General features: G+C 70.3%; 51 protein-coding genes. 21 read left to right on the top strand and 30 right to left on the bottom strand.

The window, feature by feature from the left end; all coding sequences use genetic code 11:
• Positions 1-46: 46 nt before the first annotated feature.
• From V8J36_RS12945 to V8J36_RS12930, 4 genes are all read right to left on the bottom strand, one after another.
• Positions 47-757, bottom strand: coding sequence for a DUF2726 domain-containing protein (locus tag V8J36_RS12945; protein ID WP_336467714.1), 711 nt, complete (start codon positions 755-757; stop codon positions 47-49).
• Between the two features lie 101 nt (positions 758-858).
• Positions 859-1,494, bottom strand: a complete 636-nt coding sequence (locus tag V8J36_RS12940) for a DUF1638 domain-containing protein (RefSeq protein ID WP_336467713.1) — start codon at positions 1,492-1,494, stop codon at positions 859-861.
• Entirely contained in the window at positions 1,491-1,643 is a 153-nt protein-coding gene (locus V8J36_RS12935; protein WP_336467712.1) for a hypothetical protein, read from the bottom strand. The genes V8J36_RS12940 and V8J36_RS12935 overlap by 4 nt, the downstream gene beginning before the upstream one ends.
• 146 nt (positions 1,644-1,789) lie before the next feature.
• Positions 1,790-2,491 (bottom strand): corrinoid protein, encoded by a 702-nt coding sequence (locus tag V8J36_RS12930; RefSeq protein WP_336467711.1) that lies wholly within the window; start codon positions 2,489-2,491, stop codon positions 1,790-1,792.
• Positions 2,492-2,672: 181 nt separating this feature from the next.
• Between V8J36_RS12930 and V8J36_RS12925 the strand changes: the two genes are divergently transcribed.
• A complete protein-coding gene (locus V8J36_RS12925) occupies positions 2,673-3,776 on the top strand; it encodes a PA0069 family radical SAM protein (RefSeq protein ID WP_336467710.1) in 1,104 nt (367 codons plus the stop codon).
• A gap of 99 nt (positions 3,777-3,875) precedes the next feature.
• Here the strand turns inward: V8J36_RS12925 and V8J36_RS12920 are convergent, their stop codons facing one another.
• Genes V8J36_RS12920 through V8J36_RS12910 form a run of 3 tightly spaced genes read right to left on the bottom strand, consistent with a single transcriptional unit; the run spans position 3,876 to position 6,149 of the window.
• A complete protein-coding gene (locus tag V8J36_RS12920) occupies positions 3,876-4,547 on the bottom strand; it encodes a uracil-DNA glycosylase (RefSeq protein WP_336467709.1) in 672 nt (223 codons plus the stop codon).
• A 4-nt stretch (positions 4,548-4,551) separates the two neighbouring features.
• A complete protein-coding gene (gene trpD, locus V8J36_RS12915; RefSeq protein ID WP_336467708.1) occupies positions 4,552-5,571 on the bottom strand; it encodes an anthranilate phosphoribosyltransferase in 1,020 nt (339 codons plus the stop codon).
• Positions 5,568-6,149, bottom strand: coding sequence for an anthranilate synthase component II (locus V8J36_RS12910; RefSeq protein ID WP_336467707.1), 582 nt, complete (start codon positions 6,147-6,149; stop codon positions 5,568-5,570). The genes trpD and V8J36_RS12910 overlap by 4 nt, the downstream gene beginning before the upstream one ends.
• 192 nt (positions 6,150-6,341) lie before the next feature.
• Here V8J36_RS12910 and V8J36_RS12905 point away from each other — a divergent pair, with 192 nt between their 5' ends.
• The 5 genes from V8J36_RS12905 (at position 6,342) to V8J36_RS12885 (ending at position 11,873) form a co-directional block, all read left to right on the top strand.
• On the top strand, positions 6,342-8,081 hold the full coding sequence (locus V8J36_RS12905) for a divergent polysaccharide deacetylase family protein (RefSeq protein WP_336467706.1): 1,740 nt from the start codon (positions 6,342-6,344) through the stop codon (positions 8,079-8,081).
• Positions 8,082-8,197: 116 nt separating this feature from the next.
• Positions 8,198-8,704, top strand: coding sequence for a pyridoxamine 5'-phosphate oxidase family protein (locus V8J36_RS12900; protein ID WP_336467705.1), 507 nt, complete (start codon positions 8,198-8,200; stop codon positions 8,702-8,704).
• Between the two features lie 99 nt (positions 8,705-8,803).
• Entirely contained in the window at positions 8,804-10,036 is a 1,233-nt protein-coding gene (locus tag V8J36_RS12895; protein ID WP_336467704.1) for a putative DNA modification/repair radical SAM protein, read from the top strand.
• A complete protein-coding gene (locus V8J36_RS12890; RefSeq protein ID WP_336467703.1) occupies positions 10,036-11,502 on the top strand; it encodes a UdgX family uracil-DNA binding protein in 1,467 nt (488 codons plus the stop codon). Before V8J36_RS12895 ends, V8J36_RS12890 begins: the two co-directional genes overlap by 1 nt.
• Before the next feature lie 98 nt (positions 11,503-11,600).
• Entirely contained in the window at positions 11,601-11,873 is a 273-nt protein-coding gene (locus tag V8J36_RS12885; RefSeq protein WP_336467702.1) for a hypothetical protein, read from the top strand.
• A gap of 74 nt (positions 11,874-11,947) precedes the next feature.
• Here the strand turns inward: V8J36_RS12885 and V8J36_RS12880 are convergent, their stop codons facing one another.
• The gene (locus V8J36_RS12880; RefSeq protein WP_336467701.1) at positions 11,948-13,918 is read right to left on the bottom strand and encodes a bifunctional 2',3'-cyclic-nucleotide 2'-phosphodiesterase/3'-nucleotidase; all 1,971 of its coding nucleotides are present in this window, start codon (positions 13,916-13,918) and stop codon (positions 11,948-11,950) included.
• Between the two features lie 216 nt (positions 13,919-14,134).
• On the opposite strand from V8J36_RS12880, the gene V8J36_RS12875 reads away from it, so the two are divergent.
• From V8J36_RS12875 to V8J36_RS12855, 5 genes are all read left to right on the top strand, one after another.
• A complete protein-coding gene (locus V8J36_RS12875) occupies positions 14,135-15,247 on the top strand; it encodes a THUMP domain-containing class I SAM-dependent RNA methyltransferase (RefSeq protein WP_336467700.1) in 1,113 nt (370 codons plus the stop codon).
• Between the two features lie 117 nt (positions 15,248-15,364).
• On the top strand, positions 15,365-16,423 hold the full coding sequence (locus V8J36_RS12870) for an ABC transporter ATP-binding protein (protein ID WP_336467699.1): 1,059 nt from the start codon (positions 15,365-15,367) through the stop codon (positions 16,421-16,423).
• A 193-nt stretch (positions 16,424-16,616) separates the two neighbouring features.
• Positions 16,617-17,504 carry an ABC transporter permease gene (locus V8J36_RS12865; RefSeq protein WP_336467698.1) on the top strand — a complete coding sequence of 296 codons (888 nt, stop codon included), beginning with the start codon at positions 16,617-16,619 and terminating at the stop codon, positions 17,502-17,504.
• Positions 17,497-18,297 carry an ABC transporter permease gene (locus V8J36_RS12860; RefSeq protein WP_336467697.1) on the top strand — a complete coding sequence of 267 codons (801 nt, stop codon included), beginning with the start codon at positions 17,497-17,499 and terminating at the stop codon, positions 18,295-18,297. The genes V8J36_RS12865 and V8J36_RS12860 overlap by 8 nt, the downstream gene beginning before the upstream one ends.
• 35 nt (positions 18,298-18,332) lie before the next feature.
• Positions 18,333-19,394, top strand: a complete 1,062-nt coding sequence (locus V8J36_RS12855; RefSeq protein WP_336467696.1) for an extracellular solute-binding protein — start codon at positions 18,333-18,335, stop codon at positions 19,392-19,394.
• Positions 19,395-19,501: 107 nt separating this feature from the next.
• Here V8J36_RS12855 and V8J36_RS12850 read toward each other — a convergent pair whose 3' ends face one another.
• The gene (locus V8J36_RS12850; RefSeq protein ID WP_336467695.1) at positions 19,502-20,530 is read right to left on the bottom strand and encodes a histone deacetylase family protein; all 1,029 of its coding nucleotides are present in this window, start codon (positions 20,528-20,530) and stop codon (positions 19,502-19,504) included.
• 191 nt (positions 20,531-20,721) lie between these two features.
• Here V8J36_RS12850 and V8J36_RS12845 point away from each other — a divergent pair, with 191 nt between their 5' ends.
• Positions 20,722-21,327 carry a TerC family protein gene (locus V8J36_RS12845; RefSeq protein WP_336467694.1) on the top strand — a complete coding sequence of 202 codons (606 nt, stop codon included), beginning with the start codon at positions 20,722-20,724 and terminating at the stop codon, positions 21,325-21,327.
• Between the two features lie 117 nt (positions 21,328-21,444).
• On the opposite strand, the gene V8J36_RS12840 is transcribed toward V8J36_RS12845, so the two are convergent.
• The gene (locus V8J36_RS12840; RefSeq protein WP_336459711.1) at positions 21,445-21,618 is read right to left on the bottom strand and encodes a DUF1328 domain-containing protein; all 174 of its coding nucleotides are present in this window, start codon (positions 21,616-21,618) and stop codon (positions 21,445-21,447) included.
• A 242-nt stretch (positions 21,619-21,860) separates the two neighbouring features.
• Here V8J36_RS12840 and pqqA point away from each other — a divergent pair, with 242 nt between their 5' ends.
• Genes pqqA through pqqE form a run of 5 tightly spaced genes read left to right on the top strand, consistent with a single transcriptional unit; the run spans position 21,861 to position 25,026 of the window.
• A complete protein-coding gene (pqqA, locus tag V8J36_RS12835; protein ID WP_336467693.1) occupies positions 21,861-21,959 on the top strand; it encodes a pyrroloquinoline quinone precursor peptide PqqA in 99 nt (32 codons plus the stop codon).
• 22 nt (positions 21,960-21,981) lie between these two features.
• Complete coding sequence (gene pqqB / locus V8J36_RS12830; RefSeq protein WP_336467692.1) at positions 21,982-22,869, top strand: pyrroloquinoline quinone biosynthesis protein PqqB; 888 nt, start codon at positions 21,982-21,984, stop codon at positions 22,867-22,869.
• Positions 22,870-22,874: 5 nt separating this feature from the next.
• The gene (gene pqqC / locus V8J36_RS12825; protein WP_336467943.1) at positions 22,875-23,618 is read left to right on the top strand and encodes a pyrroloquinoline-quinone synthase PqqC; all 744 of its coding nucleotides are present in this window, start codon (positions 22,875-22,877) and stop codon (positions 23,616-23,618) included.
• Complete coding sequence (gene pqqD, locus V8J36_RS12820) at positions 23,615-23,890, top strand: pyrroloquinoline quinone biosynthesis peptide chaperone PqqD (protein WP_336467691.1); 276 nt, start codon at positions 23,615-23,617, stop codon at positions 23,888-23,890. Before pqqC ends, pqqD begins: the two co-directional genes overlap by 4 nt.
• A 59-nt stretch (positions 23,891-23,949) precedes the next feature.
• On the top strand, positions 23,950-25,026 hold the full coding sequence (gene pqqE / locus V8J36_RS12815; RefSeq protein ID WP_442902495.1) for a pyrroloquinoline quinone biosynthesis protein PqqE: 1,077 nt from the start codon (positions 23,950-23,952) through the stop codon (positions 25,024-25,026).
• Here pqqE and V8J36_RS12810 read toward each other — a convergent pair.
• The 5 genes from V8J36_RS12810 to V8J36_RS12790 form a co-directional block, all read right to left on the bottom strand.
• Positions 25,004-25,963 (bottom strand): nickel/cobalt transporter, encoded by a 960-nt coding sequence (locus V8J36_RS12810; RefSeq protein ID WP_336467689.1) that lies wholly within the window; start codon positions 25,961-25,963, stop codon positions 25,004-25,006. The two genes, pqqE and V8J36_RS12810, sit on opposite strands and share 23 nt — an antisense overlap.
• Entirely contained in the window at positions 25,954-26,580 is a 627-nt protein-coding gene (locus V8J36_RS12805; protein ID WP_336467688.1) for a DUF1007 family protein, read from the bottom strand. The genes V8J36_RS12810 and V8J36_RS12805 overlap by 10 nt, the downstream gene beginning before the upstream one ends.
• Positions 26,581-26,651: 71 nt before the next feature.
• Entirely contained in the window at positions 26,652-27,356 is a 705-nt protein-coding gene (locus tag V8J36_RS12800) for an alpha/beta fold hydrolase (protein ID WP_336467687.1), read from the bottom strand.
• Positions 27,349-28,353, bottom strand: a complete 1,005-nt coding sequence (locus tag V8J36_RS12795) for an alpha/beta hydrolase (protein ID WP_336467686.1) — start codon at positions 28,351-28,353, stop codon at positions 27,349-27,351. The genes V8J36_RS12800 and V8J36_RS12795 overlap by 8 nt, the downstream gene beginning before the upstream one ends.
• Complete coding sequence (locus tag V8J36_RS12790) at positions 28,353-29,111, bottom strand: alpha/beta hydrolase (protein ID WP_336467685.1); 759 nt, start codon at positions 29,109-29,111, stop codon at positions 28,353-28,355. The genes V8J36_RS12795 and V8J36_RS12790 overlap by 1 nt, the downstream gene beginning before the upstream one ends.
• A 180-nt stretch (positions 29,112-29,291) precedes the next feature.
• On the opposite strand from V8J36_RS12790, the gene V8J36_RS12785 reads away from it, so the two are divergent.
• Positions 29,292-30,218, top strand: coding sequence for an alpha/beta hydrolase (locus tag V8J36_RS12785; RefSeq protein WP_336467684.1), 927 nt, complete (start codon positions 29,292-29,294; stop codon positions 30,216-30,218).
• Positions 30,219-30,261: 43 nt separating this feature from the next.
• On the opposite strand, the gene V8J36_RS12780 is transcribed toward V8J36_RS12785, so the two are convergent.
• Positions 30,262-31,422, bottom strand: a complete 1,161-nt coding sequence (locus V8J36_RS12780; RefSeq protein WP_336467683.1) for a M20 aminoacylase family protein — start codon at positions 31,420-31,422, stop codon at positions 30,262-30,264.
• A 63-nt stretch (positions 31,423-31,485) separates the two neighbouring features.
• Between V8J36_RS12780 and mazG the strand changes: the two genes are divergently transcribed.
• On the top strand, positions 31,486-32,316 hold the full coding sequence (gene mazG, locus V8J36_RS12775; protein ID WP_336467682.1) for a nucleoside triphosphate pyrophosphohydrolase: 831 nt from the start codon (positions 31,486-31,488) through the stop codon (positions 32,314-32,316).
• Between the two features lie 41 nt (positions 32,317-32,357).
• Here the strand turns inward: mazG and V8J36_RS12770 are convergent, their stop codons facing one another.
• Entirely contained in the window at positions 32,358-32,777 is a 420-nt protein-coding gene (locus tag V8J36_RS12770) for a hypothetical protein (RefSeq protein ID WP_336467681.1), read from the bottom strand.
• 163 nt (positions 32,778-32,940) lie between these two features.
• Here V8J36_RS12770 and V8J36_RS12765 point away from each other — a divergent pair, with 163 nt between their 5' ends.
• On the top strand, positions 32,941-33,951 hold the full coding sequence (locus V8J36_RS12765; protein ID WP_336467680.1) for a Fe(3+) ABC transporter substrate-binding protein: 1,011 nt from the start codon (positions 32,941-32,943) through the stop codon (positions 33,949-33,951).
• Between the two features lie 92 nt (positions 33,952-34,043).
• Here V8J36_RS12765 and V8J36_RS12760 read toward each other — a convergent pair whose 3' ends face one another.
• Positions 34,044-34,679, bottom strand: coding sequence for a VPLPA-CTERM sorting domain-containing protein (locus V8J36_RS12760; protein ID WP_336467679.1), 636 nt, complete (start codon positions 34,677-34,679; stop codon positions 34,044-34,046).
• Positions 34,680-34,807: 128 nt separating this feature from the next.
• Positions 34,808-35,467 (bottom strand): glutaredoxin 2, encoded by a 660-nt coding sequence (gene grxB, locus V8J36_RS12755; protein WP_336467678.1) that lies wholly within the window; start codon positions 35,465-35,467, stop codon positions 34,808-34,810.
• A gap of 159 nt (positions 35,468-35,626) precedes the next feature.
• On the opposite strand from grxB, the gene V8J36_RS12750 reads away from it, so the two are divergent.
• Positions 35,627-36,571, top strand: coding sequence for a nucleoside hydrolase (locus tag V8J36_RS12750; protein WP_336467677.1), 945 nt, complete (start codon positions 35,627-35,629; stop codon positions 36,569-36,571).
• A 764-nt stretch (positions 36,572-37,335) separates the two neighbouring features.
• Here V8J36_RS12750 and V8J36_RS12745 read toward each other — a convergent pair.
• The 11 genes from V8J36_RS12745 to V8J36_RS12695 all read right to left on the bottom strand — a co-directional run bounded on the left by V8J36_RS12745 (position 37,336) and on the right by V8J36_RS12695 (position 50,578).
• Positions 37,336-38,568: a sensor histidine kinase gene (locus V8J36_RS12745; protein ID WP_336467676.1), complete on the bottom strand. Its 1,233-nt coding sequence runs from the start codon at positions 38,566-38,568 to the stop codon at positions 37,336-37,338.
• Positions 38,549-39,262 (bottom strand): response regulator, encoded by a 714-nt coding sequence (locus tag V8J36_RS12740; protein WP_336467675.1) that lies wholly within the window; start codon positions 39,260-39,262, stop codon positions 38,549-38,551. Before V8J36_RS12740 ends, V8J36_RS12745 begins: the two co-directional genes overlap by 20 nt.
• 224 nt (positions 39,263-39,486) lie before the next feature.
• The gene (gene phoB / locus V8J36_RS12735; protein WP_336467674.1) at positions 39,487-40,176 is read right to left on the bottom strand and encodes a phosphate regulon transcriptional regulator PhoB; all 690 of its coding nucleotides are present in this window, start codon (positions 40,174-40,176) and stop codon (positions 39,487-39,489) included.
• 1 nt (position 40,177) lies between these two features.
• The gene (phoU, locus tag V8J36_RS12730) at positions 40,178-40,897 is read right to left on the bottom strand and encodes a phosphate signaling complex protein PhoU (RefSeq protein ID WP_336467673.1); all 720 of its coding nucleotides are present in this window, start codon (positions 40,895-40,897) and stop codon (positions 40,178-40,180) included.
• Between the two features lie 16 nt (positions 40,898-40,913).
• Positions 40,914-41,711, bottom strand: a complete 798-nt coding sequence (gene pstB, locus V8J36_RS12725) for a phosphate ABC transporter ATP-binding protein PstB (protein ID WP_336467672.1) — start codon at positions 41,709-41,711, stop codon at positions 40,914-40,916.
• Between the two features lie 21 nt (positions 41,712-41,732).
• Positions 41,733-43,100 (bottom strand): phosphate ABC transporter permease PstA, encoded by a 1,368-nt coding sequence (pstA, locus tag V8J36_RS12720; RefSeq protein WP_336467671.1) that lies wholly within the window; start codon positions 43,098-43,100, stop codon positions 41,733-41,735.
• Positions 43,097-44,548, bottom strand: a complete 1,452-nt coding sequence (pstC, locus tag V8J36_RS12715) for a phosphate ABC transporter permease subunit PstC (protein ID WP_336467670.1) — start codon at positions 44,546-44,548, stop codon at positions 43,097-43,099. The genes pstA and pstC overlap by 4 nt, the downstream gene beginning before the upstream one ends.
• 146 nt (positions 44,549-44,694) lie before the next feature.
• Positions 44,695-45,714 carry a substrate-binding domain-containing protein gene (locus tag V8J36_RS12710; protein ID WP_336467669.1) on the bottom strand — a complete coding sequence of 340 codons (1,020 nt, stop codon included), beginning with the start codon at positions 45,712-45,714 and terminating at the stop codon, positions 44,695-44,697.
• Positions 45,715-46,130: 416 nt separating this feature from the next.
• Positions 46,131-46,922, bottom strand: a complete 792-nt coding sequence (gene cobA / locus V8J36_RS12705; RefSeq protein WP_336467668.1) for a uroporphyrinogen-III C-methyltransferase — start codon at positions 46,920-46,922, stop codon at positions 46,131-46,133.
• An 8-nt stretch (positions 46,923-46,930) separates the two neighbouring features.
• Positions 46,931-49,597, bottom strand: coding sequence for a molybdopterin-dependent oxidoreductase (locus V8J36_RS12700; protein WP_336467667.1), 2,667 nt, complete (start codon positions 49,595-49,597; stop codon positions 46,931-46,933).
• Positions 49,598-49,732: 135 nt separating this feature from the next.
• The gene (locus V8J36_RS12695; RefSeq protein WP_336467666.1) at positions 49,733-50,578 is read right to left on the bottom strand and encodes a formate/nitrite transporter family protein; all 846 of its coding nucleotides are present in this window, start codon (positions 50,576-50,578) and stop codon (positions 49,733-49,735) included.
• Positions 50,579-50,696 lie beyond the last annotated feature (118 nt).

Raw genomic sequence — 50,696 nt, 5'->3', positions numbered from 1 at the left:
GGGGGCGCTGCCCCCCCACCCCCGGGATATTTTTGCCAGAAAGAAATCAGGCGCCGGCGCTGCGCAGGGGCGCGCGCGGGGTCAGGTGCTGGCGCAGCAGGTCGCGCAGCGCGTCGGGCGTCGTGTCGGCCGGCACTTCCAGGAAGGCGACGCCTGCCTTGCGCAGGGCCTCGCGCTTCACCGCGTCGCGCAGGAAGCTGATCTCGTGGTAGTGGCCATGGCCCTGGTACTCGATGGCCAGAACGAGCCAGCCACCGGGATCGAAGACCGCGAAATCCAGCCGCTTGGCATTGATCGCGTTGAAGGCGACACGACGCTCGTCCTCGCTGCCCTCGTCGGGAACCGGGCGCAGGATCTCGCCCAGCGAGACCTGCGCCATCACCCGGTGGCCACGCGGCAGCTTCGCGACCTCGTCCTCGATCACCGGCAACAGCCGCGCCTCGGACTTGTTGAGCAGCCGCTTGCGCTCGAACCGGATGACCGCGACCGCGGCGAGGTGCTCGTGGACGAGATCGCGCGCGGGGGGCAGGCCGCCGGGTGCGGGCGGGGTGTAGAGCTCGGGCTGGGACAGGGTCCGCGCGTCGGGGCGGCGCCAGACGCTCTGTGGCATCTGCACGTCGCGCGAGCGGTGATTGCGACGGGCGCCGCCGCGCCCGCCCCGGCGCTGGCCCATGATCAAGGCCGCCACCAGAAGACCCGCGACCAACAGGCCGAGCAGCAGCAGGGCGGCCCCGTCGCCCGCCGGGGCGGACGGCAAGGAGGCCGCGGAAAAATGGGGATTCTTTTCAAACATCTGACAGGAACCGGACAGGAACGATCCCGGCATCCTGCCGATCCAGAATGGCTTTTCTTGGGCGCTCAGGCCCCCGCGAGCGCCGAAGCGAGGTCGCCGTAGCCGGTGTAGCGCCGCTCGTAGCGCAGGCCCAGCCGCGCCGCCGCGGCCTCGGCCAGACGGTCGAGCGCGGGATCCTCGGTCTGCGCCAGATAGACCAGCCGGTCGTAATGGGCGAAATACATGTCGCGCAACTGGGGGTGGCGGTCGAGGCCCATCGGGCGCCAGACGAAGGCCTCGAACTGGCGCACGAGGAAATCGGTCAGGTAGAAGGCGCCCATTTCCTCTTCGGCACGCTCCGCGAAGGCGGCGTTGCCGTCGAAGAAGGCGTAGCAATGGGGACCGGGCACCATCTCGACCCCCATCTCGGCGCAGGCGGCCTGCAGAAGCCCGCCGGTGCCACAATCGGCATAGACGACGAAGATCCGGTCGTAATCGGCGCGGTGGCGGGCGACGGCCTCGCGTACCGCGGGCGTGATCCGGTCGGGCCAGAGATGCAGGTTCGCGGGCAGGCAGGTGAGGTCGAGGTGATCCCAGCCGTTCGCCGCCTTCAGCGCGAGGATCTCGCGCGCGAGCGCCCCGCAGGCGATCAGCAGCACCCGGCCCCGGCCCTCGGGCGCAAGCCCCTCGCGGGCGAGCGTGTCATCGGCCGGAAGGGTCATCGCCGCGCGAGCCTCAGCGCCAGCGCCGCGGCCAAGGTCACCGGAAGCACCGCGGCTACCGGCGTGCCGCTGGCCCAGACCGCCGCCACCGTCGCCCCGCCCGCAAGGATCGCGGCAGAAAGCATCATCAGGAAACGGTCGAACGGCATGGCGCGGCCTCCGGCAGGGACGCTTCCGATCTGGGCAGCGCGGGCGCCGCCCGCAAGGGGTCAAGCAACGGGCGCCGCCCGCAAGGGGTCGCGCGACGGGCGCGGCCCGCAAGGGGCTCACGCCGCGGACGCCGCCGGCGGGGGCCTCAGCCCGCCGCCATCCGGTTGTGCTTGCGCGCGATCCAGGTCTTTGCGGTCTCGACCGCCACGGCAGCATCGCGGCAATAGGCATCCGCCCCGATCGCGCGGCCGAATTCCTCGTTCAGCGGCGCGCCACCGACCAGCACGATGTAGTCGTCGCGGATCCCCTGCTCGACCATCGTGTCGATGACCACCTTCATGTAGGGCATCGTCGTGGTCAGCAGCGCCGACATGCCAAGGATGTCGGCCTCTTCGGCCTTCAGCGCCTCGAGGTATTTCTCGACGGCGTTGTTGATCCCCAGGTCGACGACCTCGAAGCCCGCGCCCTCCATCATCATCGCGACAAGGTTCTTGCCGATGTCGTGGATATCGCCCTTCACGGTGCCGATCACCATCTTGCCGACGCGCGGCGCGCCGGTTTCGGCCAGAAGCGGCTTCAGGATCGCCATGCCGCCCTTCATCGCGTTGGCGGCCAGCAGAACCTCGGGAACGAACAGGATCCCGTCGCGGAAGTCGGCGCCGACAATGGTCATGCCCGCGACCAGCGCCTTGGTCAGCACGTCGTAGGGCGCCCAGCCACGACCGAGCAGGATGTGAACCCCCTCCTCGATCTCGTCCTTCAGGCCGTCGTAGAGATCGTCGTGCATCTGCTGCACCAGCTCGTCATTGTCGAGCTCCGACAGGATGATCTCTTCTTCGTCCGCCATGATCCCCGCCTCCTGGGAAAGCCGTTCCGAATGCCTTTCGGGCAACTTACGCGGCGGCGGTTCCTGAGCGAGGGCGGTTTGCGACATGGGCGCGACGGCCAGCGACTTGCCGCACCGGCCGCGCCGGGGACGGCGACCGTCCCCCCTTCCGGATGTTCCCATTACGTTCTAACGTCACACCATGCCCGCGCCCCATCCGACTCGCCCCCTTCCCGCCGCCGATCCCGCCCTGCGCCTGCGTGCGCGGGGGGCGGGCGCGAACCCGGTGTCGCGCTTCGACCCCTATGTGCGCGAGGTCGAGGCCGACGGCTGGGATCTGCCCGTCGAAGACCAGCTCGCCCGGACCGAGGTCAGCTTCGAACGCCCCCGCTCGGCCCTGACCCGCAACGACAGCCCCGACGTGCCCTTCGACCGCTCGGTCAATCCCTACCGGGGCTGCGAGCATGGCTGCATCTACTGCTTCGCCCGCCCCTCGCATGCCTATCTCGGCCTCTCGCCCGGCGTCGATTTCGAAACGAAGCTGACCGCGCGCCCCTCGATCCCCGAGGTTCTGGCGAAGGAGTTGTCGCGCAAGGGCTATCGCCCGGCGCCGATCGCGCTCGGGACCAACACCGACCCCTACCAGCCGATCGAGGCGCGCCACCGGATCATGCGCGGTATCCTGCAGGTGCTGTCGGACTTCCGCCACCCGGTGACCATCGTGACCAAGGGCGCGATGATCGAGCGCGATCTGGATCTTCTGGCGCCGATGGCGGCGGCGGGGCTGGCGCATGTGGGGATTTCTGTCACCACGCTCGACCCCGACCTGTGCCGGCGGCTCGAGCCGCGGGCGCCCTCGCCGCAGCGCCGGATCGCGGCGATCCGGACGCTGGCCGCGGCCGGGGTGCCGGTCAGGGTGATGGCCTCGCCGATCATCCCGGTACTGACCGATGCCGAAGGCGAGGCGATCCTTGCCGCCGCGGCCGAGGCCGGGGCGACCGCGGCGAGCTGGATCCTGCTGCGCCTGCCGCACGAGGTGGCGCCGCTGTTCGTCGACTGGCTGCGGCGCAACTATCCCGGCAAGGCCGAACACGTGATGAGCCGCCTGCGCGCGATGCGCGGCGGCAGGGCCAACGATCCGCGCTTCACCAGCCGGATGCGCGGCGAGGGGCCTGAGGCCGAGATGCTGCACCTGCGGATGAGGGTGGCGGCGAAGCGGCTGGGGCTCGAGAAGGAACGCCGGGCGCTCGATTGCAGCCAGTTCAGGGTGCCGCCGAAGGCCGGGGACCAGTTGAGCCTGTTCTGACGGGCGGTCCGGCGGGCGGCCTTCTGCCGGAGCGGGGCGCGGGTGGACAGGGCGGATGCCTCCGGCGGGGATATTTGGGCCAGCAAGAAAGCGCGAAGGTCAGGTGGCCGCGCCCGCTTTCGCATTGGCCCAATCGATCGGCACCTCGCCCCGGGCGGCGAGCCAGTCGTTCACCCGGCTGAAGGGGCGCGAGCCGAAGAAGCCGCGCCGCGCCGAGAGCGGCGAGGGATGCGCAGTCTCGATCCGCAGGTGGCCCGTGCCCGGCAGTCCCGCCGCCGCCTTCTGCGCATGGGCGCCCCAGAGGATCAGCGCCAGCGGCCGACGCGCGGCGGCCTCGGCCAGCACCTCGCGCACCAGCGCGTCCCAGCCCCAGCGGGCATGGCCCCCGGCGCCGCCCGCCGGAACCGACAGCGCGGTGTTCAGCAGCAGCACCCCCTGCCGCGCCCAGTGCGAAAGATCGCCGTCGCGCGGGCGCGCGCCCAGATCCTCGTCCATCTCGCGGTAGATGTTCGCGAGCGACCGCGGCAGCGCGACCCCGGGCGCGACCGAGAAGGCGAGGCCGTTGGCGTGGCCCGGCGTCGGATAGGGGTCCTGGCCCAGGATCACCGCGCGCACGGCCTGCGGCGGCGTCAGCGCCAGCGCCGCGAAACGTTGCTCGGCGGGCGGCAGGACCGCGCCCGGCTCGGCCTGAAGCCGGGCCGCAAGCGCCGGCCAGTCGCGGCGGAAGAACGGCAGGTCGCCCCAGCCGCCCAGACCTTCCGGCACGGTCACCGGATCAGGCCGCGACCGGGCAGAGCCGCGCGAGCGCCGCGACCTTGGCCTTGGCGGCGCCGCTGTCGATCGCCTCGGCCGCCACCGCCGCGCCCTCGCGCAGGTCCGCCGCCGCGCCCGCCACCTTCAGCGCCGCCGCGGCATTCAGCAGCACCGCATCGCGGTAACCGCCGGTTTCGCCGTCCAGAAGCCGCTTGAAGGCCGCCGCATTCTCGACCGGGCTGCCGCCGACGATCTCTTCGAAGGCATGGACCGGCAGGCCGGCCTCCTCGGGATGCACGGTGAATTCGCGGATCTGCCCGCCCGACAGCTCGGCCACCCAGCTTTCGGCCGAGATCGCCAGCTCGTCGGTGCCGTCGCCGCCGTGCACCAGCCAGGCCGCGTCCGAGCCGAGCTGGCCCAGAACCTCGGCCATCGGCCGGATCCAGTCCTTCGAGAAGGCCCCGGTCAGCTGCCGGCGCACCCCGGCCGGATTGGTCAGCGGGCCCAGCAGGTTGAAGATCGTGCGCGTGCCCAGCTCGACCCGTGCGGGGCCGACATGGCGCATCGAGGGGTGGTGCATCGTCGCCATCATGAAGCCGATCCCGGCCTCGGCCAGCGCCTGCTCGACCCGCTCGGGGCCGACCATCACGTCGATCCCCATCGCGGTCAGCGCATCGGCAGAGCCGGATTTCGACGACAGGTTGCGGTTGCCGTGCTTGGCCACCGGCACGCCCGCACCGGCCACCACGAAGGCGGTCGCGGTCGAGATGTTCAGCGTGCCCTTGCCGTCGCCGCCGGTACCGACGATGTCGATCGCCCCCTCGGGCGCCTTCACGGGCAGGCATTTCGAGCGCATGACCGAGGCCGCGGCCGCGATCTCGCCCACCGTCTCGCCGCGGGTGCGCAGCGCCATCAGGAAGCCGCCGATCTGCGCGGGCGTCGCCTCGCCGGCGAAGAGCGCCTCGAATGCCGACTGGGCCTCTTCCGGGGTCAGCGCGCGGGTGGCGGCCGTGCCGATCAGCGGTTTCAGGCGGTCGCTCATGCCGGCACCTTCGCGCTGGTCAGGAAATTGCGCAGCATCTGGTGCCCGTGTTCCGAGGCGATGCTTTCGGGGTGGAACTGCACGCCCTCGATCGGAAGTTCGCGGTGGCGCAGGCCCATGATCATCCCGTCCTCGAGCCATGCGGTGACCTCGAGGCAGTCGGGCAGGCTTTCCCGCTCGACGATCAGCGAGTGATAGCGCGTGGCCTGGAAGGGCGAGGGCAGGCCCGCGAAGACGCCCTTCCCCTCGTGGTGCATGCTGCCCATCTTGCCATGCACGATCTCGCCCGCGCGCACCACCTTGCCGCCGAAGGCCTGACCGATGGTCTGGTGGCCAAGGCAGACGCCCAGAAGCGGGGTCTTCGTCTCGGCCGCGGCGGCGGTGAGGGCAAGGCAGATGCCCGCCTGCGCCGGATCGCAGGGCCCCGGCGACAGCACGATCGCCGCGGGGTTCATCGCCATGGCTTCCTGCACGTCGAGCGCATCGTTGCGCCGGACCACGACATCCGCGCCAAGCTCGCCGAAATAATGGACGAGGTTGTAGGTAAAGCTGTCGTAATTGTCGATCAGCAGCAGCATCGCGGGACATCCTCCGCAGGCAGGGGGCAGCCTGTTCCGGTCCGGGAACCGGTGGCAGGCACGACGGAAACAACGCCCGGTTAACGAAGGGATGACCCCCCGCGCGGACCGGGGTATAGATGCGCCCGAAGCGCCCCCGGGGTCAAGGCGGGGCGGGCGCCAAAACGGCGTGCAGTTGGGCGGGAGCGGATGATGGGCAAGGGGATGATCTGGGGGCTGCTGAGCGGCTCTGCCGCAGGGGTCGCGCTTCTGGCGCTGATCTCGGTCTCGTCGCCGCTGCCCGATGCCCTGCCCGCGCCGAAGGCCGCGGGGACCGCGCCCGATGTGATGGCCCCTAACGCCCCCGGGCCGGACGCCTCCGGCCCCGAGGCACCGGCCAGCATGGCGCCGCAACCGCACGCGACCGCGCCGGCGGCCGAGCCGGACAGCGCCCCGGAACCCGCTCCGGCGCCCGAGCAGAGCCTGCCCGCGACGGTTGCAACGGCCACCGAGGGCCCGGTGGCCACGCCCGACCCGCCGCCCGCGGCCGTTGCGCCGACCGACGAAGTCCTGCCCGATACCGCCGCGACTGCCACGCCTGCGCCGCAGGGCGCGGACGCGCCGGCAGACGCGCAGGGGGCCGACGGGGCCTCCGTCCAGACCGGCGCGGTCGAGGTTCCCGCGGGCTCCGACTTCGCCCGCGTGGGCGAGGATCGCGCCCCGGTCGGCCCCGGCCCCGAGGCCGCGCGCCCCGAGGCCGGCGATCCCGCCGCAGCCCCCGCCGTCGCCGCCGATGTCGCGCCCGACGCCGCCCCGGTCCCCGGCCCCGCCATCGCCGCGCCGCGCCCCGAAACCGCGGCCCCCGAGCGGCTGGCAGAGGCCGCGCCCGAAGCGGCAACCGCTCCTGACCTGCCCATGCCGCAGCCCGGCGCCGCGGTCACCCTGCCCGCGCTTCCGCACCTGCCCGCGCCGGAACCCGAACCCGCAGCCCCCTCCGCAGCCCCCGGGCCCGACCTGTCGCAACCGCAGCCGCCCCAGCCCACCGCGCCCGGCACGGCCCCGCAGATCGCGGCAGAGGCGGCCCCCGGGGCCAGCCCGATCACGCCCCCGCTGCCAGCGGCCCCCTCCGCCCCCGATGGCAGTGAAAGCCCGGGCGGGTTCCGCCCGGTGCCGGGGATCGGCTCGACCGGGCCGCAGCCGGGCTTCGCCGCACCCTCGCGCCTGACCCTGACCGAGCCCGAGGCGGCGCCGGCGGCCACCGCCGAGGCCGAGGCGGCGCCGCTCGCGCTCTTGCGCAATGCCGCCGAAAGCGCCCCGGCCGAGGGCCCGCTGATGTCGGTCCTGCTGATCGACGACAGCGACGCGCGCCCCGATCCGGCGCTGCTGGCCGACATGCCGGTGCCGGTGACCATCGCCCTCGATCCCGCCCGCCCCGGCGCCGCCGAGGCCGCGCGCTCCTATCGCGCCGCCGGGCTCGAGGTCGCGATCCTTGCGGGCGCGGTGCCGCCGGGGGCGACGGTGCAGGACCTGCAATCCTACTGGCAGGGCTTCCTGCGCGAGGTGCCCGAGGCGATGGCGGTGCTCGACGCGCCCGCGGCCCGGCTGCAGAACGACCGCCCGCTGGCCCGCCAGCTCGCGGCCCTCGCCGCGGCCGGGGGCTACGGCGTGCTGACCTGGGACGTGGGCCTGAACCCGCTGGGACAGATCGCGCGTCAGGACGGGGTGCCCGAACTGCGGGTCTATCGCCTGCTCGACGCCGCGGGCGAGGAGGCGCCGGTGATCGAGCGCTATCTCGACCGTGCCGCCTTCGAGGCCGGGCGTTCCAGCGGCATCGTCGTCGCCGGAACCACCCGCCCCGCGACCATCGCCGCGATCCTCGACTGGGCGGTGGGCCAGCGCCGCGACCTGACGATGGTGCCGGTCTCGGCGCAGCTGATCCGCACGACACGCTGATCCCGGCGGCCCGGCGCGCCCATGACGCACGCGCCGCGCGCCGTGGGAACGGCCCGCCCCCCGGCGACGTTGCCCCTGCGACCCGCGCCACGGCGCGCCGATGCACAGGAGCCGACATGAGCCATCGCAGCGACCTTGCCGAAGACCCCCGCGGCACCCTTTTCGCCCTGCTGAAGGACGTGCCCGCCGGCATGCTCTCGATCGACGGATCGGCCGATCACCCGCAGCCGATGACCCATGTGGCCGATGCCACCCATGGCGAGCTGTGGTTCCTGACCTCGCGCCAAACTGACCTCGTGCGCGCCGTCGGACAGGGCGGGCGCGCGAAGTTCACCGTCATCGCCGACGACCAGTGCCTGCACGCCAGCCTCGCCGGCGCCATCGTGCAAAGCGTCGATGCCGCGCATCTCGACCGGCTCTGGACCACCGCCGCCGCGCCGTGGTTCCCGGAAGGCCGCGACGACCCCGACCTGATCGCCCTGCGCATGACCCTGTCCGAGGCGATGGTCTGGGCCTCGACCACCTCGAGCCTGCGCTACGGGTTCGAGATGCTGCGCGGTGCCGTCGACGGCGAACACGCGCCCGACATCGCCACGCAGGTGCTGATCCCCTTCAACGGCTGATCCTCGCCCCCCGCTTCTCGCGTCTCCGTGACCCGGCTCTGGGTTGCGGGGATCGAAACAAGAACATATTATGAACGAACCCCGTTCAAAGGTGTTCCCATGGCCGCCCGCACGCTGCAAGAGAAGCTCGCGATCCTGTCGGACGCGGCGAAGTACGACGCCTCCTGCGCCTCGTCGGGGGGAGAGAAACGCTCGTCACGCGACGGCAAGGGGCTCGGCTCCTCGGGCGGCTCGGGCATCTGTCATGCCTATGCGCCGGACGGGCGCTGCATCAGCCTTCTGAAGATCCTGATGACCAACTTCTGCATCTACGACTGCGCCTATTGCATCAACCGCGCCTCGTCCCGGGTCGAGCGCGCGCGCTTCAGCGTCGAAGAGGTCGTCACCCTCACCATCGAGTTCTATCGCAGGAACTACATCGAAGGGCTGTTCCTGTCCTCGGGCATCATCCGCTCGCCCGACGACACGATGGCCGACATGGTGCGGATCGCGAAGACCCTGCGCGAGCGCGAGAATTTCCGCGGCTACATCCATCTGAAGACCATCCCCGACGCGGCGCCCGAGTTGATCGACGAGGCCGGGCGCTATGCCGACCGCCTGTCGATCAACGTGGAACTGCCGACCGACCGCGCGCTTTCGGACCTCGCGCCCGAGAAATCCTCGCGCACGATCCGCAAGGCGATGGCCGAGGTGCGGATGCGCCGCGAGGCTTCGCGCGAGCGCAGCCATACCGGCAAGCGCCCCGCCCGCTTCGCCCCGGCTGGCCAGTCCACGCAGATGATCGTCGGCGCCGATGCCGCGACCGATGCGACAATCCTCGGCAATGCTGCCGGGCTTTACGCGGGCTACAATCTCGGCCGGGTCTATTACTCGGCCTTCTCGCCGATCCCCGAGGCCTCCGCCGTGCTGCCCGCCCGCCGCCCGCCGCTGATGCGCGAGCACCGGCTCTATCAGGCCGACTGGCTGATGCGCTTCTACGACTTCGCGCCCGCCGAGATCACCGCCGGCCCCTCGGGCATGCTTGACCTCGACATCGACCCGAAGATGGCCTGGGCGCTGGCAAACCGCGCGCAATTCCCGGTCGACCCGAACCGCGCCCCGCGCGAGATGCTGCTGCGGGTGCCGGGCTTCGGCACCAAGACTGTCGCCCGCATCCTCGACGCCCGCCGCCACCGGACCCTGCGATATGAGGACCTGACCGCGATGGGCGCGGTGATGAAGCACGCCCGCGCCTTCATCGCGATGACCGGCTGGACCCCGCGCGGCATGCTCGAGGCCGAGACGCTGCGCGCCCGCTTCGCGCCCCCGGCCGAGCAGCTGTCGCTGTTCTGATGGTCGAGATCGCGCTTCCCGCCGTCGGCACCGCCGCCGCTTGGCGGGACGCGGTGCGCCGTCTGGCTGCCGAAGGGGTGGCGCCCGAGGCGGTGCGCTGGAGCCTCGGCCCCGCCGCGCCCGACCTCTTCGCCGCCCAGGACGCCCGCACCCGCCCCGAGCCCGCGCTGAAGATCCCGCGCCCGGCGCTGGCCGAGATCGAGACCGCGCTGCACCATTCCGACCCCGGCCGCTTCACCCGGGCGCACATGCTGGTGCTGGCGCTGTCGCGGGGCGAGACACGCTGGGGCGACCGCTCGGACCCCGCCCAGCACCGGGTGATGGCCGAGGCCAAGGCGGTGCGTCGCGACATCCACAAGATGCACGCCTTCGTGCGCTTCCGCGAACTGCCCCCCGAGGGCGCGCAGGCCGAAAACCAGCCGTCCGAAGTCAGGCGCCGCTTCGCCGCCTGGTTCGAACCGACGCATCCGGTGGTCGAACCGGCGGTGCCCTTCTTCGCCAAGCGCTTCGGCGACATGGACTGGGTGATCGCCACGCCCCTGCTGACCGCCCGTTTCATCGCCGGCCATCTGACACTTTCCGAAACGCCCGCCGATCAGGCCCGCCCGCCCGAGGATGGAACCGAACGGCTGTGGCAGACGTATTATGCCAATATCTTCAACCCGGCGCGCCTCATGACCCGTGCGATGCAGTCCGAGATGCCGAAGAAATACTGGCACAACCTGCCAGAGGCTGAACTCATTCCGCAGCTGATCCGCGACGCTCCGGCCCGGGCTGCGCGCATGGCCGCAGACCTCGGCTCGCTTCCCGCCCCGGAAACCGCCGCCCGCCAGCGCAACAGCCGCCTGCCGCAGCGCCCGGCCATCGGCAGCGCGCGGCCGCAGACGCTCGAAGACCTCGCCGCGCAGGCCCGCGCCTGCACCCGCTGCCCGCTGCATTGCAACGCCACCCAGACCGTCTGCGGCGAGGGCCCCGCTGATGCGCGGCTGATGATCGTGGGCGAGCAGCCGGGCGATCAGGAAGACCTCGCGGGCCGCCCCTTCGTCGGCCCCGCCGGCCAGCTCTTCGACCGCGTCGCGACCGAGGCCGGCCTCGACCGCTCGCGCGTCTGGCTGACCAATGCGGTGAAGCATTTCAAGTTCACCCCACGCGGCAAGCGGCGCATTCACCAGCGGCCGTCCTCGTCCGAGATCGAGCAGTGCCGCTGGTGGCTGGGTCTGGAAGCCGAGCTGATCCGCCCGCAGGCGATCCTCGCGATGGGCGCCTCGGCGGCCGAGGCGCTGACCGGCTCGGGCGCGAACATCCTGCGCCGTCGCGGCAGCACCGAGTCGCTGCCCGACGGCACCCCGGTTCTGATCACGCTGCATCCCTCGGCGCTGCTGCGCCAACCTGATGCCGAAACCGCACGGTCGCAGACCGAAGACTTCCGAAACGATCTTCGGAAAATCCTGAGTCTTGTTTCCTAGAATTGTGAGTGCGAGCCCGAATTAAGACTTTCCGCCACCTTACCGCCCGACCCGTGCGACGTTAATACATCTGTCAGACGCTAACACAGGAGTGGCCCATGCTCTTCGTTCCGATCCTGATGCAGACCGCACTTCTGGCCATCGAAGCCGGCGAAGTGATCGAACGGCGCATGACCATGTTCGCGACCGGCGCGCCCGAGGCCCCGGCCGAGGCGATGCTGATGGTGGGCGAGAAGTTTCTGCAGGCCAGCCTCTCGATGGGCCGCGCCTCGGCGCTGCTGGCGCAGGGCGTCTCGCCCGACGCCGTGGTGCTGGACACGATCGGCGACTACCGCTCGGCGGTCGGCGAGAACCGCCGCCGCCTCGCCTGAGGCGGCGCAAGATCCGGGCCCTCCCCCCGGCCGCTCCCGCCTGACGCGATCCGACCGGGGGTCCTCTCCCCGGCTCAGAGCGTCAGGCGGTAGAGCGCGAAGCCTTCCTCTGCTGCCCCCGCCGCCTCGATCGCGACGCCCCGCGCCTGCACCGCCTCCAGATAGGCCGCAGCGCCGGGCCCCGAGGCGAAGGTGACCGTCGCCCCGTCCGCCTTCGCCAGCGCCCAGTTCTGATCCGCCGCGGGCTTGATCGTGCCCTCGGCCTGCACATAGCGCACGATCACGTCGCGGTTGGTGTCCGGCGCCTCGAACACCACGGTCGAGCCGTCGGCGCCGGGGAACTTGCCGCCGCCCGAGGCGCGGTAGTTGTTCGTCGCCACGATGAACTCCTGCGCCGGGTCGATCGGCTTGCCCTCGAAGGTCAGGTCGACGATGCGGTTCGCGCCCGGGTTCAGCTCTGCCCCGTCCGCGTCGAAGCGCGAGGGCTGGGTCACGTCGATCCGGTAGCTGACCCCGTCGATCACGTCGAAATTGTAGGACCGGAACGCCGGGTCCAGCAGCGGCTGGTCGGCCTTGCCCGGTTCGATCTGCAGGAAGGCCCCGGCCGAGCGTTCCAGCCAGTCCTTGACCTGCGCCCCGGTGATCCGCACCGCGCGCACCGTGTTCGGGTAAAGGTAAAGATCGGCCACGTTCTTGATCGCCACCGGCCCCGCCGGCACGTCGGTGTAATAGTCCGGGCCCCCGCGCCCGCCCGCCTTGAAGGGCGCCGCCGCCGACAGGATCGGCAGGCCCTCGTGGGCCGTGCCCTTCATCTGCTGGGCGATGTACCAGCTTTGCGCAAGGCTCACGATCTGGACCGAGGGGTCGTCGGCCACCAGCGCGAAATAGCTGTAAAGCGGCGCATCGGTCTTGCCGACCTCGGCGCGCACATAGCCCAGCGTCGCCTGATGGGCCGCCGCCGTCGCCTCGATCGCCGGGGCATAGTCGGTGGTCAGCGCCTTGACCTTGCGGTCCTCGCCCCGCTCGTAGATCGGCCGCAGCGAGGCCTCGCCGGCGGTGACCTCCCAGCCGCCCTGCCCGTCATGCTCCATCAGGATGTCGATGATCCCGAGATGCGAGCCCCAGAACCCCGCCATCACCGCCGGCACGCCGTGGATCTTGCCGGTGCCCTGTTCCATCCCCTCGCCCTCGTAGTCCTTCGAGGGCCAGGTGGAATGCGCGTGGCCGGTGACCAGCGCGTCGATCCCCGGCACCTGCGCCAAGTGATAGGCGGCGTTTTCCATCCCGGCCTCGTAGGGTGCCGTGTCGATGCCGGAATGGCACAGCGCCACGACGATGTCGGCCCCGCGCTCGCGCAGCCGCGGCACCCAGGCGCGGGCGGCCTCGACGATGTCGCGCATCTCGAACTTGCCCTCGAGGTTCGCGCGGTCCCAATGCATGATCTGCGGCGGCACGAAGCCGATCACGCCGATGCGCAGCGCGACCTCGGCCCCGGTGCCGTCGGTCACCTGCTTTTCGAGGATCACGTAGGGCTCGGCCCAAAGCTCGTCCTCCAGCGGGGTCGCGCCCAGGGACCTGGCGAAATTCGCGCAGACGATCGGGAAGCCCGCGCCCGCGTTGACCTTTTCCAGGAACGGCACGCCGTAGTTGAACTCGTGGTTGCCCAGCGTGCCCGCGTCATAGCCGACCGCGTTCATCCCCTGCATCACCGGATGCACCGCACCTTCGGGCGCCATGCCCTCGGCCGCGGCCCAGTCGCCCATCGGGTTGCCCTGCAGGTAGTCGCCATTGTCGACGGTGATCGAATTCGTGGCCTCGGACCGCAGCTTCTCGAGGATCGTCGCCGTCCGCGCGAGGCCCAGCGTGTCCGAGGGCGCGTCGGCGTAATAATCGTAGGGCTGGACGTGGCAATGCAGGTCGGTGGTGGCGAGGATGCGCAGATGCGCCTGTCCCCCCTGCGCCCGCGCCGAGAACGGGTGCAGCACCGCGGCCGCACCGGCCGAGGCGGACAGGATCAGCGAACGACGGTTCATCATCAGGGCCATCGGGGCCTCCGCTCGGGCATGGGTCATGGGGGAAGCGCGCCGCGGGGCACGCAGGGAAAGCCTAGCACGGATCGGCGGGGACGAAAGGCCCCCTGCCGCTACGGAAAGCGCGGCATGGGCCGCGCCGTCCAACGGCATGGGACCACCCCCGCGGGCAGTCTCCCGGCGACAGTCACCGCCCTTCCCGCCGGCGCCGCTTCCGGCTATGACCGCGCGATGACCGAGACGCCCGACTTCGAGATCTACCTGATCACCCCCCCGGGGCTGGAAACCGCGCTGGCCGAAGAGGCCGCCGAGGCCGGCTTCCCCGCGCCCACCGTCACCGAGGGCGGCGTCACCACCCGCGGCGGCTGGCCCGAGGTCTGGCGCGCGAACCTGACCTTGCGCGGCGCGACCCGCGTTCTCGTGCGCATCGGCAGCTTCCGCGCCCTGCACCTCGCCCAGCTCGACAAGCGCGCGCGCAAGTTCCCTTGGGCCGAGTTCCTGCCGCAAGGCACCCCGGTGAAGGTCGAGGCGACCTGCCGCGCCTCGAAGATCTACCACGACAAGGCCGCCGCCCAGCGCGTCGCCACCGCCATCGCCGAGGCGCTGGGCCCCGTCACCGAGGGCGTCGAGCCGCTGGCCGTGCGCGTCCGGATCGAGGACGACCTCTGCACCTTCTCGCTCGACAGCTCGGGCGAGCAGCTGCACAAGCGCGGCATGAAGCCCGAGGTCGGCAAGGCCCCGATGCGCGAGACCATGGCCGCGATGTTCCTGCGCCAGATGGGCTACCGCGGCACCGAACCGGTGATCGACCCGATGTGCGGTTCGGGCACCTTCCCGATCGAGGCCGCCGAGATCGCGCTGGGCCTCTTGCCCGGCCGCGCCCGCAGCTTCGCCTTCGAACGCTTCCCCGGCTTCGATCCCGCCGCCTTCGCCGCGATGAAATCCGCCCCCGCGCGCGAGACCGCGCTGGTCTTCCGCGGCTCGGACCGCGACGCGGGCGCCGCGCGCGCCGCCGCCGCCAATGCCGAGCGCGCCGGCGTCGCCGCCGTCACCCGCTTCGTGCAAAGCCCGGTCTCGGCGCTGGAGCGCCCCGAGGGGCCGCCGGGGCTGGTCATCGTCAACCCGCCCTACGGCGCCCGGATCGGCAACCGAAAGCTCCTGTTCGGGCTTTACGGCGCGCTGGGGCAGGTGCTGATGGAGCGCTTCCCGGGATGGCGCGTCGGCATCGTCACCTCGGACGGCGGGCTTGCCAAGGCGACCGGCCTGCCGTTCCTGCCGGCACTGCCGCCCGTCTCGCATGGCGGGCTGAAGGTCACGCTGCACCGCACCGCGCCGCTTCCCTGACCCTGCCCTGATTTTCACCGCCCGCCGCGTCAGTGCGGGCGCATATCAGAAAATCCTTGCCAGACCGTTCCCTGCCGCGCCAGCCTGAGGGCACAAAGCGAAGGGAATGGTCTGTTGATGACTGCGGCGATCGAGGCGCGCGGCCTCGTGAAAGCCTTCGGCAGCGGCGATGTCGCCGTGCGCGCGCTCGACGAGGTGTCGGTCACGATCCGCAAGGGCGAGTTCTTCACCCTGCTCGGCCCCTCGGGCTGCGGCAAGACCACGCTTCTGCGCCTGATCGCGGGCTTCGAGATGCCGACGGGCGGGGCGATCCTGCTCGACGGGCAAGAGGTGACCGACACGCCCCCGAACCGGCGCCGGGTGAACACCGTCTTCCAGTCCTACGCGCTGTTTCCGCACATGACCGTGGCCGAGAACGTGGGCTTCGGCCTGAAGATGCTCGGCCGCCCGAAGGCCGAGATCGCGGGCGCGGTCGCGCGGGTGCTGAAGCTGGTGCGGCTCGACAGTTTCGCGACCCGCCGCCCGGCGCAGCTTTCGGGCGGGCAGCAGCAGCGGGTGGCGCTGGCGCGCGCGCTGGCGCCGGAACCGAAGGTGCTGCTGCTGGACGAGCCGCTGTCGGCGCTGGACCTGAAGCTGCGCAAGGAGATGCAGCGCGAGCTGAAGCGGCTGCAGACCGAGACCGGCATCACCTTCGTCTTCGTCACCCATGACCAGGAAGAGGCGCTGACCATGTCGGACCGGATCGGGGTGATGTCGGCGGGACGGCTGCTGCAGGTCGGCCCCCCGCGCGAGATCTACAACCACCCGGTCAACCGCTTCGTCGCGGATTTCATCGGTGAAACCAACGTGCTGCCCGCCACCTCGGACGGCGCGGTGACGCGACTTGCCGACGGCACCCCGGTCGCGGCCCCGCCCGCACCCGCCGGGCCGGTGACGCTGGCGGTGCGGCCCGAGCAGCTGCGGATCCTGCCCGCCGGCAGCCCCGGCGCGCTGGCGGCGACGGTGACCGAAACGGTCTATTTCGGCACCGACACCCAGTGCCACCTCGCGCTTGCCGACGGCACGCCGCTGGTGGCGCGCCTGCAATCGCCGCCCTCGGGCGACACCGGCCTTGCCCCCGGCGACGCGGTGGGCCTCGCCTTCGCCGAGGGCGCGCTGCAGGTGCTGGCGGAATGAGGCCCCTGTCCGCAGCCGTCGCAGGGCACAGAGCTGCGCCTCGGGCGGGGATCTTTGGGCCAATGCGAAAGCCGCAGGCTCAGGCTGCCAGAGCGCGCCGGGGCGACCTCGTGCCGCCCACCGGCAGACGCGCCAGAGCGCGGGGGGCGCGGGGGGCAGGCCTGCCCCCCGACCCTGCGGACCGGAGCACGCCATGAGATCCTCGACCCGCGCCGCCTGGGCGCTGTCGGCCCCCGCCCTGATCCTCTTGACCCTCGGCGTCGCCGGCCCGCTGATCGTGGTCGCGCTCTATTCCTTCCTGACCCCGGGCCAGTATTCCGGCGTCGAATGGACACCGACCCTCGACGGCTGGTTCCAGGTCTTCCTGCAGCGCGACATCTTCGACGGCACCATCTCGGCCGCCGACGCGCATCTGACGATCTTCTGGCGCTCGGTGCGGCTGTCGCTGATCACCACCGCGATCACCTTCCTGCTGGGCCTGCCCACCGCCTGGTTCATCGCCACCCGCGCCCCGCGCGAACGCGCCTTCTGGCTGTTCCTGATCACCATCCCGTTCTGGACCAACCTGCTGATCCGCACCTATGCGATCATGGAGGTGATCCGGAACGAGGGCATCCTGAACTCGGCCCTGATCGCGCTGGGGATCATCGACAGCCCGATCCAGATCGTCTTCACCGAAACCGCGGTGCTGATCGGCATGACCTATGTCTACCTGCCGCTGATGGTGCTGCCGCTCTTTGCCGCGATCGACCGCTTCGACCTGAAGCTGCTCGAGGCGGGCTACGACCTTTACGCCTCGCGGCTGCAGGTGCTGCGCCACATCGTGCTGCCGATCATCCGCCCCGGCATCGTCGCAGGCTCGATCCTGGTCTTCGTCCCCTCGCTCGGCGCCTATGTCACGCCGCGGGTGCTGGGCGGCGGCAAGAACATGATGATCGGCAACTTCATCGAGCTGCAGTTCGGCCAGGGCCGCAACTGGCCGCTGGGCGCGGCGCTGTCGATGCTGCTGCTGCTGATCGTGATGGTGGCGCTGCTGGTCTATACCCGCGTCTCGACCAGGGGGGGCGATCCGCATGGCTAGGGCCCGCGCCGTCACCGACCTGCCGGGCTTCGGCACCGTCGCCATCCTGGTCTTCGTGCTGCTCTACCTGCCGATCGTCACGCTGGTGGCCTACAGCTTCAACGGCTCGGCCTCGATCTCGGTCTGGGGCGGCTGGTCGCTCGACTGGTACCGGGCGGCGCTTCGCAACGCCGCGGTGCAGGATGCGGCGCTGCGCTCGGTGATGATCGCGGCCGCGGCGGCGCTGATCGCCAGCACCGTCGCCACCGCCGCGGCGCTTGGCACCACCCGCCGCCGGGCGTTTCGCGGCCAGACCTTCGTCTATGTGATGATCAACCAGCCGTTGATGGTGCCGGAAATCGTCTCGGCCGTGGCACTGCTGATCGTCTTCGGCGTGGTCAAGCAGGCGACGGGCTACCAGGGGCTCGGCTACCTGATCCTCGCCCATTCCGCCTTCTGCGTGCCCTTCGCCTACCTGCCGATCCGCGCCCGGCTGGAAGGCATGGACCTGACGCTGGAAACCGCCGCCGCCGATCTTTACGCCGGGCCCTGGGCCACGTTCCGGCTGGTGACGCTGCCGCTGCTGGCGCCGGGGATCGCCGCCGGCGCGATGCTGTCCTTCGTGATCTCGCTCGACGATGTCATCATCACCGAATTCGTGAAATCCGCCGGGCAGGACACGCTGCCCACCTACATGCTGGGCCAGCTGCGCCGCCAGATCACGCCCGAGGTCAACGCGATCTCGACCCTGCTTCTGGCCGTGACCCTCGTGCTGCTGACCGCGTTCTTTCTACTGACCAGAAAGCGGGACTGAACCCGCCCCCACCAGACCAAACAGGGAGACCGACGATGAGACGCCTGCTGACCTCTGCCATAGCCCTTGCCGTCCCGCTTGCCGCCCCACTCGCGATCCCATTCGCGGTCCTTGCCGGCGCCGCCCATGCCGAGGGCTCGCTGAACCTCTACAACTGGGGCAACTACACCAGCCCCGAGCTTCTCGAGAAATTCGAGAAGGAGACCGGGATCAAGGTCGTGGTCACCGACTACGACAGCAACGACACCGCGCTGGCCAAGATCGAGGCCGGCGGCCACGGCTTCGACCTTGTCGTGCCCTCGGCCAACTACGTGCCGATCTGGACCGAAAAGGGCCTGCTGACCGAGCTCGACACCGCGAAGCTGCCCCATTACGCCAACATCGCGGCCGAGTGGAAGGACGTGCCTTGGGACCCGGGCCGCAAGTTCACCGTGCCGTGGCAATGGGGCACGACCGGCGTCGGCGTGAACACCGGCGTCTATTCGGGCGACCCGAACACCTCGGCGATCTTCATGGACCCGCCCGAAGAGCTGGTCGGCAAGGTCAATGTCGTGCCCGAGATGAACGACGTGATGGCGCTGGCGATCATGTACGAGGGAGGCGCGCCCTGCACCCAGGACCTGACCGTGCTGAAGAAGGTCCGCGACGACCTGATGGCCGCCAAGCCCAAGTGGATCTCGATGGACTACGGCGCGACCGAGAAGCTTGGCAACAACGACTGGGCGGCGAGCGTGAACTGGAACGGCTCGACGATGCGGGCGCGGCTGGCCAACGACAAGGTCGTCTACGGCTATCCGAAAGAGGGCTATCCGCTGTGGATGGACTCGGTCGGCCTGCTGAAGGACGCGCAGAACGTCGAAAACGCGTACAAATTCCTCGACTTCATCATGGTGCCCGAGAATGCGGCGATGATCTCGGCCTTCGCGCGCTATGCCAACGGCATCGCCGGGTCAGAGGCCTTCATGCCCGAGGACATGAAGACCGCGCCCGAGGTGGTGGTGCCCGAGGAGTTCAAGGCCGCGGGCAAGTTCCTGCCCACCTGCCCGGCCGAGGCCACCAAGCTCTACACGGCGATCTGGACGGAACTGCAGAAGTAAGAAAACAGAGTCGGGGGCCAGCGTGGCCCCCACTGCCATCGGTCCTCGGACCGATGGCGAACCGATGGCAGTCCCCCCGGCTCTGGCGCTCTTGCCTGAGCGCGCGCTCAGGCGCCCAAATAGCCTTCCAGCACGTTGACGGTGTTCACCCCCACCTGCTCGATCGCGTAGCCGCCCTCCATGCAGAAGACCGTCGGCAGACCCAGCCCGGCGATGCGCCGGCCGGCGTCGAGGAAATCGGGGCTGTCGAGGCGGAAGAAGCTGATCGGGTCGTCCTTGTAGGCATCGACCCCCAGCGAGACCACCAGCGCCTCTGCCCCCCAGTCCCGCAGCCGCGCGAGCGCCAGGTCCAGCGCCTGCGACCAGCGGTCATAGCCGGTGCCGGGCGGCATCGGCAGGTTCAGGTTCGCCCCCTCGCCCGCGCCGCGCCCCGTCTCGTCGGCGAAGCCGAGGTAATAGGGATAGACGTCCTCAGGCGCCCCGTGCAACGAGGCGAAGAACACGTCGCCGCGGTCATAGAAGATGTCCTGCGTGCCGTTGCCGTGGTGGAAGTCGATGTCCAGCACCGCGACCCGCGCCCCCGCGACCGCCAGCATGTCCGCGGCCACCGCGGCATTGTTCAGGAAGCAGTAGCCCCCGTACTGGTCCGCCGTCGCATGGTGCCCCGGCGGCCGGCAGAGCGCGAAGGCCGCCCCCGCCCCCGCCTGCACGTCGCGCACCGCCGCCTGCGCCGAGGCCATGGCGCTGCAGGCCGCGGCCCAGGTGCCCGCGGTCATCGCCGTCTCGCTCGCGTGGCAGTAGTAGCCGACCTTGCCGTCGATGTTGCGCGGGATCCGGTCCATGTGCATCCGCCGCGCCGGCATCCCCGCGGCGATGATCTCGCCCGCCGCGCCCGAGGCCTTCCACTCGGCCCAGGCCCCCTCGAGAAAGCGCAGGAACCCCGCGTCGAGCAGCCGCCCCACCGGGCCCGTGTCCATCGGACCGGGGTCGCGGATGTCCTTCAGCCCGCGCTCCTTCAGCCGCCCCAGCACGTATTCGATCCGGCTCGGCCGTTCATAGGGGGTGACGAACTGCCCGCCCGACAATTCGGCCTGCGGGAAATGCAGGCGGTGGTCCTCGCTGAACCAGATCTTCATCGCCGAACCCTCATGCGCAATGGCCCCGCTGGCGCCGATATTGCGACCATCATGCATGGCGCCGGCGCCCCGTCATCGCAAATCGCGTCCCGAGCCTTGCACTCGCGCCGAATTGCCGGTTGAAGGGCCTGAACGCCCCCGGCTGCGACTCCCTGTCGCGGGGGGCCATCCGGACATGAAGGATCGACGCGATGATCGAGGGTGAACTCCTCGCCTTCCTCAAGGTGGTGATGATCGACATCGCCCTGGCGGGCGACAATGCGGTGGTGATCGGCATGGCGACGGCCGCCCTGCCGGCCGAGCAGCGCAAGAAGGCGATCATGATCGGCATCGGCTTCGCCGCGATCATGCGCATCGCGCTGGCCTTCATCGCCACCGAGATGCTGGCGATCACCGGCCTGACCTTCGCCGGCGGCCTGCTGCTGCTGTGGGTCTGCTGGAAGCTGTGGCGCGAACTGCGCGCCGAGGACATCGACATGGACGGCGAACCGGGCTCGGGCGCCAAGACCATGAAGCAGGCGATCATCCAGGTGATCATCGCCGACATCTCGATGTCGCTCGACAACGTGCTGGCCGTGGCCGGCGCGGCGCAGCACCACACCACCGCGCTGATCTTCGGCCTCGCTCTGTCCGTCGCGCTGATGGCGGTGGCCGCGAACTGGATCGCCGGCCTGCTGACCCGCTACAAGTGGATCGCCTATGTCGGCCTCGCGATCATCCTCTACGTCGCGCTCGAGATGATCTGGCACGGCAAGTCCGACCTGCCGCTTCTGGCCCATCAGATGGGCATCCTCTGAAGCCTCAGGCTTGAGGATCGGGGCGCAAGCCCTTCGCAAGACATGAAAAAGCCGCGGGGTCTGGCCCACCCCGCGGCTTTTTCTTTCGTCGTTCCAGCGTCGGATCCGACCCAGGGGTCAGACCGGCGGCTGGCCGCGGACGGCCCGCGCGATCATCGCGACGATGAACAGCACGATGAAGACGAAGAACAGGATCTTCGCGATGCCCACAGAGGCGCCGGCAATGCCGCCGAAGCCGAGAAGACCCGCGATAAGCGCGATGACGAGGAAGGTAAGAGCCCAGCCGAGCATTTCGGTCACTCCTTGTTTGGGTTGGGCGACGGTGTGTCCGCCTGCCGCTCGAATTCCAAACGCCACCCTGACACGGAAGTTCCGCAGCATTTTCGATTTGTGAATTGCCAGCCGGCGCGGGCTGTGAATGCCCCTGCAACGATTCGACCGCCGACCGCGCCGCAACTCATCCTTACGTCGCATTTCGCGTCCGCCCGCCCATGCTATCGTGACCGGACCATCGCAACAGGGAGGAGCCCGCAATGGCCTGGAGCAAACCGAAAGCCCGCGAAGTGAAATGCGGCATGGAGATCAACATGTACGGCCCCGCAGAGGATGAGGGCTCGCGCCCGCTGATCTGACGCGCGGTTCGGGACGCATCCGATGCGCGTCAAGGTCCTGGGGGCAGCGGCGGGCGGCGGCCTGCCGCAATGGAACTGCGGCTGCCCCAACTGCCGCGACGCCCGCGAGGGTCGCCTGCCACGGATGACCCAGTCCTCCGTGGCCGTTTCCGTCGATGGGCGGGACTGGGTGGTGCTCAACGCCTCGCCCGACATCCACGCCCAGATCGAGGCGACGCCGGAGCTCTGGCCGCGCGCGCTGCGCGACAGCCCGATCCGGGCGGTGATCTGCACCAACGGCGACATCGACCATATCGCCGGACTGCTGACCCTGCGCGAGGGGCAGGCCTTCGACCTCTGGGCGACCGGGGCCGGGCTTGCGGTCATCGCGTCGGACCGGGTCTTCGGGGTGATGAACCCCGACAAGGTGCCGCGCCGGCGGATCACGCTGGATCAGGCCTTCGAGCCGCTGCCGGGCCTTCAGGTCACCGCCTTCGCCGTGCCCGGCAAGGTGGCGCTGTTCCTGGAAGGCGCGACGCCCGACCCGGCCCGGCTGGGGGAAGAGACGGTGGGCCTGCGCCTGCAGGCGGGCGGCCGGGTGGCCTATTACATCCCCGGCTGCGCGGCCCTGCCGGACTGGCTGCTGGCGCGGATCGCGGATGGCGACCTGCTGCTCTTCGACGGCACGGTCTGGACCGATGACGAGATGGCGACGGCCGGGACCGGCACCAAGACCGGCGCCCGGATGGGGCATCTGGCGATTTCGGGGCCGGAGGGCAGCCTTGCGCGGCTTGCTTCAACAGCGGCGCGCAAGGTTCTGATCCATATCAACAATACCAATCCGATCCTGCGCCCTGACGGGCCGGAGCGGGCAGAGCTCGAGGCCCTGGGATGGACCGTGGCCCATGACGGGATGGAGATCGACGCGTGAAGGACATCGTCCAAGCCCCTGCATCGACAGCCGATTTCGAGGCGCGCCTGCGCGCGATCGGCCCCGCGCGCTATCACGACAAGCATCCGTTCCACATCCGCCTGCATTCCGGCGGCTGCAGCATCGATCAGGTCCGCGCTTGGGTGATCAACCGCTTCTATTACCAAAGCCGGATCCCGATGAAGGACGCGGCCTTCCTCAGCCGCGTCGAGGACCCGAGGCTGCGGCGCATCTGGCGCTCGCGGATCGAGGATCACGACGGCACCGCCGACCGCCCCGGCGGCATCACCCGCTGGCTGAAACTGGCCGAGGGCGTGGGCCTCGACCCCGACTACGTCGCCTCGTGCCGCGGCGTGCTGCCCGCGACCCGCTTCGCGGTCGATGCCTATGTCCGCTATGTGCGCGACGAGCCGCTGCTGAAGGCGGTGGCCGCCTCGCTGACCGAGCTGTTCGCTCCCGCGATACATGAGCAACGCATTGCAGGTCTCTTGAAACACTACGCTTTTGCCAACCAGGAAACCACGTCCTACTTCCGCCACCGCCTGTCCGAGGCGCCGAAGGACGTGGCCTTCGGACTGCAGTGGGTTCTGGATCACGCCGAGACCGCCCGCGATCAGGACGACGCCGTCGCGGCGCTGACCTTCAAGACCGAGGTGCTCTGGGCGCAGCTCGACGCGCTCTGGGGCGCCTATGTCGAACCGGGGCGGATCCCGCCCGGCGGCTGGCAGCCGCAGGAGGGCCTGCTGTGACCGCGGGCGACGTGCCCCTCCTGCCGCGCGGCGTGCGCTGGCGCTGGGACGCGGTGCGCGGCACCCATGTGCTGCTGGGGCCGGAACGGGCGCTGATGCTGGACGAGATCGGCCATGCGGTCATCGCCGAGGTCGACGGCACCACCGACCTTGCCGGCATCGCCGCACGGCTGGCCGAACGCTACGGCGCGCCCGAAGAGGTGATCCGCGAGGACGTGGCAGAGTTCCTCGGTAGCCTCGTCGCGACGCGGCTGGTGGAGATCCGGCCGTGACCGCCCCCTTCACCCCGCCCGCCACGCGCGTGGTGCCGCGCCCCGCGCCGCCGATCGCGATGCTGGCGGAGCTGACCCACCGCTGCCCGCTGGCCTGCCCCTATTGCTCGAACCCGCTCGAGCTGACGGGGAAGGACCGCGAGCTGACCACCGGGCAATGGGCCGAAGTCTTCCGTCAGGCGGCCGCGCTGGGCGTGCTGCAGCTGCACCTGTCAGGTGGCGAGCCCGCCTCGCGCCCCGATCTGGTCGCGCTGGTGGAGGCCGCGCGCGCGGCGGGACTTTACACCAACCTCATCACCTCGGGCATCGGGCTGACAGCGCGGCGGCTGGCCGAGCTGGAGGCGGCCGGGCTCGACCATATCCAGCTGTCGGTGCAGGGCGTGCGCGCGGGTATCGCCGACCGCATCGGCGGCTATGCGGGCGGTTTCGCGCGGAAAATGGAGGTCGCGGAAGAGATCGCGCGGCTGGGCTTCCCGCTGACGCTGAACGCGGTGATGCATCGCGAAAACCTCGACGACCTGCCGCAGACGATCGATCTGGCGCTGCGGCTTGGCGCCCGGCGGATCGAGGTGGCCTGCGTGCAGTTCCAGGGCTGGGCGCTCAGGAACCGCCGCCAGCTGCAACCGACCCGCGCGCAGGTCGAGCGGGCCAAGGCGGTGGTGGCCGAGGCCGCGCCGCGGCTTGCCGGGCGGCTGGTGATCGATTTCGTGCCGCCCGACTATTACAGCGACCTGCCGAAGGCCTGCATGGGCGGCTGGGGCTCGACCGGGCTGAACATCGCGCCTGATGGAAGGGTGCTGCCCTGCCACGCGGCCGAGACGATCCCGGGGCTGAGCTTCCAGAACGCGACCGAGGTGCCGCTGGCCGAGATCTGGTATGGTGGCCCGGCCTTCGACGCTTTCCGCGGCACCGACTGGATGCCTGCGGGCTGCCGGAGCTGCGACCGGCGCGATGTCGATTTCGGCGGTTGCCGCTGCCAGGCGATGGCCCTGCTGGGCGATCCGGCGGCGGCCGATCCTGTCTGCCGTCGCACCGCCGGCCGCGCGGTGCTGGACGCGGCGCTGGCCGGGGATGCGGGAGCCGATCTGCCGTTCGACTACCGGCGGATGCCGGTCAGAGCCAGGGCAGGCTCGTAAGCGCGAGGATCACGAGACCGCCGGCCAGCGTGAGCCCGCCCGCCACCGCCTGCGCCCGGCCCGACGAGGCCCGCGCGCCTGCCCAGGCGAGCCGGCGCGCGGCCAGCCCGCCGCCGATCGCCAGCGTGTTGAAGGCCGCGGTGCCAAGCCCCATCGCCAGCACTGCCAGCGCCCCCGCGCCGGGGATCCCGAAGCGCCAGGCGATGACCAGGAGGAAGATCGCGCCGGTGCAGGGGCGCGCCGCGACCGAGAGGATCAGGGCCAGGGCCTCGCGCGGCGAGGCGAGGGCCGCCACCGCCTCGGGCGCGGGGCCGTGGTCATGGGTGCAGCCGCAGTGGTCATGGTGATGGTGGTGATCATGGGGGGCGGCATGGGGGCTCTGCCCCCGCGCGCTCTGCGCGCCCCCCCGGGATATTTTTGCCAATGCGAAAGCAGGCAGGCTGCCGCGCAGCAGGAGGCGCGCGCCGCGCCAGACCAGGGTCGCGCCGATCAGGGCGATGAAGACGCGGCTGAGGGTGGCGAGCCAGCCCTCGGCGAGGCGGCTGGCCTGGTCGGAGCCGAGCGAGAAGAGTTTCACGCCGAGCGCGACCAGCAGGATCGCGGCCAGCGCCTGGGCAAGGCTGGCGGCGGCGCCGATCGCGAACATCCGGGCCGCGGTCGCGCGGCTGGCGAGCGCCGCGCCGCCGAGCACCACCTTGCCGTGGCCGGGGCCGAGGGCATGGACGAAGCCATAGGCCGCGGCGAGGCCGCAGAGCGAGAGCACCGCATGCGGGCGCCCGGCCTTGATCGCGCGGATCGCGCCGGCCATCGCGTTCTGCACCTCGAGCTGGCGGGCCGAGGCCCAGCGATAGGCCTCTGCCGCGTGAGAGCCGCCGGCGAGCCACCACAGCAGCGCCGCCAGCGCGAGCGCCGCGGCGACGGGCAGGATCACCCGCATGTCAGGCGGATCTCGTCGCTGAAGCGGGCGCCGATCTCCGGGTCTTCGGGCGTTTCCTCGCGCGAGAGGGCGGCGAGGGCCGCGAGGATCTTGCGGTCGGCATCGTTCGGGTCGAACGGGTGCAGCTCGGCCTTGCAGGTGGCCGGAAGCTCGGCGTCGATCCCCTTGATCGAATAGGCGTAATAGTAGCTGGGATCGTAGAGCTTCAGGCTGGCCGCGCCGGGCGGCAGGGGCTGGGCCAGCGGCAGCTCGAACGTGACCTCGACCCGGTCGCCGACCATCCGGGCGCTGCCGTTCAGGGGGCGCGCCATCGCCACGGGCCGGCCCGCGGCGCTCAGGTGGATGTCGCCGTCGTACTCCGGCGGCCAGTCGGTCTCGCCCTCGGCGATGCGGGCGAGGTCGGCCGCGTTCAGCTGGCCGTCGCCATCCTCGTCGAGCGCGAGCTGATCGTAGAGCACCAGCGTGGTGAAGGCATCATAGAGCCAGGTGATGCGCAGGCCGGTGAGCCGCCCTTCGGCGTCGAAGGTGAAGCCCGCGCGGCTGTCGGCGAAGACATGCGGATGCGCGAGCGCCGGGGCCGGCAGGAGGGCTGCGAGAAGGGCGAGACGGCGGATCATGGTACTGTGCTAATCCCCGGGGGCGTGGTGTTGCAAATCAGATCGGCGCGAGGGGGGCCGAGAACGGGGGCTCAGCCCGCGGCCAGCCATTCCGCCATCGCGGCGGTGACCTCTTCGGGCTGTTCGAGCGTCGGCAGGTGGCCGGCGCCGTCGACGCGCACGAAGCGGCCGCCGGGCATCAGCTCGGCCAGCAGCTCGTGCCGGCGCACCGAGCAGAGGGTGTCGGCCTCGCCGCAGAGCACGAGGGCCGGGATCCGGGTCGAGCGCAGGGTCTTGTGGTAGTCGGGCCGGCGCATCAGCGCGCGGGCCTGGGTCACATAGCGTTCCGGCCCCTGCGCCTCGGCCATGTCGAGCAGCATGGCGCGGGCGGCGAGATTGCCCTCGCCGGGGGCCAGTGCAGCCTCTGGCACCTCGTCGAGGATCACCTCGGTGAACTTGCCCGAGCGGGCGCGGATCATCCGCGCCTCGCGTTCGACGGCGGACTGCGCGCCTTCCGGGAAGGGGTTGATGTCGAGAAGTGCGATGCGGCTGACGCGGTGGGGCGCGCGTTCGAGGATCTCGAGCGCCACGACGGCGCCCAGCCAGTGGCCGGCGATGGCGAAGCGCTGCGGCGCGTCGTCGAGCACGGTCAGCGCCATCTCGCCCACCGTGTCGCCGGGGCCGAGTGTCGGGACTTGGATCGCGCGGCCGGCGGAGAGATGCGCGATCTGGTGCCACCAGAGCCGCGCGTCGGTCATCAGCCCGGGCAGCAGGAGAAGCGGGTCGCTGTCAGCCATGGGTCGCGATCCAGCCGGTCAGAAGCTGCGCCGTGTCGTCGATCTGGCCCGGAGAGAGGACATGGCCGGCAAGGATGTGGCGGTCGGGGTCGTCGCCGGGGCCGAGGTGACGCTCGACCACCTCGGGCGGGCGGCCGCCCGAGCGGCCCCAGCGGGCGGCGATCCGGCGGATCTCGGGGACCGAGACGATGTGATCCTCGGGCGAATAGAGGATCAGCGTCGGCAGGGTGACGGGGCCGTAGTCGGTGCGCGCGGCGCGGCGGGCGGTCCAACCCATCGGCACCAGCGCCGAGGGCGGGTAATGGCAGGTCCAGTAGCGGCCATGCGCGGGCGAGGCCGGGATGAAGCCGATCTCGCCGCCCATCGCGAGGCGCAGCCAGTGGCGGGCCAGCGGCCAGTTCACGCGCTGCCAATGCGGGCGGCCGAGGCCGAAGTTCGGCGAGACCAGCACCACGCCGGCCAGACGCTCCGCCAGACGCGGGTCGGCGGCAGCCAGCGCGGCAAGGCTCGCCCCGGTCGAGCAGCCGATCAGCCAGACCTTGCGCCCCAGCCGTTCGCCCACGGCGACGGCCTCGGAAAGGTCCTCCATCCAGTCGGCGGCGCGGGGTTCGGCCATCGCCGCGGGGCCGCGGCCGTGGCCGTGCAGGCGGGTGAGGAACAGGTTCGCGCCCAGCCCGGCCGCGACCCGGTCGAGCGTCGGCTGCAGCTCTTCGCCCGAGGCCGAGAAGCCGTGCAGGTAGACGAGCGCAGTTTCGGTCGGGTGACCGACCTCGCCCGCCCAGCGGATCCGCTTCTGGCAGCCGGGGATGATGTCGTGGAACGGCGCCTCGACCCGCACCAGCCAATCGGGCAGGCCCGAGCAGCCGGGCAGCGCGCGGATGTCGAACCGGGGCCTGCGGCGGACGCGGGCCAGCGTCACCGGCCAGCGCCGCGGGGCGCGGGGCGCCGGCGGCGCGGTCAGGGCGCGCTGCGGCAGCGGGACCGGCAGATGCTCCATCAGCCGCCCTGCCCGGCCCGCGCGGTCACTTCGGCCACCGCCGCCTCGATCAGCGCGAGGCAATCGGGGGTCGAGAAGCGGTGATCGGCGCCCTTGACCAGCGTCAGGCGCAGGTCGTCCCCGGTGGCGTGGTCGATCAGGCGCTGCGCGACCGAGACGGGCACATCCTCGTCCGCGGTGCCTTGCAGAAAGCGGGTCGGGAACGGCAGCGGCAGCGTCTCGCGCAGCACCAGACGCTCGCGCCCCTCCTCGATTAGGCGGCGGGTGATGACATAGGGTTCCGGCGAATAGTCCGAGGGCTGTTCGACCCGGCCCTTGTCGGTCAAGTCGCGGCGTTCGGCGTCGCTGAACGCGGCCCACATCAGGTCTTCGGTGAAATCGGGAGCGGCGGCGATGGTCACGAGGCCGGCGAGGCGTTCGGGGATCGTGCGGGCGACGAGAAGCGAGATCCAGCCGCCCATCGACGAGCCGACCAGCACCTGCGGACCCGTGGTCAGCGCTTCGATCACGGCCAGCGCATCCTCGAACCAGTCGCCGATGGCGCCGTCGAGGAAGGCGCCCGAGCTTTGCCCGTGGCCCGAATAGTCGAACCGCAGGAAGGCGCGGCCCTGCGCCTGCGCCCAGGCTTCCAGCGCGACGGCCTTGGTGCCGGTCATGTCCGAGCGGAAGCCGCCAAGGAAGACGATGCCCGGCCCCTGCCCTTCAAGGCGCGAATAGGCGATGCGGCGGCCCTGGGGCGTGGTCAGATGCTGCGTCATGCGGGTCTTCCTGAGGCTTCGCGCGGCCCCCCCTGGCGGGAAGAGCGCCGCGCGAACCTATCGCCGCGCCCCCGCCGGTTCAATCACTTGAACACCGGGCACCTGCGCGCCGGACACCCGGAGCTGGCTTGAACGGGCGCGGCACGGGCCTAGGTGCAGCCGGCAGCGAAGGAGCCGCCGATGCAGGACCGCCCGACAGATGTCACCTTCCGCAACGGATCCGTCGATCTGGCCGGCCATCTGCGCGTGCCGAAGGGAACGGACGCCGCGCGCCCGCTGCCCGCCATCGTTCTGGCGACGCCGGGCAGCAGCGTGAAGGAGCAGTCCGGCGCCAACTACGCGCGGCGGCTGACCGAAAGCGGCTTCGTCACGCTGACCTTCGATCCGTCCTACCAGGGCCAGAGCGGCGGCGCGCCGCGCGATCTCGAGATCCCCGCGGTCCGGGCCGAGGACATCCGCTGTGCCGTCGATTTCCTGACGACGCAAGCCATCGTGGACGCAGGGCGGATCGGCCTTCTGGGGATCTGCGCAGGCGGCGGCTACGCCGTGAACGCCGCCCTGACCGACCACCGGGTCCGGGCGCTTGGCACCGTGGTCCCGGTCAATATCGGGCGTGCGCGGCGCGATGCCGGGCCCGAGGCGCTGCGCGCGCAGCTTGCCGCCGTCGGCGCGCAGCGCAGCGCAGAGGCGCGGGGCGCAGCCCCCCGGCGCGATCCCTGGATTCCCGACACGATCGAGGCCGCGAGGGCCGCGGGGATCACCGATATCGACGTGCTGGGCGCCGTGGAGTTCTACCGCACGCCGCGCGGCTTCGACGCGCACGCGACGAACCGGCTGATGTTCACGAGCCTTGCGCCGATGATCGGCTTCGATGCCTTCCACCTGGTCGAAGAGCTGCTGGTGCAGCCGCTGCAGGTCGTGGTCGGCGGCCGCAAGGGGATGACGAAGTCCTACGAGGACGGCGAGGCGCTGTTCGCCCGCGCCCCGAACCCGCAGGGCTTCCATGTCGTCGAGGGCGCGGGGCACTACGACCTTTACGACAAGAGCCCCTTCATCGACGAGGCCGTCGATGCGCTGGCAGGCTTCTTCCGGGCGCATCTGGGCTGAACGCCGCTGGCGCGCCGGCCCCCGCGGGGGCCGGCAGAGCGGGTCAGAGCGGCAGCGCGCGTTCCACCAGCCGGGCGAAGAAGCTGGCACCAACCGGCGCGGCCTCGTCGTTGAAGTCGAACATCGAATGATGCAGCCCCGCCCCCGGCCCGGTGCCCATGAACAGATAGGCGCCGGGGCGCGCCTCGAGCATGTAGGAGAAGTCCTCGGCCCCCATCTCTTTCGGCGCGTCGGGGAAGACCGCCGCGTCGCCCGAGACCTCGCGCGCCACCTGCGCCGCGAAGGCCGCCTGTTCGGGATGGTTCACCGTCGGCGGATAGCCCCAGTCGTACTCGATCTCGGCGGTGACGCCGTAGGCGGCGGCGTGGCCCTCGACGATTTCATGGATCCGCCGCTTCGCCAGCTCGCGCACCTCGGGGGTGAAGCTGCGGACGGTGGCGCAGAACCAGGCACCCTCAGGGATGATGTTCGAGGCGGTGCCGGCATGGATCTGGGTGACCGAGATCACCAGTTCCTGGATCGGGTTCAGGTTGCGGCTGACCACAGTCTGCAGCGCACCGATCATCCCGATCGCGGCCGGGATCGGGTCGACGGTCTCGTGCGGGGTGGCGCCGTGGCCGCCCTTGCCGGTCAGCCGCACCCAGACCGTGTCCACTGCCGCCATCAGCGCGCCCGGCGAGGTGTAGAAATGCCCGAACTCGGTGTTGGGGCTGTTGTGGATGCCATAGACCTCGCCGATGCCGAAGCGGTCCATCATCCCGTCCTCGACCATGGCAAGGCCGCCGCCGCCATCCTCTTCCGCCGGCTGGAAGATCAGCGCGACCCGGCCCGAGAAGCGGCGCGTCTCGGCCAGGTATTTCGCGGCGCCAAGCAGCATGGCGACATGGCCGTCATGGCCGCAGGCATGCATCTTGCCCGGCACGGTCGAGGCATAGGGCTTGCCGGTCGTCTCTTCGATCGGCAGCGCGTCCATGTCGGCACGCAGGCCGATGGTCGGGCCCGCGCCCTGCCCGTTCACGATCGCGACGATGCCGGTCTGCCCGATGCCCTCGTGGATCTCGTCGACGCCGATCTCGCGCAGGCGCTCGGCGATGAAGGCCGCGGTCTGGTGGCAGTCGAAGCCAAGCTCGGGATGGGCATGCAGGTGGCGCCGCCAGCCGGCCATTTCGGGGCCGAATTCGGCGATGCGGTTCAGGACGGGCATGGATGGTCTCCGGCGGGGTATTCTGCTAGGCGCCGAGGGAAGACCATTTGCGAGGCCGCCGCAATGACCCATTCCCGTGACCGCTCCGACGCGCTGATCCAGGACCCCGAAGCCGGGATCGAGCGTCTGGTCGAAATCATGGCACGGCTGCGCGACCCGGTCACCGGCTGCCCTTGGGACATCGCGCAGGATTTCGCCACCATCGCCCCCTACACGATCGAAGAGGCCTACGAGGTCGCCGATGCGATCGAGCGAAAGGCCTGGGACGAGTTGAGGGGAGAGCTGGGCGACCTGCTGTTCCAGTCGGTCTTCCACGCGCGCATGGCCGAAGAGGCCGGGCATTTCGCCTTCGCCGACGTGGTGCGGGCGATCTCTGACAAGATGGTCGCGCGCCATCCGCATGTCTTCGGCGACGAGAGCAACGAGAAATCGCCCGAGCAGCAGGTCAGCGACTGGGAGACGGTGAAGGCCGCCGAGCGCGCCGCCAAGGCCGAGACCGGGGTGCTGGACGGGGTCGCGGTGGGGCTGCCGGCGCTGCTGCGGGCACTGAAGCTGCAGAACCGCGCGGCGCGGGTCGGGTTCGACTGGCCCTCGACGACCGAGGTGCTGGACAAGATCGTGGAAGAGGCGCGCGAGCTGGTCGAGGCCCACGACACGCTGACCCAGGACGAGGTCGAGGACGAGATGGGCGACCTCCTGTTCGTCATGGCCAATCTCGCCCGGCATCTGAAGGTCGACCCCGAGGCGGCGCTGCGGCGGGCCAATGCCAAGTTCACCCGCCGCTTCCGCGCGATCGAGGCGGCGCTGGCCGAAGACGGCCGCCGCCCCGAGGACAGCGACCTGGCCGAGATGGACGCGCTCTGGAACGAAGCCAAGGCCCGCGAACGCGCCTGACCGCCCCGCCGTCACACGGCTGGCAGTCACACGGCTGGCAGTCAGATGGCGGGCAGCAGCCGCACCTGCATGGCGGCAAGGTCGAGATCCTCGGGCCGCACCCCGTCGAGCCGCGCCACCAGCGCGATATCGCCGGTCGCGCCATTGCCCAGCAGCCCGACGATCGTCGCCCGCCCGTCGGGCGACAGCCGCGCCGTCAGGCGCACCGGGTTGGCGGCGCCGATGTCCCAGCCGGGATCTGCCTCGACCTCGACCTGCAGCGTGTCGATCTCGGGGTCGAAATCCTCGTAGATCGCCGGGCAGTCCAGCGCGCTGCCCCGGTGCAGCACCGGTGCCGCAACCGTGGCCAGCGGCAGGGCGCGGGCCCGCCGCGGCCGGACGGCCGACCGCTCGGTCGCGTGCAGGTCGAAGGCGCTCAGCGCCAGCAGCGCGCTGCTCGTCAGAAGGAAGATGGCGAGCATGGCGCGCTCCGCAGGATCGGTCCGAGGTTTCGAGATCACCGATCCCGGCCGATGCGGTCAACCGGAAACTGCGCCGGACCGCGCCGGCTCGGCGGCTTCCGGCTTGACCCAAGCGAATTAGTCAGGTTTATGGGCGCAAATTTCCGACCGGAGGAGTCAGATAATGTTCCGCGCCGCCCTGTTCGCCACCACCGGCCTTGCCCTCGCCCTGCCCGCCATGGCCGAAGAGGTGAACATCTATTCGCACCGCCAGCCCGAGCTTCTGCAGCCGCTGGTCGATGCCTTCAGCAAGGAAACCGGCATCACCGTCAACGTCGCCTTCGTCGACAAGGGAATGGTCGAGCGTCTGAAGGCCGAGGGCGACCGCTCGCCCGCCGACCTGGTGATGACCGTCGACATCGCGCGGCTGGGCGAGGTGGTCGAGGCCGGCGTGACCCAGCCGGTCAAGTCGGCGGTGTTGGAAGAGAACATCCCCGAAGGCTTCCGTGATCCCGAAGGCCAGTGGTTCGGCCTGACCACCCGCGCCCGCATCGTCTATGCCTCGCGCGAGCGCGTGGCGGATGGCGAGGTCACCAGCTACGAGGGCCTGGCCGATCCGAAGTGGAAGGGCCGCATCTGCACCCGCTCGTTCACCTCGGATTACAACGTCGCGCTGACCGCGGCCTACATGGCCCATCACGGGCCCGAGGCGACGAAGACCTGGCTGGAAGCCGTGAAGGCGAACCTTGCGGTCAAGCCCTCGGGCAACGACCGCAGCCAGGTAAAGTCGATCTGGTCGGGCGAATGCGACATCTCGCTGGGCAACACCTATTACATGGGACAGATGTTGGCGAACCCGGAAGAGAAGGTCTGGGCCGACACCGTGCGCATCGTCTTCCCGAAGTTCGAGGGTGGCGGCAGCCACCTGAACATCTCGGGCGTGGCGATGACCAAGGCCGCGCCGCACAAGGAAGCGGCGCTGAAGCTGATGGAATGGCTGGCCTCGGACGAGGCGCAGGCGATCTATGCCGAGACCAACAACGAATTCCCGGTCGAGCCGGGTGTCGAGCGCTCGGACCTGGTCAAGAGCTGGGGCGAGTTCACCCCCGACAGCCTGAGCCTGACCGAGATCTCTGACCTGCGCCCGGCGGCGCTGAAGCTGATCGAAGAGGTCGACGTCGACGCCGGCGCCTGACGCGCCGGTCGGGATCGAATGAAGAGCGGGCGCGGGCCGAAGGCACCGCGCCCGCTTGGTCTGCGGGGGGCCGGTTCAGGCGCCCCCGGCGCTCAGCGACGGCGCAGGCGGCGCAGGCCGGCCAGCGCGCCGAGGCCCGCCAGCAGCAGCGGCGCGGCCGCGGGCAGCGGCACCGGGGCCGGCTCTTGGATCACCACCGAGCCTTCGAGCCCCTGCACGAAGGCCAGATCGAACCCCGGCGAGGCCCCGAAATTGTCGAGCCCGACGACCTTCACCGCGTTGACCTGCCCGGTGTAGCCGATGCTGGCAAGGTCGAAGCCCGAGACGGTCGAGGTCGTCGCGGTGCCGAGGAAGGTGAAGCTGAGCCCGAAGTCGGACGAGATGAAGATGTCCGCCGTCTCGCTCGCGCCGCCAACCTCGGACACGAAGATGTCGTTGCCGACGCCGTCGAAGACGAAGCCGCCCGAGAAGCCGAGCGTCAGATACGAGCCCGTGGGCAGCGAGACGAAGGTGTCGGCATTGCCGTCACGCGCGAAGGAGGTGTCGGCCAGCGCGACCGGGAAGCCCGGAGGGCCGGCGAAGTTGCCGCCGTAGATTCCGGTCGGGAAGGCCAGGTTTGCGCCCGAGTTGAAATAGGCGATCTCGACATCGGCCAGCAGCGTGGCCGCCTGCACAGAGGCGGCCGGCAGCAACAGCGCCGCCGCAAGCGCGGAAACAAGGTATTTCATCAATGGTTACTCCAATACCGGGGCGGCCCGTAACGCCGGGTCCGCCCGCAGTCTGTGTCACGCGCGGGCGTCTGGCAAGCCGCAGGTATGGCCAAGTCGACGGGGTTCGCCGGCGGCCCGCCCCCGGCTTACAGCGCGCGGTCCTCGTAGGTCTGGACCCCGGTCATCTCTGCCACCTGCGCGACGTAGTCGACCACCCATTGCGGCCGGTCGAGCCCGGCGACGACCGTCAGATTGCGCAGCCCGGGGAACAGCAGCACATCGCCCATCCGCAGCGTCTCGCCCGGCATCTGGGGCACCGGCAGCGCGGCCAGCGCCGCTTCCACCGTCGCGCGGTGGCGGTCGCTGGCGGCGAAGGCCTCGTCGAAGCTGGTGCCGAGGATCGCCGACTTGCGCTCGGTGAAGTAGGCCACCGCCGCGGGCGTCGCAAACTCGGGCAGGCCGATGCGGACATTGCGCGGGAAGAGCAGCGCCGAGATCGCGCCCTGCACCGCCGACAGCCCCGCCTGCTGGGCCTTGACCTCGGCCCAGGGCGCGATCGCCCGTCCGCCGGGCGCGTGGCGGCCAAGCTCTGCCACGATGTCGAGGCTCTCGCCCATCGCGCGGCCCGGGCCCTCCGCCGTCGCGTCAAGCTGCAGGATCGGCACCATCTTGGCGCCGATCAGCTCGAAACAGGTCTTCTCGTCATCGTTGAGCAGGTAGACCTTCTCATGCGGGACCCGCAGCCAGTTCGCAGCCATGTCGGCGCGCACGCAGAAGGGGCAGTGATGGTATTGGTAGAGCTTCATTCCGGGGGCGTCCTTGGGAGGTATGGCCCATTCCATGCCCCGGATCCGCAAGTTGCAAGCCGATAGCGCAGGTTTACGCCGCGCCGCCCTTTACAAGCGCGGGCGGGCTTCGCAGGTTTCGCCCCCAAAGGGCCCGGCGACGCGGGACGAGGAGTGGACATGACCGAAACGCGCAGGATCATCATCGATTGCGACCCCGGGCAGGATGACGCGGTGGCGCTGCTGCTGGCGCTGGCCAGCCCCGAGCTCGAGGTTCTGGGGATCACCACCGTGGCCGGCAACGTGCCGCTGGCGCTGACCTCGGTCAATGCGCGCAAGGTCTGCGAGCTGGCCGGGCGGACGGATGTGAAGGTCTTCGCCGGCTGCGACCGGCCGCTGCAGCAGGCGCTGGTCACGGCCGAGCATGTGCATGGCAAGACCGGGCTCGACGGGATCGAGCTGCCGGCGCCGCAGATGCCGCTGGCCCCGGGCCATGCCGTCGATTTCCTGATCGAGACGCTGCGGCGCGAGCCTGCGGGCAGCATCACCCTGTGCCCGCTGGGGCCGCTGACCAACATCGCGACGGCTTTCGCCAAGGCGCCCGACATCGTGGCGCGGGTGGGCCGGATCGTGCTGATGGGCGGGGCCTATTTCGAGGTCGGCAACATCACGCCCGCGGCCGAGTTCAACATCTATGTCGATCCCGAGGCGGCGGCGGCGGTCTTCGCGGCCGGGGTGCCGATGACGGTGATCCCGCTCGACGCGACGCATCAGGCGCTGACCTCGCGCGACTGGGTCGAGCACATGCGCGGCCTCGGTCCGGTCGGGGCCGCGGTGGCGAGCTGGACCGATTTCTTCGAGCGTTTCGACAAGGAGAAATACGGCAGCGAGGGAGCGCCGCTGCATGATCCCTGCGTGATCGGCTGGCTTCTGGACCCGACGCTGTTCGAGGGCCGCGAGATCAATGTCGAGATCGAGACCGAGGGCCGCTTCACCCGTGGCATGACCGTCGCCGACTGGTGGGGCGTGACCGACCGGCCGGCGAATGCGCTGTTCCTGCGCTCGACCGACCGCACGCGGTTCTTCGCGCTGCTGGCCGAGAGGATCGGGCGCCTCGACGCCTGAGCCGCCGCGCGGCCCTGCGTCCCCGCGCCGGTCGGACGCGGCCGGCCATGCCGCACCCCGGTTTCCTCGATCACGGATCGCCAATGGGCGGCGTCACAGAGGCGGTGGCCGGGGGGCGAAATCCCGCCCCTGCTCGCATCGCCGTCGTTTGGGTCGGTCTGTTCCAGCCGGGGTGCGGAGCCGAGGCATCGGGGCATCAGACAGGATCTCGCGGCCCTGCGGGGCCACAGAGAGACGGCCGACAGGGCGGCGGAGTGGGACGGCCAGCCGGACTGACCACCACTTTGCGGGTGCAGATGGGCTGAAAGTATCGGTGGACATGCCTCCGCGCGGTCCAGTCGCGCGGAAGGGGTGCGGACAGCCCGCGCGGCACCCGCGCGACCGGCGAAGTGCAACGTGCGACTTGCTGGGAACGGCGAACGGCGAACGGCGAACGGCGAACGGCGAACGGCGAACGGCGAACGGCGAACGGCGAACGGCGAACGGCGAACGGCGAACGGCGAACGGCGAAGGATCTGCCGCGAGAGCACGTCCGCCGCAAGACCCCTGCCGCCTGTTTTGGCGGCCTCGGCCGTCGGCTTTCGTGCCAAAGCCATGCCGGGATACGGGTCGAAAGGGTCCGCGCGCGCTCCGGTGCTCGATCAGGCTGTGCCGCCTGACAGGCTGGCATCTACGCAACCGGCACCCTATGCGGCCGGCAGGCGCCGACCCGATGCCGCGGCGTGGAATCGCGGTCTGCGGGCGGGCCGCGGGTGCCGTCGGTCTCAGCCAATGGCGCTTCGGTGACCGGGGGGTCGGAGGACGGAGGTCATGCGTGGGGGGCGGATGGTCGTGGTCCCAATCGTGGCCCCAGCCGCCGCGCCGTCCGCCTCCCCGGTCACGGTCGCGATCGTCGCCTCGGGCGCGTCGGCGGGGGGCTGCGGCAGGCGAATCTCGAAACGGCTGCCGCCGCCGGGGTTCGGCAGGCAGCGGATGGTGCCGCCGTCGCGCTCGATGAGCTTGCGGCAGGTCGCGAGGCCAAGACCGCTGCCCGCCGTCGCCCCGGCCCGTGACAGGCGGACGAAGGGCTCGAAGATCCGCTCGGCCTGCGCATCGGGCACGCCGGGGCCGCGGTCGGCCACCGCGATCAGCACCGCACCGGGCAGCGACCGGGCCGAGATCCCGATCCGCGGCGGCGCGGCGCCGGCGTATTTGATCGCGTTGCCAACGAGGTTCTGCAGCACCTGAACCAGCGCCGCCGGGTGGCAGTCGAGCGACAGGCCGGGGTCGTCGATCTCGATCCCTGCCCCGCTTTCGACGATGTCGCGGTCCAGCACCGCGAGCGTCGCCTCGACCACCTCGACAAACGGCAGGTGGCGCGGGTCGGACAGGTCCTGTTCCAGCCCGGCATGGGCGGCGAGGCTCTGGACCAGCGCCGCCATCTGCGCCGTCGAGCGTTGCAGCATCCGCGCGGTGGCGATCAGGGTGGCGCGGTCGGCGGTTTCAGCCTCGTCGACCAGGCATTCGGCGAGGTAGCCCGCCGCGCGTACCGGCGCGCGAATGTCGTGGACCAGCACCTCGCAGAACAGTTCCAGCTCGCGTCGCTGCGCGGCGACGCGGGCCTCGAGTTCCGCGAGCTCGATCGCACGTCCGACGCTGCGGCGCAGCGCGGACGGGGTCACATCCGCCACCCGCAGGCAATCCGCCGCCCCTGCCTGCATCGCCGCAGCGATCACCCGCTCGGCCCCGGGATGGATCAGGGCGATGATGGCGGTGCCCGGCCAAAGCGCGGCACAGCAGGCCACGGGCTCGGCCCCGGCGCCAAGCGGCAGGAACAGCAGGTCGGGCCGCGGCAGGGTTCCGGCCTCGGACGGGGTCGCCGGGCAGGTCAGCCGTGCCGCGGGAACGGCCTCGGCCAGCGCGGCGCGCAGGCTGGCCTGCAACGCCGCGTCGCCGCCGATCAGCAGCAGAGACCAGCCCACCGCGCCGCCCGCCGCATCACATCGGGGCGTGGTCATGACCGGCCCCGCGCGTGGCCGCGCGCGCCGCGGGCAGCGTCGCCCCGGCCTCGATCGCCAGCGTCGCCACGTCGTCGAGCAGCACGGTGATGTCGCGCGCCCCGGCCTCGACCATGGTCAGGGCGACGCGCAGCCCCGGATCGAGATCCTCGTTGCGCTTGACCGAGACTATCTCGCGGCGCAGCGACGACAGGACGGCGCGCATCTCGGGCCCGCAGGAGGTGGCGAAGCGCTTGACCCGCCGCTCGAGCGTGGCGCGGAACATCTGCGAGCGGCTGATCGCGGCCAGCAGGATGCGCCGTTCCGTCGCCTGCGCCAACGACTTGCGCAACGCGCTTTCGGTCAGCTCTTCCTTCACGAGGTAATCGGCACAGCCCAGTCGCATCGCCTCGACCGCGACGCGGTGGTCGGTGACGCTGGTGATCATGATCGCCAGCGTCTCGGCCTGATCGGGATGCGCGGTCAGCACCGCCAGCGCGTCGAGCCCGGTCGCCGCGCCGAGGTGATGGTCGAGGAAGCAGACGTCATAGGTCGCCTCGTCCAGCCGGTCGCGGAATTCCTCGAGATCGCCGGCCTCGTCGATCTGCATCTCGAGCCCGGCGCGGGCGCAGAGCCTGCGCAGGCGCAGAATGTCGACCGGCTGGTCGTCGAGGACGAGCGCGCGCAGGACGCGGTCGCCGTCGGAACCCGACATTTCGTCGTGCCCTCGCATCTGGTCTTCTCCCCCTCGGCAGGGCCAATCGGGGCCCTGCGATGGCGCGGAACATCCGCGAAAACCCGGAAGAAGCGCCCCCGGGCGGCGAAGTGTCGGGATCTTAGGGTTAACGGGGCAGGCCCCGCCTTCGTCTCCGGCAGACAATGCCGATGATTCCCTGAGAATCCGTCAACCTCGGGTTGCCCGGGCTGCGGTGCAGCGAATTATCCCAGCGCGTAGCCCGCGCCGCGGACGGTGCGGATCGGATCCTCGCCGCCGTGCTGGCCAAGCGCCTTGCGCAGGCGTCCGATATGGACGTCGACGGTGCGGGTGTCGACGTAGATGTCGCGGCCCCACACCCGGTCCAGAAGCTGCTCGCGGCTCCAGACCCGGCCGGGCTTTTCCATGAAGGTCGAGAGCAAGCGGAACTCTGTCGGCCCCAGCTTCAGCGTGTGCTCGCCGCGATAGACGCGGTGGCTTTCGGCATCGAGGCGGATGTCCTCGAATTCCAGCGTCTCGCCCTGCGTGGCGGGCCGCGTGCGGCGCAGCTGGGTGCGGACGCGGGCCATCAGCTCGTTCACCGAATAGGGCTTGATGACATAGTCGTCGGCGCCGATCTCGAGGCCCCGCACCCGGTCACCCTCTTCGGACCGGGCCGAGAGCATGATGATCGGCACGCCGCGGGTTTCCGTGCGCGACTTCAGCCGCCGGCAGACCTCGATTCCCGAGACATTGGGCAGCATCCAGTCGAGCACGATCAGGTCCGGCGTCTCTTCGGCGACCAGCAGCAGCGCCTCTTCGCCGTTCTCGGCCATCGAGACGCGGAACCCCTCGGCCTCGAGATTGTAGGCCAGGACCTCGCGCTGCGCCGGTTCGTCCTCGACCACGAGGACCGACGGGGTGTCCGCGGGCATCTCAGTCCTCCCCGGCGCCGAGATCGGCCGGCATCACGCTTTCGCCCTTGGGACGGGTGTCCTCGGGCAGCGAGCCGGTGACGAGGTAGATGACCTGCTCGGCGATGCCGGTGGCATGGTCGCCCATCCGCTCGATGTTCTTGGCGATGAAATGCAGGTGCATGCAGGCGGTGATGTTGCGCGGATCCTCCATCATGTAGGTGAGGAACTCGCGGAACAGCGCGTTGTACATCTGGTCGATGTCCTTGTCGCGCGAGCGCACGTCCTGCGCCAGCTGGACATCGCGCTGGATGTAGCTGTCGAGCGCGTCCTTCAGCAGGACCTCGACCGACTTCGACATCCGCCGCAGGGCGCCCGCCGCGCCCGGCACATTGGTCATCTGCGACAGGACATCGGCGCGCTTGGCCATGTTCTTGCAGTAGTCGCCGACGCGTTCCAGCGCCGCGGCGATCTTGATCACCGACAGCGCAGTGCGCAGGTCCGAGGCCTGCGGGGCGCGCAGCGCGATGAGGCGCGCGGCCTCTTCGTTCACCTTCAGCTCCATCTCGTCGATGGCGCGGTCGGCGCGGCGGACCTTCTCGGCCAGCTCGCTGTCGCGGGTTTCCAGCGCGAGGGCGGCGTCGAGGATCTGCGCCTCGACCAGCCCGCCCATCTTCATGATCATCGCCTGCACGCCTTCGAGGTCGCGGTCGAAGGCCGAGGCGATGTGTTGTCTGGTCATGCTCTCGGTCATGGTCTCACCCGATCCGTCCGGTGATGTAGCTTTCCGTGCGGGGGTCGCGCGGATTGGTGAAGATCTGGCCCGTCTCGCCGTATTCGACGAGGTTGCCGAGGTGGAAGAAGGCGGTGCGCTGCGACACGCGGGCCGCCTGCTGCATCGAGTGGGTGACGATCACCACCGAGAAATTCGAGCGCAGCTCGTCGATCAGCTCTTCCACCTGCGCGGTGGCGATCGGGTCGAGCGCCGAGCAGGGCTCGTCCATCAGCAGCACTTCCGGGCTGGTCGCCACGGCGCGCGCGATGCACAGGCGCTGCTGCTGGCCGCCCGAGAGGCCGGTGCCCGGCTTGTCGAGACGGTCCTTCACCTCGTTCCACAGCGCGGCAGAGCGCAGCGATTTCTCGACCACCTCGTCCAGCTCGGCCTTGTTACGGGTCAGGCCGTGGATCTTCGGACCATAGGCCACGTTGTCGTAGATCGACTTCGGGAACGGGTTCGGCTTCTGGAAGACCATGCCGACCTTGGCGCGCAGCTGCACCGGGTCGACGCGCTTGTCATAGATGTCCTCGCCGTCAAGGGCGATGCGGCCCTCGACCCGGCAGGACGCGATGGTGTCGTTCATCCGGTTCAGCGTGCGCAGGAAGGTCGACTTGCCACAGCCCGAGGGGCCGATGAAGGCGGTCACGGTCTTGTCGAGAATGTCGACGTCGACGTCCTTGATCGCGTGGCTGTCGCCGTAGAAGACCTGCACCTTCTCGGCCCGGATCTTGATGTCGGAAGCGGTCACATCTCTCTCCACGAGTCTCATGTCGTTCATGATGGGTCTCCTCCCGAACCTTTACCAGCGGCGCTCGAACTTGCGGCGCAGCACGATGGCGACGGCGTTCATCGCAAGCAGGAACACCAGAAGCACGATGATGGCCCCCGAAGCGCGTTCCACGAAGGCGGGGTCGGCGCGCTGGGTCCAGTTGTAGACCTGCACCGGCAGCGCCGAGGCGGGGTCGAAGAGGCCCGAGGGCGGGGCCGAGGGGAAGTCGCGCACGAAGGCCACCATGCCGATCAGAAGAAGCGGCGCGGTTTCGCCAAGCGCCTGCGCCAGGCCGATGATCGTGCCGGTCAGGATGCCCGGCATCGCCAGCGGCAGGACGTGGTGGAAGATCGACTGCATCTTCGAGGCCCCGACGCCCAGAGCCGCGTCGCGGATCGAGGGCGGCACCGCCTTCAGCGCGGCGCGGGTCGGGATGATGATCTTGGGCAGCGTCATCAGCGACAGCACCAGACCGCCGACGATCGGCGCCGACATCGGCAGCCCTGCGAAGTTCACGAAGATCGCGAGGCCGAGGATGCCGTAGACGATCGAGGGCACGGCGGCGAGGTTCGAGATGTTGACCTCGATGATGTCGGTCCAGCGGTTCTTCGGCGCGAATTCCTCGAGATAGATCGAGGCGGCGACGCCGATCGGCAGCGACAGCACCAGCACCACGATCATCATGTAGAGCGATCCGAGGATCGCGACGCCAAGGCCCGCGGCCTCGGGGCGCTGGTCAGAGGCGTCGGGCGCGGTGATGAAGCCCCAGTTGAAGCCCAGGCCCATCGCGCCCTTGTCCCGCATCAGGTCCACCAGCCGCAGCTGGCCCAGCGTGACGTTCGAGTCCGTCTCGGCCGACTGCAGGGTGACGCGGCCCTTGAGGTAGCCGTCGATGCGGCCGTTCGCCAGCATCTTCGTCTCGACCGTCTGGCCGATCAGCTCGGGGTTCGCCAGCACCCGGTTGCGCAGCTGCGCCGCCGCCTCGCGCGAGACGATCGCGCCGATGTCCTTGTCGGCCAGGCCCTCGACCTGCGCGATGCCATTCGCGGCCATCCAGTCGGCGATGGCGGTGTCGATGATCTTGCCGTAGCCGATGGTGGTGACCTTGGCGAGATCGGCCGGATCGCGGGTGCCCTTCTTGTCCAGCACGCTTTCGGTGAAGGTCACCGGCACGGTGATGAAGGCCTGGCGGAAGGCTGAGGCACCGCCGCCGAAGATCGAGATCAGCAGCATGACCAGCGCGGCGATGCCGGTGCAGACCGCGGTCAGCCCATAGGCGCGGAAGCGGCGCTCGGCGGCGTTGCGCTTGCGGGTGCGCGCGTCAAGCTCCAGCAGCGAGCCCTTGCGGGACGGGCTGGCGGGCGCTGCGCCCGCATGGGGGAGGCTCGCGTCGGTCATTCGTACTGCTCCCGGTATTTGCGGACGATGATCAGGGCCACGATGTTCAGGATCAGCGTCATCACGAAGAGGGTCAGGCCCAGGGCGAAGGCGACGAGCGTCTCGGGCGTGCCGAAGTTGGTGTCGCCGGTCAGCTGCGACACGATCTTGACGGTGACGGTGGTCATCGCCTCGAAGGGATTCAGCGACAGGCGGGCGGCGGCCCCTGCCCCCAGCACCACGATCATCGTCTCGCCGATGGCGCGGCTGGCGGCCAGCAGGATCGCGCCCACGATGCCCGGCAGCGCGGCCGGCAGCACGACCTTCTTGATCGTTTCCGACTGGGTGGCGCCAAGGCCGTAGCTGCCGTCACGCAAGGACTGCGGCACGGCGTTGATGATGTCGTCGGAAAGCGAGCTGACGAAGGGGATGATCATGATCCCCATCACCAGACCCGCGGTCATCACCGACGAGCCCGACGAGCCAAGGCCCATCGGCTGGGCGATCCAGTCGCGCAGCAGCGGCCCGACCGTCACCAGCGCGAAGAGGCCGTAGACGATGGTCGGGATGCCGGCCAGCAGCTCGATCAGGGGCTTGGCGACCGAGCGCAGCTTGGGACCTGCGTATTCCGACATGTAGATCGCGGCGAAAAGCCCGATCGGCACCGCGACGGCCAGCGCGATGGCGCTGACATAGAGCGTGCCCCACAGAAGCGGCAGCAGGCCAAGGTCGCTTTCGCCCTGGAAGCGCGGCGTCCAGACGGTGCCGAAGAAGAAGCGCGTCCAGTCGTATTGCTTGAAGAAATGCGCCGTCTCGAACAGCATCGACAGCACGATCCCGATCGTGGTGAAGATCGCGATCACCGAAGCGCCGATCAGCAGATAGCGCACGCCGGTCTCGACGGTGTTGCGCGCACGGAAGTCGCGGTTGGTGCGCGCGACCGTCCAGGCCAGCAGCGCCACCGCCAGCGCCAGCACCGCGGCGGTCTTGGCGATGTCGAGCACGCGCTGGCGCGACTGGAATTCCTCGGCCGCGACCGCGGTCTGCGGGTCGGCGACGGTGATGCCGGCGGCGGTCAGCCGCTCGGCCAGCGCCTCGGGCTGGCTGGCCAGCGCGCGGATCTCGGCCGCGTCCAGCTTGCCCTCGGCCTCGGCCGCGGTGATCTGCGCGGCGACGCCGCCCAGCTGCTGCAGCGCGATGGTGGTGCCGGCAGAGGTTTCCAGCGCCGAGGCGGGAAGATAGGGCGCGACGACCTCGCGCAGGTACAGCGGCTGGACGATCATCCAGACCACCAGAAGCAGAAGCGGCAGCGCGAAGGTGAACATCGCCACATGCCAGCCGTAGAAGCCGGGAAGCGAATGCAGGCGGCGACCATCGCCGCCGGCCGAGGCCAGCGCGCGGGCGCGGCCGATGACGAAGCCCACGACCGCGAGCGCGGCCAGAAGGGCGAGGATCCAGGTGGCGGGCATAAGCTCTGTTTCCAGGACGGGGAGGATACCGGGCATCACGGGGTGCGGGGCGAACCATGCCCCAGACACGCAGGCTCTTTACACGATCCGGGCGGCACCGGAACCGGCGCCGCCCGGGACTTCGGGTCAGATCCGCATCAGCGGTCTCAGTTCATGACCTTCTCGTCGGCGACTTCGGCCTGCACGTCGGCCAGTTTCGGGTCCGACACGAGGCCGTACTGGGCCAGCGGGCCTTCCGGGCCGGCCATGTCGTCCGAAACGAAGAACTCGACGAACTCTTTCAGACCGGCGACTTCGCCGATATGGGCCTTCTTCACGTAGAACTGCAGCGGGCGCGAGACCGGGTATTCGCCCGAGGCGATGGTCTCGGTCGAGGGGGTCACGCCCGACATGGTCGCGACCTGCAGCTTGTCGGTGTTGTTCTCGTAGAACGACAGGCCGAAGACGCCGATGCCGTTCTTGTCCGAGCCGATGCGGGCCAGGGTCTCGGTGTAGTCGCCGTCGATCTCGACAGCCACGCCGTCGGTGCGCAGCCCGGCGCAGCCCTTGTCGTTGCCGGCGGCCTTGAAGAGGTCGGCCGCGCCGGTCTCTTTGCAGCCCGCGTGCAGGACCTTCTCTTCGAAGACTTCACGGGTGCCGTGCTTGGTGCCCGGGATGAAGGCCAGGATCGGCTGGGCCGGGAACTCGGGGTTCACGTCCTTCCAGGTCTTGGCGGTGTTGGCGACCAGCTTGCCGTCGACGACGACCTGGGCGGCGAGGGCCTTGTACCAATCAGCGGGGGTGAAGGCGAATTTCTCGCCGGCCACGTCCGAGGCGAAGACGATCCCGTCATAGCCGATGCGGACATACATGATGTCGGTCACGCCGTTGTCGTGGCAGGTCTTGATCTCGCTGTCCTTCATCAGGCGCGAGGCGTTGGCGATGTCGATGGTGTCGAGACCGGCGCCCTGGCAGAACTGCTGGATGCCCGCACCCGAACCGCCCGACTGCACGACCGGGGTCTTGAAGTCGGTGAAGTTCTCACCGAAGGCCTCGGCGACGATGGTGGCGTAGGGCAGCACGGTCGACGAGCCGGCGACCTGCACCTGGTCGCGCGACTGCGCGAAGGCGCCGGTGGCGGCGACGGTCAGCGCGAGCGCCGAAACGGTGAGCTTGACGGTTTGCATGGGAGGTTCTCCAAACTTCCAGACGCGACGAGCAGTGCGGTCCCCGCCTGCCCTTGGCGGTCGGTCTAGGCGGGCATGCCCAAGCTTTTGCGACAGTTGTGTAACAGAAACATGACATGCGGCAAATTCAGGCACCTTCCCGAATTTTCCCGGCGCGCGAAGGCCTTAGCCAAAGCTGTGAACAACTTTCAGCAAATGTCTAGGGATCAAGGGGTTATCGAGCGCCGCGGCCGCTGACCGCAACCCCTGCGGGATTTTCGCCAATGCGACACGCGCGAACAGCCTTCCGGGCCCCGTCGCGCGGGCTTCTGGCGATTCGAGTTGCCCCGCGCGGGGTGCGCGCGCGACATGGCGAAGGCCCGGACCGCGCCCCCGCGCGATCCGGGCCCCTGTCGCCCTGCCGGCCTTCCCGGGTGTCAGCAGGCGGCGACCGTGCCCTCGGCCAGCGCCGTTTGCAGCGCGGGCTTCGGGATGCGGATGAAGACGATCGCCGGGTTGCCGACCTTCGCGGCCGTCACGTCCTCGCAGACGGTGGCGAGCGTGGTGGCCAGCATCTTCTGCCGGCGGGTCTCGGCACCCGAGACGATCTCGACCGCGGTCTCGGCCGGGATGCCGTCGGCCAGCAGTTCGTCCCGGATCAGGTGCAGCCGGTGCATGGCCATGTAGAGCGCGAGCGTGGTGCCCGGCGTCAGCGAGGTCGAAAGCCGCTGCGGCGCCTCGCCGGGGCGGCAGGTGGCGGTGGCGATCACCAGCCGGTCGGTCAGGCCGCGCTCAGTCAGCGGGCGCAGCATCTGCGCGGCGGCGGCCGAGGCGGCGGTGACGCCCGGCACGATCTCGGCCGGGATGCCGGCGGCGCGGGCGGCCTCGATCTCTTCGCAGGCGCGGCCGAAGACCGAGGGATCGCCGGATTTCAGCCGCACGACGCGCTTGCCCGACAGGGCGGCGGCGACGATGGCGGCGTCGATCTTCTCCTGCGGCCAGGAATGCAGGCCGACCTCCTTGCCGACGAAGACCTTGTCGGCCTGCGGACCGGCAAGGGCCACCACCTCGGGCTCGACAAGCCGGTCGTAGAAGACCACGTCAGCCTCGGCCAGCCGTTTGACCGCGCGCAGGGTCAGAAGGTCGGCCGCGCCGGGGCCCGCGCCCACGAGGCAGATGTGACCCAGGGCGGGCAGGCCCGCGGCGAGAAGGGTGGGATCAAGGCTCATGTCGCAGCTCATTCCGCCGCCTCCCGTTTCGTGTTTCCGAAGCGGTCGATCAGCGCCTTCAGTTCCGGCCGGCAGGAACCGCAATTGGTCCCCGCTCTCAGAGCCTTACCCAGCGCCTCGACACTCAGCAAGCCGTCCTCGACGATCGCCCGCGCGATGGTGTTGACGCCCACGTCGAAGCAGACGCAGACCGTGGCCCCCGGATCGGGGCGATCCGCCCCCGGCCGCCCCGCCAGCACGTCGCCCGCCGCCGGCTGGCCCAGAAGCCCCGGCATATGCGCCCGCGCGACGCCGACCGGATCGGGCGCGACGAAGAGCGCCGCCAAGAGCTTGCCGTCCTTCACGAAGGCCAGCCGCACGATGCCGCGGCGCGCATCCTCGACCGAGACCGCCTGAACCTCGCCGCCCAAGCCGAAGAGCGCGCGGCCCCAGGCCGTCCAGTCCTCGGGCACAGCAAGGCCCGCAAGCTCGGCCTGCTGGCCGCCGTTGACGCGGGCCAGCGTCCAGTAGTCGGTCGCGGGGGCAAGGGCACCCGAGGTCACCGCATAGCCGTACCAGGCGGCGGCGAAGGGCCTGACCGAGACGACGGCCGCCTTGCTTTCCGGCTGGCCCGAGACCGGGTCGGTCACCGCCGGCACCAGCGCATCGACGCGGCCGGTGGGCGCGGTCTCGCCGGTCCAGTGGATCGGCGCGAAGACCTCGCCGCGGCGGACGCGCGGGGTGACGAGGGTGCGCAGCACCGCCCTGCCCCGGTCGCTTTCCACCTCGGCCAGCATCGCGGGTTTCAGGCCCAGCGCCGCGGCATCCTCGGGGTGCACCTCGAGGAAGGGTTCGGCCAGATGCTGCGACAGCCGCGCCGACAGGCCGGTGCGGGTCATCGTGTGCCAGTGGTCGCGCACCCGGCCGGTGTTGAAGCGGAACGGGCGGTCTGCCGTGGTCGCGGCGGCGGGGCCCTTCGGCACCACGGCGATCATCCGGCCCTTGCGGTCGGGCGTGTGGAAGCGGCCGTCGCCGAAGAAGCGCCCCCCCTGCTTGCGGTCGCTCAGCGGCCAGACGAAGGGCGCCAGCGCGTCATAGGCGCCCTTGCTGAGCGTCGCGAGCGCCGAGATGTCGAAGTCCGAACCCAGCGCCCCGGCAACGCCCGAAAGCGCGGCATATTCGGCGAAGATCTCGTGCGGGCCGGCATAGTCGAAGGCGCGCGGGAAGCCCATGCGGGCGCCGACCTCTGACAGGATCCACCAGTCGGGCCGCGCCTCACCCAAGGGGGCCAGGGTCTTGCGCTGGCGCGAGATCCGCCGCTCGGAATTGGTGACGGTGCCGTCCTTTTCGCCCCAGCCCTGCGCGGGCAGAAGCACATGGGCAAGCCGCGTGGTGTCGGTCTTCTCGATGATGTCCGAGACGACGACGAAATCGCAGGCGGCGATGGCCTTCGCGACGCGGTCGGCCTCGGGCATCGACACCGCCGGGTTGGTGCAGATGATCCAGAGCGCCTTGATCTTCCCCTCTTCGACCGCGCGGAACATGTCCACGGCCTTGAGGCCCGGTTTCTCGGCGATGGTCGGGGCCTGCCAGAACTCCTTCACCGCGCCGCGATGCTCGGGGTTCTCGATGTCGAGATGGCAGGCCAGCATGTTGGCCAACCCGCCGACCTCGCGCCCGCCCATGGCGTTGGGCTGGCCGGTGATCGAGAACGGGCCCATGCCGGGGCGGCCGATGCGGCCGGTGGCCAGGTGGCAGTTCAGGATCGCGTTGACCTTGTCGGTGCCGCTCGCGGACTGGTTCACGCCCTGCGAATAGACGGTGACGACCTTCTCGGTCCCGATCCAGAGGTCGAGGAACGCCGCGATGTCGGCGGGCTCGAGGCCCAGCGCCGACGCGCCGGTGGCGCGGGCCGCGGCCAGCGCATGGTCGAAGCCGGTGACATTCTGCAGGAAGTCGCGGTTCACGGCGCCGCGGGCCTCGATCTCGGACAGCAGCAGGTTGAACAGCGCCACGTCCTGTCCCGGCGCGATCGGCAGGTGCAGGTCGGCGCCCTCGCAGGTCGCGGTGCGGCGCGGGTCGATGACGACGATCTTCATCCCGGGCCGCGCGGCCTTGGCGGCGATGATGCGCTGGTAGACCACCGGGTGGCACCAGGCGAGGTTCGAGCCGGTCAGGACCACGAGGTCGGCCTGCTCCAGATCCTCATAGAGCCCGGGCACGGTGTCGCTGCCGAAGGCGCGCCGGTGCCCCGCGACCGAGGACGACATGCAGAGCCGCGAATTGGTGTCGATGTTGCCTGAACCGATGAAGCCCTTCATCAGCTTGTTGGCGACGTAGTAATCCTCGGTCAGCAGCTGGCCCGAGACGTAGAAGGCGACGCTGTCCGGGCCGTGCTTGGCGATGGTTTCCGAGAAGCGGCGGGCGACGAGGGTCAGCGCCTCGTCCCAGCCGGTGTCGACGCCGCCGATGCGCGGGCGCAACAGGCGCCCCGCGCCATGCACCGTCTCGCCCAGCGCCGAGCCCTTGGAGCAGAGCCGCCCGTAATTCGCCGGGTGGCGGCTGTCGCCCTCGATCGCCAGCCCGCCGCGCCCGTCAGGGGTGGCGAGGATACCGCAGCCCACGCCGCAATAGGTGCAGGTGGTCCGGATCGGGGCCTGCGGGCCGCTGCTGGGGAAATCCGCGATGCTGTCCATGGGCTTGGTCTCCGGCCGGGCTACGGCACATCTTCGGGGGCAGAGTTCGGAGGGGATCAGGTCCCGGACACCGCCGTGGGGCGACGGCACCGGGCGACCCGCCGGTGTCCCGGCGGGTGTTCGGTCAGCGCGGCCTCACTCGGCCGGCATCACCTGCGCCTGCACCTTGCCCGGGCGGGCCCGGTCGGGCGAGGTCTTCAGATGCGTGGCGTAGATCATGCCGCCCACGAAGGTCAGGCCGCCGACGAGGTTGCCCAGCACGGTCGGGATCTCGTTCCAGATGAAATAGTCGCCCCAGGTGAAGTTGCCGCCCAGCAGGATTCCGCTCGGGAACAGGAACATGTTCACGATCGAATGCTCGAAGCCCATGTAGAAGAACACCAGGATCGGCATCCACATCGCCATGATCTTGCCCGGCACCGAGGTCGACATCATCGCCGCGACCACGCCGGTCGAGACCATCCAGTTGCACATCACCGCGCGGATGAAGAGCGTCAGCATCCCGGCGGCGCCATGGGCGGCATAGCCGACGGTGCGGCTTTCACCGATATGGCCGATCTTCTCGCCGATGGCGTTCGGCGCTTCCGAGAAGCCGAAGGTGAAGATGATCGCCATGAACAGCGCCACGGTCAGGGCGCCGGCGAAGTTGCCCAGGAACACCAGGCCCCAGTTGCGCATCACCCCGCCCAGCGTCACGCCCGGGCGGCGGTCGATCAGCGCCAGCGGCACAAGGGTGAAGACGCCGGTCAGAAGATCGAAGCCCATCAGGTAGAGCATGCAGAACCCGACCGGAAACAGCAGCGCCCCCACCAGCGGGTTGCCGGTGTTGACGGTGACCGAGACGGCGAAGGCCGCGGCCAGCGCGAGGATCGCCCCGGCCATGTAGGCGCGGATGACGGTGTCCTTCGTCGACATGAAGACCTTCGCCTCGCCGGCGTCGACCATCTTCTTCGCGAAGTCACCAGGAGTGACGTACGACATCGCTACTTTCCTTCCTGTTGAGACGGGGACCGGTCTTTGTCCTGTGACCCCGCCCCACCGGTCGGGGGCAGAGGTCTTGGCAGAAGCGCGGCGGGGAACCGCCGCCGCGCCCGTCCTC

The organism is Frigidibacter sp. MR17.14, assembly GCF_037095735.1.
In the GTDB taxonomy this organism is placed as follows: domain Bacteria; phylum Pseudomonadota; class Alphaproteobacteria; order Rhodobacterales; family Rhodobacteraceae; genus Frigidibacter.
The sequence above is the reverse complement of the archived record's forward strand: the minus strand, read 5'-3'. Positions and strand labels throughout refer to the sequence as shown.

Bases quoted from the DNA above. Each gene is read 5' to 3' on its own strand.
- V8J36_RS12940 (WP_336467713.1), bottom strand. From the start codon at position 1,494: ATGACCCTTCCGGCCGATGACACGCTCGCCCGCGAGGGGCTTGCGCCC.
- V8J36_RS12935 (WP_336467712.1), bottom strand. From the start codon at position 1,643: ATGCCGTTCGACCGTTTCCTGATGATGCTTTCTGCCGCGATCCTTGCG.
- V8J36_RS12930 (WP_336467711.1), bottom strand. From the start codon at position 2,491: ATGGCGGACGAAGAAGAGATCATCCTGTCGGAGCTCGACAATGACGAG.
- V8J36_RS12925 (WP_336467710.1), top strand. From the start codon at position 2,673: ATGCCCGCGCCCCATCCGACTCGCCCCCTTCCCGCCGCCGATCCCGCC.
- trpD (WP_336467708.1), bottom strand. From the start codon at position 5,571: ATGAGCGACCGCCTGAAACCGCTGATCGGCACGGCCGCCACCCGCGCG.
- V8J36_RS12910 (WP_336467707.1), bottom strand. From the start codon at position 6,149: ATGCTGCTGCTGATCGACAATTACGACAGCTTTACCTACAACCTCGTC.
- V8J36_RS12905 (WP_336467706.1), top strand. From the start codon at position 6,342: ATGGGCAAGGGGATGATCTGGGGGCTGCTGAGCGGCTCTGCCGCAGGG.
- V8J36_RS12900 (WP_336467705.1), top strand. From the start codon at position 8,198: ATGAGCCATCGCAGCGACCTTGCCGAAGACCCCCGCGGCACCCTTTTC.
- V8J36_RS12895 (WP_336467704.1), top strand. From the start codon at position 8,804: ATGGCCGCCCGCACGCTGCAAGAGAAGCTCGCGATCCTGTCGGACGCG.
- V8J36_RS12890 (WP_336467703.1), top strand. From the start codon at position 10,036: ATGGTCGAGATCGCGCTTCCCGCCGTCGGCACCGCCGCCGCTTGGCGG.
- V8J36_RS12885 (WP_336467702.1), top strand. From the start codon at position 11,601: ATGCTCTTCGTTCCGATCCTGATGCAGACCGCACTTCTGGCCATCGAA.
- V8J36_RS12880 (WP_336467701.1), bottom strand. From the start codon at position 13,918: ATGGCCCTGATGATGAACCGTCGTTCGCTGATCCTGTCCGCCTCGGCC.
- V8J36_RS12875 (WP_336467700.1), top strand. From the start codon at position 14,135: ATGACCGAGACGCCCGACTTCGAGATCTACCTGATCACCCCCCCGGGG.
- V8J36_RS12870 (WP_336467699.1), top strand. From the start codon at position 15,365: ATGACTGCGGCGATCGAGGCGCGCGGCCTCGTGAAAGCCTTCGGCAGC.
- V8J36_RS12865 (WP_336467698.1), top strand. From the start codon at position 16,617: ATGAGATCCTCGACCCGCGCCGCCTGGGCGCTGTCGGCCCCCGCCCTG.
- V8J36_RS12860 (WP_336467697.1), top strand. From the start codon at position 17,497: ATGGCTAGGGCCCGCGCCGTCACCGACCTGCCGGGCTTCGGCACCGTC.
- V8J36_RS12855 (WP_336467696.1), top strand. From the start codon at position 18,333: ATGAGACGCCTGCTGACCTCTGCCATAGCCCTTGCCGTCCCGCTTGCC.
- V8J36_RS12850 (WP_336467695.1), bottom strand. From the start codon at position 20,530: ATGAAGATCTGGTTCAGCGAGGACCACCGCCTGCATTTCCCGCAGGCC.
- V8J36_RS12845 (WP_336467694.1), top strand. From the start codon at position 20,722: ATGATCGAGGGTGAACTCCTCGCCTTCCTCAAGGTGGTGATGATCGAC.
- V8J36_RS12840 (WP_336459711.1), bottom strand. From the start codon at position 21,618: ATGCTCGGCTGGGCTCTTACCTTCCTCGTCATCGCGCTTATCGCGGGT.
- pqqA (WP_336467693.1), top strand. From the start codon at position 21,861: ATGGCCTGGAGCAAACCGAAAGCCCGCGAAGTGAAATGCGGCATGGAG.
- pqqB (WP_336467692.1), top strand. From the start codon at position 21,982: ATGCGCGTCAAGGTCCTGGGGGCAGCGGCGGGCGGCGGCCTGCCGCAA.
- pqqE (WP_442902495.1), top strand. From the start codon at position 23,950: ATGCTGGCGGAGCTGACCCACCGCTGCCCGCTGGCCTGCCCCTATTGC.
- V8J36_RS12810 (WP_336467689.1), bottom strand. From the start codon at position 25,963: ATGCGGGTGATCCTGCCCGTCGCCGCGGCGCTCGCGCTGGCGGCGCTG.
- V8J36_RS12805 (WP_336467688.1), bottom strand. From the start codon at position 26,580: ATGATCCGCCGTCTCGCCCTTCTCGCAGCCCTCCTGCCGGCCCCGGCG.
- V8J36_RS12800 (WP_336467687.1), bottom strand. From the start codon at position 27,356: ATGGCTGACAGCGACCCGCTTCTCCTGCTGCCCGGGCTGATGACCGAC.
- V8J36_RS12795 (WP_336467686.1), bottom strand. From the start codon at position 28,353: ATGGAGCATCTGCCGGTCCCGCTGCCGCAGCGCGCCCTGACCGCGCCG.
- V8J36_RS12790 (WP_336467685.1), bottom strand. From the start codon at position 29,111: ATGACGCAGCATCTGACCACGCCCCAGGGCCGCCGCATCGCCTATTCG.
- V8J36_RS12785 (WP_336467684.1), top strand. From the start codon at position 29,292: ATGCAGGACCGCCCGACAGATGTCACCTTCCGCAACGGATCCGTCGAT.
- V8J36_RS12780 (WP_336467683.1), bottom strand. From the start codon at position 31,422: ATGCCCGTCCTGAACCGCATCGCCGAATTCGGCCCCGAAATGGCCGGC.
- mazG (WP_336467682.1), top strand. From the start codon at position 31,486: ATGACCCATTCCCGTGACCGCTCCGACGCGCTGATCCAGGACCCCGAA.
- V8J36_RS12770 (WP_336467681.1), bottom strand. From the start codon at position 32,777: ATGCTCGCCATCTTCCTTCTGACGAGCAGCGCGCTGCTGGCGCTGAGC.
- V8J36_RS12765 (WP_336467680.1), top strand. From the start codon at position 32,941: ATGTTCCGCGCCGCCCTGTTCGCCACCACCGGCCTTGCCCTCGCCCTG.
- V8J36_RS12760 (WP_336467679.1), bottom strand. From the start codon at position 34,679: ATGAAATACCTTGTTTCCGCGCTTGCGGCGGCGCTGTTGCTGCCGGCC.
- grxB (WP_336467678.1), bottom strand. From the start codon at position 35,467: ATGAAGCTCTACCAATACCATCACTGCCCCTTCTGCGTGCGCGCCGAC.
- V8J36_RS12750 (WP_336467677.1), top strand. From the start codon at position 35,627: ATGACCGAAACGCGCAGGATCATCATCGATTGCGACCCCGGGCAGGAT.
- V8J36_RS12745 (WP_336467676.1), bottom strand. From the start codon at position 38,568: ATGACCACGCCCCGATGTGATGCGGCGGGCGGCGCGGTGGGCTGGTCT.
- V8J36_RS12740 (WP_336467675.1), bottom strand. From the start codon at position 39,262: ATGTCGGGTTCCGACGGCGACCGCGTCCTGCGCGCGCTCGTCCTCGAC.
- phoB (WP_336467674.1), bottom strand. From the start codon at position 40,176: ATGCCCGCGGACACCCCGTCGGTCCTCGTGGTCGAGGACGAACCGGCG.
- phoU (WP_336467673.1), bottom strand. From the start codon at position 40,897: ATGACCAGACAACACATCGCCTCGGCCTTCGACCGCGACCTCGAAGGC.
- pstB (WP_336467672.1), bottom strand. From the start codon at position 41,711: ATGAACGACATGAGACTCGTGGAGAGAGATGTGACCGCTTCCGACATC.
- pstA (WP_336467671.1), bottom strand. From the start codon at position 43,100: ATGACCGACGCGAGCCTCCCCCATGCGGGCGCAGCGCCCGCCAGCCCG.
- pstC (WP_336467670.1), bottom strand. From the start codon at position 44,548: ATGCCCGCCACCTGGATCCTCGCCCTTCTGGCCGCGCTCGCGGTCGTG.
- V8J36_RS12710 (WP_336467669.1), bottom strand. From the start codon at position 45,714: ATGCAAACCGTCAAGCTCACCGTTTCGGCGCTCGCGCTGACCGTCGCC.
- cobA (WP_336467668.1), bottom strand. From the start codon at position 46,922: ATGAGCCTTGATCCCACCCTTCTCGCCGCGGGCCTGCCCGCCCTGGGT.
- V8J36_RS12700 (WP_336467667.1), bottom strand. From the start codon at position 49,597: ATGGACAGCATCGCGGATTTCCCCAGCAGCGGCCCGCAGGCCCCGATC.
- V8J36_RS12695 (WP_336467666.1), bottom strand. From the start codon at position 50,578: ATGTCGTACGTCACTCCTGGTGACTTCGCGAAGAAGATGGTCGACGCC.